This window comes from Blautia acetigignens (assembly GCF_025566865.1).
In the GTDB taxonomy this organism is placed as follows: Bacteria; Bacillota; Clostridia; order Lachnospirales; family Lachnospiraceae; genus Blautia_A; species Blautia_A acetigignens.
In genome coordinates, this window is the sequence record NZ_JAOQJM010000001.1 from 63269 (window position 1) to 120939 (window position 57671).

Genomic DNA, 57671 nt, shown 5'->3' on the forward strand with positions numbered 1-57671 from the left:
GCCTCCGCTTACGCCTCCATAATGATCGGAAGGATCATCGGGCTTCTCTTGGTGCGTTTCCATACATAATCGCTAAGTGCGTCCTTCACTGCTGCCTTGATCTTGCTCCAGTCTGTGATGCCTTTTTCCAGACAGCCGTCAAGAGCCTGCTCTACCACTTCTCTTGCGTGATCCATCAGGTCCTCAGACTCTCTTACATAGACAAAGCCTCGGGATACAATATCCGGTCCTGCCAGTACCACATTGCTGTGTCTCTCCAGAGTCATAACAACGATCATGATGCCGTCCTCTGCAAGATGCTGTCTGTCGCGAAGTACGATATTTCCTACGTCTCCAACGCCAAGACCGTCTACCAGGATGGCTCCTGTATGAACAGAACCTGTTACAGCAGCACTGTGCTCATCCATCTCCAGAACATTTCCGGATTTCAGGATGAAAATGTTGTCATTGGAATAGCCAAGCTCTTCTACTACATGCTTCTGTGCAGTCAGATGGCGGTATTCACCATGGACCGGGATGGCGTATTTCGGCTTCACAAGGGAATAGATCAGCTTGATTTCTTCCTGGCAGGCATGTCCGGATACGTGTGCATCCTGGAAAATAACCTTGGCCCCCTTCATGGAAAGCTCGTTGATTACCTTGGAAACAGCCTTCTCATTGCCTGGGATTGGATGAGAGCTGAAAATAATGGCATCATTTGGCTTGATGGTAATCTTCTTGTGGATGCTTGCTGCCATACGGGAAAGTGCTGCCATGGACTCACCCTGGCTTCCGGTTGTGATCAGTACCAGCTGGTCATCCGGGTAATTCTTCACCTGGTCGATCTCGATCAGGGTCTGATCCGGAATGCGAAGATATCCAAGCTCTGCCGCTGTGGTGATAACATTGACCATGCTGCGGCCTTCTACCGCTACCTTGCGGCCGAAGCGGTATGCTGTATTGATGATCTGCTGCACACGGTCTACATTGGACGCGAAGGTGGCAATGATAATACGTGCAGTCTTATATTCATTGAAAAGGTTGTCAAATACATGTCCTACTGTACGCTCAGACATGGTAAAGCCCGGACGCTCTGCATTGGTGGAATCACACATAACTGCAAGAACACCCTTGCGGCCGATCTCTGCAAAACGCTGCAGGTCAATGGCATCACCGAATACAGGTGTATAATCTACCTTGAAGTCTCCTGTATGCACCACAATTCCAACCGGGGAATAAATAGCCAGTGCAGATGCATCCTGGATACTGTGGTTGGTCTTAATAAACTCGATGGCAAAATCACCAAGGTTGATCACCTGACCGTGTTTGACCTCTTTTAATTTGGTGCTCTTGGTCAGATTGTGTTCTTTCAGCTTGTTGTTAATAAGAGCCAGGGTCAGCTTTGTGGAATAGATCGGCACATTCACTTCCTTCAGTACATAAGGAAGGGCTCCGATATGATCCTCATGGCCGTGGGTGATCACAAATCCTTTGACCTTGGAAATGTTCTCTTTCAAGTAGGTGACATCCGGAATGACAAGGTCGATTCCAAGCATGTCATCTTCCGGGAAGGAAAGTCCGCAGTCCACTACTACTATACTATCTTCATACTCGAAAGCTGTAATATTCATTCCAATCTGTTCCAGACCGCCAAGCGGAATAATCTTTAATTTGGAACCAATGTTGTTTCTGCGCGGTCTCTTTAAGGAAGGCTTCACCTGACTGCGAAGCTGAGGCTTGTAGCTTGTATTCTTAACAGGTCTCTCCTGACCTGTAAACTTCTGTCCGTCCTTTTTCGGCTGTGCCTTATATCTGTAATTTTTGTGTCTGAAATTCTGTTTTCTTGTACCGTTTGTGGCAGCCGGATTCTTTGACCCGCTGCTGTTCATTTCATTTTCCGTCTTCAATCAATCCATCCTCCATTTTTGCGCACTTTGCCCTCAAACCTCACGTACAAAAGCAAAGCGTCTTTATTTTGTTACGGCGTAAGGAGCATTCGTCCTGGCTGCATCATTCTCACATCTCAAGATCCACGTCATCCAGCATCTGTTCAAATACCTTGGAAATTGCCAGCAGTTCTTCATCGTCTTCCACCATCTCGTAGCTGGCTTCCTGGCTTCCTTCCTCGGAAACATCCTTCATAATGTAGGCATTTGCCTCATCGTCCTGTGAATCAGATACCAGCAGATAGGTGATTCCTGCAACTGTAGTCTGCTCTTCCACAAAAAATTCTATAATCCCGTCCTCGGATTCAAATTTAATTTTCTCCATTATTTTCTTCCTTACTCATCATATTACTTCTGTCCAGATATCCCTGTAAGATCAAAACCGCTGCCATCTGATCAAGATATTGCTTCCGATTCTCACGTCTGACGCCTGTCTCCATCAAAGTACGCTCCGCTTCTGCAGTTGTCAGCCGCTCATCCCACATCACAACAGGCAGGCCTGTTCTCTTCTCCAGCTTTTCTTTAAACTCAAGAGATTTCACAGCCCGCTCGCCTATGGTGTTATTCATATTCTTCGGATATCCAAGTACAATACGCTCAACCTGATATTCCGAAATCAGTTCTTCGATGCGTGCCAGAGTCTGGCGAAGCTTGTTCTCCTGCTTGCGCCAGACAGTTTCCACGCCCTGTGCGGTCAGTCCCAGAGGATCACTGACGGCAACGCCCACCGTCTTGGAACCGTAGTCTAATCCCATTAATCTCATAATCAGTATTCCCAGGATCTGTTCTTAATATACTCGGTCAGCAATTCCTCAACAAGTTCGTCACGCTCAACCTTCATGATCATGCTTCTGGCTCCCTTATGGCTGGTGATGTAAGTCGGGTCACCTGACATAATGTATCCTACGATCTGATTCACAGGATTATAGCCTTTTTCTTCCATTGCGTTATAAACCAGGTCCAGGATCTCTTTTACTTCCAGTTCCTGATCCGGTTTTGTTCTGAAATATTGTGTACTTCCCAGATTATTTTCTGCCATTTTTCTCACGTCCTTACGATTATTTCTTCTCTATTTTAATATAACTGCGGATAAATTACAATCCTATATTTTTGTTTCTCAAAAAACTGGTCTGGCCAAAGGTTACTGTTCACTCCGTGCCCAGTAACACGCTTCGCGATGCACAGAAATCATGCTTTGCATGATTTCGCGCCGCAATCCTCGGGTTTTCTGTGAACTTTGTTCACAAAAAACACCTCGCGGAATATTACCTATGAACAGTAACGGCCAAAGCGTCTGCAATTCACTTTATGCCCGGCGCCACGCGCCTCGATATACAGCAATCAATCATGTCAGTTTCCTTTTAGGTTTTATTCTGCATCTTCTCCCAAAAGGATATGCGGCTGTAAAAATCTCTCGACCTTTACTGTGAGGATATCATTTACCTGGTATTTCTCCTGCACAGGCACTGCAACCTTCACATACTCACGGGAATGTCCAAGGTAATAATCCGCCCCCTCGATCTCCACTTTTTCCTCAAGAAGCACTTCTGCTTTCTGTCCCAGAAGGGAGTTCTCATATTCTGTTGCCCGGATCTGGTGAAGCTCCAGCATTTTGTCACTTCGAACAGCCTTCACGGCTTCTGTGAGCTGACCGTCCATTACGGCTGCCTTGGTGCCGTGGCGGCGGGAATATTTGAAAATGTGAGTCTCATAAAAATGAATATCCTTCACGAAATCATAGGATGCATGGAAATCTTCCTCACTTTCCATGGGAAATCCTACGATCACATCTGTGGTCAGTGCCGGATTGCCGAAATATTTGCGGAGAAGCTCACATCTTTCCTTGTATTCTGCGCTTCTGTATCTGCGGTTCATCCTCTCCAGAGTTGCATCGCAGCCGCTCTGCAGGGAAAGGTGGAAATGAGGGCATACCTTAGGCATGGCTGCCAGCTCTTTTGCAAATTCCTCTGTGACGATTCCAGGTTCTAAGGAACCCAGGCGGATTCTTTTGATTCCTTCCACCTCATTTACTGCCTGGATCAGGGACAGCAGGGTTTCTTTTTTGTCCTCCGGGAAATCCACGCCGTAGGAGCTTAAGTGGATTCCGGTGAGAACCACTTCTTTATAGCCCGCTTCTGCAAGCTTGTGCACTTCCTTTAAGATATTCTCTTTTTCCCTGCTTCGCACACGGCCTCTGGCATAGGGAATGATGCAGTAGGTGCAGAACTGGTTGCAGCCGTCCTGAACCTTGATGTAGGCACGCACATGCTCTGCCGTGCGGCTGATCTCCAGTTCCTCGTATTCCCTGGTCTGGTTGATCTTGATAATATGAGACTGGCGCTGGTGTTCTTCCTCATATTCAGAAAGAACCTCCACAATGTTTTTTTTCTGGTTGTTTCCAAGCACCAGGTCTACCGCCTCATCCTTTTCCAGCTTGCCCTCATCGGTCTGCACGTAGCATCCGGTGGCTACCACTACGGCATCCGGGTTCATCTTCTTCGCTTTGTGGAGCATCTGGCGGGATTTACGGTCTGCAATATTGGTTACCGTACAGGTATTGATCACATAAACATCAGCACCTGGCTCAAAGGGAACGATCTCGTATCCCGCCTGTTCCAGAAGCTGCTGCATGGCCTCTACCTCATAAGCATTTACCTTGCATCCAAGATTGTGTAATGCAACCTTTTTTTTCATGCTTTCCTCCAAAATCTGTAAATCTTTTATACAATTTAACTAATTCTTATACCAAATTTTCTCTTTTTTCACCTTGACTTTTATTCTGCCTACAGGTAATATGAGTACTGTAAAGCAATACAACAACTATTCAAGGGAGGTTATATCACAATGAAAACAGCAAAAATCTCACTTAACTCTATTGATAAAGTGAAAGCATTTGTAAACGAGATCAGCAAATTCGACTGCGACTTCGACCTGGTATCCGGAAGATATGTGATCGACGCTAAGTCCATCATGGGCATCTTCAGCCTGGATTTATCCAAACCGATCGACCTCAACATTCATGCTGACGGAGCTGCTCTTGACAGCGTTATGGAAATCATCGACAAATATACAGTTGAATAATCCATGATTCAATTGTGGGAGGAACTGGCGACAGTTCCTCTTTTCTTTTATACAAAAGTATATATACCCATCTCTTTTACAAATTCCCCGGACGGCGAACCGCCCGGGGGATTTTTTATTTACTGAATCTCAAGCACTTCTGTTGTTCGCAGTGCCTCTTCCATCAGTTCGTCGATTTTTCCTGCAAGCTTCTCCTCAGATTTCTGTATCACCTTTAGGTTCGGTTTGGTAACCGGATGCTTGGCAACGAAGATGGTACAGCAATCCTCATAAGGAAGTACGGAAGTATCATAGGTTCCGATTTCCCAGGAACGCTCCACGATCTCCTGCTTGTCAAAGCCGATTACCGGACGGTATACCGGAAGGGTACAAACTTCATTGGTAGCCGCAAGGCTCTGTAAAGTCTGGCTTGCCACCTGTCCGATGCTCTCTCCTGTGATCAGTCCAAGGCAGTTGTCCTGCTTTGCAAAATGCTCTGCGATCCGCATCATGTAGCGGCGCATGATAATAGTAAGCTCATCATGGGGGCACTGATCGTAAATATAAAGCTGAATATCTGTAAAGTTGACTACATGAAGCTTGATGGGTCCGCTGTATTTGGCAACCAGCTTGGCCAGGTCCACAACTTTCTGTTTCGCGCGCTCGCTGGTGTACGGCGGAGCATGGAAATAAACAGCCTCAATCTTAACACCGCGCTTGGCGATCATGTAGCCGGCTACCGGGCTGTCAATTCCGCCGGAAAGAAGAAGCATAGCCTTTCCGTTGGTTCCAACCGGCATTCCCCCCGGTCCCTTAATGCTCTTTGAATATACATAGATTTTCTCACGGATTTCAACAGATACTGTCAGTTCCGGATCATGCACATCTACCTTTGCCTCCGGGAAAGCATTTAAGATGCTCTCACCGATCTTGGCGCTTACTTCCATGGAATTTACCGGATAGGACTTCTTGGCACGTCTTGTGTATACCTTGAAGGTTCCGCTGTAATCCGGATGTACGTTTTTCATGTATTCTACAACGTCTTCTCTCATCTTATCAAGACCCTGGTCCTCATAGATCACAACCGGGCAGATGTATACGATTCCGAAGACCGTCTTTAAGGCTGCCACAGCCTCGTCAAAATCATACTCTTCCGGGCAGAACACGTACACACGTCCCTGCTCCTTCACTACACGATAATCCCCTTCAATCTTGGAAAGGGCAATGTTCATCTGCTTTACAAGGGCATCTTCGAATAAGTATCTGTTCTTGCCCTTAATGGCTATTTCTGCGTATTTGATCAGAAATGCGTGAAATATCATTTCGTTTCCTCCTCTTAGTGTCTGGAATATCTTCTTAACATGGGAAGTACCTGTCCTAATACCTCCAGGCAGTAATCCACTTCCTCAAATGTATTTTCCTCTGAAAAACTAAAGCGCAGGGTGCTCTCCCTCTGGGCAGCTTCCATTCCCATAGCACTTAAGGTGCCGGCTGCCTTACGCTTATGGCTGGAGCAGGCGCTTCCTGCTGAAACATAAATGCCCCTGTCCTCCAATGTGTGAAGCAGAACCTCACTTCTTACGCCCATAAAGCTGGCGCTTAAGATCTGAGGTGCTCCTTCCCGAAGCTCCATGCCGTTGAGACGCACATCCGGAAGCTTCAAAAATCCCTCTGCAAGGTGCTCCTTCAGCTGGTACATATGCTTGATCTTTTCCTCAAAATCTGTGTATACCATCTTGGCAGCTACACCAAGGCCTGCAATTCCCGGCACATTGTCTGTACCGGAGCGCATTCCTGCCTGCTGTCCGCCTCCAAGGATCTGGGGTTGAACCCGCACCTTGTCATTGATGTACAAAAATCCAACGCCCTTTGGTCCGTGGATCTTATGGCTGCTTACGGAAAGCATATCGATTCCCAGCTTCTTCGGGTAGATCCGGTACTTGCCGAATGCCTGGATGGCATCTACATGGTAAAAAGCCTTCGGGCTTTTCTCATGAACAAGCCTGGCAATCTCTTCCACAGGCATCACAGCTCCCACCTCGTTGTTCACATACATGGTGGAAACCAAAATAGTGTCCTCGCGAAGTGCCTTCTCAAGAGCATCTAAGCGAACTACGCCTCTTTCATCTACCGGAACAATGGTCACCTCATAGCCCATCTGCTCCAGGCGCTCCACAGGCTGTCCTACAGCAGCATGCTCTACAGCGGTTGTGATAATGTGATTGCCCATTCTTTTGTTGGCTTCTGCTCCGCCAAATAGGGCCAGATTGTTAGACTCTGTTCCTCCGGAGGTAAAAATGATTTCTTTCTCATTGACCTTCAGAAGCCTGGCCAGTGTCTGTGCAGAATCGCGGACATATTTCTCCGCTTCCACGCCTTTCAAATGCATGGCAGAAGGATTGCCAAAATCCTCAGTCATGGTCTTCACTACAATGTCTGCCACTTCCTTATAACACCTTGTAGTGGCAGAGTTATCAAAATATGCTTCCATTTCTATTCGTCCTCTTTTTCCAGCGTAAACATCAGAATAGACAGCATGGTCATGCCTGCTGTCTCTGTGCGCAGGATTCTTTTTCCCAAAGTAACCGGCTTTGCGCCAGCTTCCATGGCAGCCTGAACTTCTTCCTCTTCAAAGCCGCCCTCCGGCCCGATGAAAATTCCCACAGACTGTCCCGGCTCTATAGCGGCCAGAATCTCTCTGGTTTCTTTCATGCCCTTGGCAAGCTCATAAGGGATCAGAAGCACATCCAGCTCTTTGGCAAAAGCGATGGCTTCCTTCCAGCTCATTGCCTTCTTCACTTCCGGGATCAGCATGCGCTTGGACTGCTTGGCTGCGCTTTCTGCGATCTGCTGCCATCTTGCAGTCTTTTTGGCTGCTTTCTTCTCATCCAACTTCACCACGCATCGCTTGGTTTCCACTGGAACCACGCTGTAGGCACCAAGCTCCACAGCCTTCTGAATGATCAGCTCCATTTTGTCCCCTTTGGGAAGTCCCTGGAACAGGTAAATACGGCTTGGAAGCTCATACTGGGGCTCCTGCGCATAAAGAATATGAAGGACTGCTCCCTCTTCCTCAAAGGCCTCTATGGTGCAGTGGTATTCCTTCTGGCCGCCATCGCTGATCCACACATCCTCACCAATACGCATGCGAAGCACATTTTTCATATGGTTCACATCCGGTCCTGTCAGGGTGATGCGGTGTTCTTCTTCCTGAACCTGATACGGTTCCACAAAAAAGCGCTGCATAATTATTCCTTTCTTGCAGTTACAGATACCCATTCGCCCTGATGTGTTACCTCAACCAGCTGAAGGCCTGCATCCTGAACTGCCTTTACCACTACCTCTTCCTTCACATCCAGGATTCCGGAGGTAATGTAGTATGCGCCCTTCTTCATCTGATTTACAATAACCGGGGTAAGCGGTACCAGTACATCAGCCAGAATGTTGGCTGTTACAATGTCATATTTCTCATAGCCTACGGTATCCTGAACTTCCTTATCATCAATAATGTTGCCGATGAGCATATCAAAGGTCTCGTCCTTGATTCCGTTGGCCGCTTTATTATCTGCTACTGCTGGGATTGCACATGGATCCAGGTCAGTTCCTACCACATGGGCTGCTCCAAGCTTCAGCGCTACGATTCCAAGAATACCGCTTCCGGTTCCTACATCCAGCATCTGGGTATCCTTTGTCACAAATTTCTTCAGCTGACGGATCACCAGCTGAGTGGTCTCATGCATTCCGGTTCCGAATGCAGTGCCTGGATCAATGTGAAGGATCATTTTGTCCTTGTCCTCTTCCTTCACTTCTTCCCAGGAGGGAACGATCAGGATATCGTCCACATAGAACTGATGGAAAAATTCCTTCCAGTTGTTGATCCAGTCCTTGTCCTCAGTCTGGGATTCGGTGATGGTGCCCTCGCCGATGTCCATGTATCCGCGCACTTCCTCCAGAACGCCGCGCACTCTTTCCAGAACAGGCTCCACCTCTGTATCCTCCTCCAGATAGAAATTCAGATAGGCAATTCCGTCATCTGCAGGATCTTCTGGCATAATATCCACAAACATCTGCTCCTTATCTGTCTCAGTAAGCGGCTGCTTGTCCTGAATCTCAACCCCCTCCACGCCTACGTCTGCAAGTGCGGAAATGATCACATCCTCCGCCTCTGTTTTGGTTTTAATCGTAAAGCGATTCCACTTCATATTCATTCTCCAATCTTGATTGTTTTTATAAATTTGGGGAAAGCAATCCCCGTCATAAAATCTGTCATTCTTTTTTCCGGTCAAATATCTTTACCACCCAGTTATGCCGCTGCCCTTTCTGGTAGAATCTCCAGAAAAACTCTACCAGCACCAGAGCCAGAACCGCATCCACAATATAATGCTGTTTCAGAACCTGTGTGGATATAATAACCAGAACCGCAAACACCATGGAAAATTTCTGATACCATTTTGGAATAGCCGAAGACCCTACCACACCTTTCCAGCACATCCAGCTTACATAGCAGTGAATAGACGGGAAAAGATTGGAAGGAGCACTTCCTCCATCCAGGGCATAGACCAGAAGAAGTACCTTCTGGGAGATGGTATCTCCTGCGATCTCCGGCCTGATGTTGGTGGTCGGTACCAGAATAAAAATCAGAAAACAAATCAGATGAATAGTCAGATCGGTTGCAACAAACCGGTAAAACATGTCCTTTCCCCGTCTTGCCGCCAGCATATAACCAGCAGCCCAGAACGGAAAAGCCAGAATATAAATCCACACAAAGCCAGGCAGTAAGGGAACTGCCCTGTCAAATGCCATTGTAAAATCATAATGATACCGACTGGCTGTAAGGGCGCTGCTTCCCCAGTAGATCAGGCAATTCACTGCCAGGATCGTAACAAGAGGAGGAATGGCCCACAGCGGCAAAAATCTGTTTAACACATCTTTTTTCTTTGTTTTCATGCAAAACTCCTTTCCGGATTCTTGCGTCTACTCTCTAATATACAATAAGTAACAAAAAAAGAAAAGAGGATATCTCCCCTTTTCTTTATTCTTTTATGGAAAAAGTCTGTTTTTTACTCTTCAAAGGTCTCTTTTAATTTGTCCATGAAGCTTTTTTTCTTTTTCTCGGACTTCTCGGAACCATCTGATGTGCCGCCTGCAGGACGGTTTCCGCATGCCTCATCAAATTTGCGAAGTGCTTCCTTGGCTTCCTCATTCAGATTGGTCGGTACCTGGACAACCAGTGTAACATAGTGGTCACCGCGGACATTCTTGTTGCGAAGAGACGGAACACCTTTGCCCTTCAGACGGATTCTGGTATCGGTCTGGGTTCCCGGCTTCACCTCATAGAGCATTTCACCGTCTACTGTGTTCAGCTTCACTTCACCGCCAAGTGCTGCCTGTGCATAAGTAATTGGTGCAGTAGAATAAATATTCATATCCTGTCTCTGGAAAATCGGATGGCGTCCTACATTTACTTCTACAAGAAGATCTCCTCTTGGGCCGCCGTTTGTTCCTGGCTCGCCTTTATCACGGATACGGATGCTCTGGCCATTGTCAATACCAGCCGGAATGGATACCTTGATCTTCTTGCGGTTGGAAATGTATCCGGTACCGCGGCAATCCGGACATTTGTCCTTGATGATCTTACCGGAACCATGACAGTCCGGGCACACCTGTACATTACGTACCATACCGAACATGGACTGCTGGGTATAGACGATCTGTCCCTCACCATTACATTTCGGACAGGTAACTGGTGAAGTACCAGCCTTGGCTCCAGTTCCATGACAGGTGGTACACTCATCCTTCAAAGTGATCTCAAGCTCTTTATCACATCCAAATACAGCGTCCTCAAAGGTGATGTTCACACGCGCACGCAGATTGGCACCTTTCATAGGGCCATTGTTGGCACGTCTGCGGCTTCCGCCGCCTCCGAACAAATCTCCGAAGATATCTCCGAAAATGTCACCCATATCAGAACCGGAGAAATCAAAGCCTCCGAAGCCTCCTGCTCCGCCACCGCCTCCGTTTTCAAAAGCAGCGTGGCCAAACTGGTCGTACTGTCTTCTCTTGTCCGGGTCACTTAAGATGCTGTAAGCCTCTGTTGCCTCTTTGAATTTTGCTTCAGCTTCCTTATCTCCCGGATTCACATCGGGATGATACTTCTTGGCAAGCTGACGATATGCTTTTTTTAAGGTAGCCTCATCAGCGTTTTTGTCAACGCCTAAGACTTCGTAGTAATCTCTTTTATCAGCCATGATTTCTTTCTTTTCCTAACGTCTTCATTTTGCTGTCACCAACGGGCGACATATCCTTTTAGTGTCTTCTACCGCCATTGCCCGGTCATGAAAACTCACGGCCGGGCTGCTGGTTCCTGTTCCAGAATTCCGGAACTTTACTTATGAAATTATTACTTATTAAACTTCTTTGTAGTCAGCGTCTACAACATCATCGCCGTAGCCTGCTTCATTTCCGCCCTGGGAAGCTCCGCCCATGTCCGGTCCGGCCTGACCAGCGCCGCCCTGTGGGTTCTGTGCCTCATACATCTTTGCGAAAAGCTTCTGAGCACTTTCCATCATCTTCTCCTGAGCTGCTTTGATCTCTGCAACCTGAGCATCGCCAAGATCTTCTGTATTTGTATATTTTGCAAGGATATCTTTTAATGCATTTAAGTCAGCCTCTACAGCAGCCTTATCATTTGCATCAAGCTTGTCGCCTGCTTCCTTCAGTGCATTCTCAACCTGGAATACCATGGAGTCTGCATTGTTCTTTGTATCAATCGCCTCTTTACGTTTCTTATCCTGAGCTTCGAACTCAGCAGCTTCCTTAACAGCCTTGTCGATTTCGGACTCGGACATGTTGGAACCAGCTGTGATTGTGATGTGCTGCTCTTTACCTGTTCCAAGATCCTTAGCAGATACATTTACAATACCGTTGGCATCGATATCAAATGTAACCTCGATCTGCGGAACACCACGACGTGCTGGCGGGATTCCATCCAGACGGAACTGTCCAAGGGACTTGTTGTCTTTCGCGAACTGACGCTCACCCTGTAATACGTTGATGTCTACAGCTGTCTGATTGTCTGCTGCTGTGGAGAAGATCTGGCTCTTCTTGGTCGGGATTGTTGTGTTTCTCTCGATCAGACGGGTTGCAATACCTCCCATTGTCTCAATAGACAGGGAAAGCGGAGTAACATCAAGAAGAAGGATGTCACCTGCACCAGCCTCACCGGAAAGCTTACCGCCCTGGATAGAAGCACCAAGTGCAACACACTCATCTGGGTTCAGGGCCTTGCTTGGCTCTTTGCCTGTCAGCTGTCTTACTTTGTCCTGTACAGCCGGGATACGTGTAGATCCGCCAACCAGAAGTACCTGGCCAAGATCTGCATTGGTAAGACCTGCATCAGAAAGTGCACGGCGTACCGGCTCTGCTGTCTTCTCAACAAGGTCATGTGTAAGTTCATCAAATTTTGCTCTTGTAAGGTTCATATCAAAGTGCTTCGGTCCCTCAGCTGTTGCTGTGATGAATGGCAGGTTGATATTGGTTGTTGTTGCGGAAGAAAGCTCTTTCTTTGCTTTCTCAGCAGCTTCTTTCAGTCTCTGAAGAGCCATCTTATCGTTGCTTAAGTCAACGCCCTCAGTTCTCTTGAACTCGGAAAGCATGTAGTCTGTGATTCTCTGATCGAAGTCATCACCACCAAGACGGTTGTTACCAGCTGTTGCAAGAACCTCGATAACGCCGTCACCGATCTCGATGATGGAAACATCGAATGTACCGCCGCCAAGGTCATAAACCATGATTTTCTGCTCTTTCTCATTGTCAAGACCATATGCAAGAGCTGCTGCTGTAGGCTCGTTGATGATACGCTTTACATCAAGACCTGCGATCTTACCAGCATCTTTGGTTGCCTGACGCTGAGCATCGTTGAAGTATGCAGGAACTGTGATAACTGCTTCTGTAACAGACTCTCCAAGATATCCTTCTGCATCTTTTTTCAGTTTCTGAAGGATCATAGCGGAAATTTCCTGTGGGGAATATTTCTTGTCATCGATTGTTACACGGTAATCTGTACCCATCTCTCTCTTGATGGAGGAGATTGTTTTCTCTGCGTTTGTTACTGCCTGACGTTTTGCAGGCTCACCTACCAGACGCTCACCTGTCTTTGTAAATGCTACAACTGACGGTGTTGTTCTGGATCCTTCTGTATTTGCGATAACGGTTGGCTGTCCACCTTCCATAACAGCTACACAGCTGTTTGTTGTACCTAAGTCAATACCAATGATTTTTCCCATGATAATTTTCCTCCTGTTTCAATCTATGTTCTGAAATTCGTGAATGTCTTAATGAAGTTCGATTCACTAAATTCGGTCTGCGCCTGCGGCTTGCCCTCATTAAGTGAGATCGAACGACCTCGCACTAAGTTTAGGCTTCGCATTCTGCTCGCCTTCACTAAGTTGCTTTCGGTCAGTTAGCAACCTTTACCATGCTGTGTCTTACAACGAAATCCTTGTAAGTGTATCCCTTCTGGAATTCCTCAACAACAATGTTCTCGCCTACGGATTCGTCTTCCACATGCATGACTGCGTTGTGCAGATTCGGATCAAAATCCTTGCCTACAGCTTCGATCGGCTTCACACCCATCTCATCGAAGGCTGTCATCATCTGCTTGTAGATCATCTTCATGCCTTCTGCAAATGGATCATCCTCCGGTGCCTGTGCAAGACCTCTCTCAAAGTTATCCACGATAGGAAGCATTTTCTCAACGATGTCCTTGGCACCGATGATGTACATGCTGGATTTCTCTTTCTCCGTTCTCTTACGGTAGTTATCGAATTCCGCCATGCTGCGCTTCAGTCTGTCTGTAAGATCCTCGATCTGCTGTTCAAATTTATCTTTCTCTTTTTTCTTCTTGCCGAAGAAAGAAGTTTTGGTCTTGGTTTCCGGTTCTTTCTGAGATTCTGCCTCTTCTGGCTGCTGTTCCGTCTCTTCCGGAGCAGCTGTATCATCAGAAGCTTCCTCTTCTGCTGCCTGGGCTGTATCTGCTGCCTCTTCTTCGCTTCCGTCAGTTACCGGAATGTCAACTGCTTCTTCCTGTACTTCGGCTTCTTTATTCATTTCTTCTGACACGCTTTCAACCGCCTTTCTAGGTTTTCTTATTTACCATTTCATCAAGCTGGACTTTTAATTTCTTCAGGCTGTCCACCACATTCTCATAATCCATTCGCTTGGGACCAATGATTCCAATGGTTCCCCGCATTCCATCTCCAAGCTCGTAGGTGGCTGTCACCACGCTGCAGTCCTTCATGGTCCGCACCGGAACTTCATCTCCGATGTATACCTGGACTCCTGTGTTCTCCGAATCTCCCATTTCCCCACGGACCATATCCGCAAGTTCCTGTTTGTCCTCGAAGGTGGAGATCAGCTCGCTGGCTTTGGATGTGTCTGCAAGCTCAGGATACTTGAATATGTTGGTTGCTCCTGACGTATATACTTTCATATCTTCCTCATCCACATGGATGGTAGCTGCAACTGCGTCCAGCACATCTGCAACCACACCGCTGTGGCTTCCAGCCTGTTCCTTCAGTCTGGCGATCATGCCAAGATTGATGTCCTGAATGGGAACACCGTTCAGGTTGGTGTTAAGAAGAAGATTCAGCTTCAGGATCGTCTGGTCATCCATCTCCTCTTCAATATCAATGATCTGGTTCCGGATGACGTTGCCTTCACATACAACTACGGCAATCAGCTGCCGCTCATTCACACGTGAAAGCTGTATGAACTTCAGGGTGCTTCCTCTGTACTGAGGAACAGCAACCATGGTCGCGTAATTGGTATTATTGGCAAGGACCTTGGCCACCTGCTTCAACACCTTATCCATCTTGTCTGATTTCTCAATCATCATATCACGGATCTCTGCGATCTCAGCTTCCTTCTCCCTGGTAAGCTCATCTACATAAAGGCGATAGCCTTTATCTGATGGAATTCTTCCGGCTGAGGTGTGGGGCTGTACAATGTAGCCCATATCCGTCAGGTCGGACATCTCATTTCGGATCGTAGCAGAGCTGACATTCAAATCCGGATACTTGGAAATGGTTCTGGAACCTACCGGCTCACCTGTTTCCATATAAGTCTTGATGATTGCTTTCAGTATTTTCCGTTTGCGCTCATCTAATACTTCATCCATGAAATATCTGCTCCTTTCTGAAAAGCGGACGGTCAAACCTGATTTCTATTCCCGTCTGGCTTCTTCGAATTCCTTTGTTAGCACTCATTATTTAGGAGTGCTAACATCTATGCTCTTAAGATACACCTCAACATTCTTTTTGTCAATATTTTTTACAAATTTTTTTCATCTTTTTTGATAGTTTTTACCTTAGAGTGTGTTTGAAAAAGGCTTTCTGCAAGATGTGCGTCACAATTTGTGGGAGATTTTGCCCGGATGAGGGCGTCGTAGCGGGCTACGACAACCGAATTCGGGTGAAATATACCGCAAAGTGGGGCGTGCAGATTGCAGGAATGATTTTTCAAACAGGCTCTAGAGCATGTAGATCACGAGAACACTTTTTTTGCACGCTCTGACAAACAGCAAAAAAGATGTCAGGGAAATACCTTCTGCCCCAAACCTGGGACAGGGATTTTTCTCTGACATCTCATTTGCTTTATTTGCTGTAGTTTTCCAGGTAATCCAGGATCGCCTCCGGCTCATCCAGAAATACCACCAGATCTAATATGGAAGAATCCATAAACTTCTCCCTGGCAGTATATTCCAGCAGTTCCTTCATCCTGTCATAATATCTGTCAATATTGTAGAGAACAATGGGCCTGTCGATCCGGTTCAGGCTTTTCAGGGTAAAGATCTCGAAAAATTCTTCATAAGTACCGATTCCTCCGGGCGCTACAATAGTGGCATCTGATTTTTCTTCCAGAAGCTGCTTGCGCTCCCGCATGGTCTCGGTAAAAATAAATTCCGTGCATTTCTCATACAGTACCCCTGGCTGGTCAAAAAAGCGGGGCGCAATTCCAAGTATGTATCCATTCTCTTCTGACACGCCTCTGGCTGCTGCTCCCATCATTCCGGTGGCTCCGCCGCCAAACACCAGTCCATGGCCCCGTTTTCCCATGGCTCTTCCAAGCTCCTGTGTTTTTTCATAATAAATGTCCTTCAGCTGGGCACTTGAGGCACCATATACGCAAATATTCACACTGTCATCCTCCCTTACTTTTTCCCTGCGGCATAACCGTCCACTTCTTTTACAGGTGGACGCTTTGCAATGCGCAAAACAGTTACTACAAAACTTACACGATTCACGCATCAATGTCAAGAAAACAGTTGTTTTTTCCTTCATGGTGCTGTCTTGCAGACATAATATCCTTTTAGATTCCCATTACCCCGCAGAATATCATATTCGCCACACCGCACAGGACCATTACAAGAATGGGGTTCATTTTAAATTTCCGAAGGAGCACCAGGGCTGCCCCGAAAAACACAACCATTCGGATGCAGACATTTTCCCGGACAAGGTCTATGGTTCCGCTGATAAAAAAGGCAGAAACCAGAATGGTCACTCCTGCCTTGGCGATCATTGCCACAACCGCCGGACGAAGGGATGCCAGTGTTCCCTGCAGGAGAGACATATTCCGGTATTTCGTGTAAATATATGCCAATAAAGTTACGATTATGCAGGAAGGCAAGATGCAGCCAAGGGTCGCCACAACCGCACCGCCCAGGCCTGCAATCTGGGTGCCTACAAAGGTGGCGGAATTCACTGCAATGGGACCCGGCGTCATTTCCGCAATGGTCACAAGATCGGTAAACGCTTCCATAGACAGCCATCCATGTAACGTTACCACCTGTTCCTGTATCAGCGGCATAGCCGCATAGCCTCCGCCGAAGCTTAAGGCGCCGATCTGAAGAAAGCTTAAAAACAGCTGAAGATAGATCATCGTTTTTTACCCTCCTTCAACAGTGTCCGCACAAATCCAAATGCAGCTACGCCCAAAATAATGAATATAATATTCACATTCAGAAAATAGCTGACGCAAAAGCTGGCGATCATGATCACAATGTTGATCCAGTCTTTTGATTTCACCACGTTTTTGCCCATGTCATATACCACGGAAATGATGACTGCGCCCACTCCGGCGGACATTCCCTTTAACAGCGCGGCAATATAATAATTGGAACGAAATGCATCATAAAATACAGAGATCAGGGACAGGATCACCATAGGCGGAATGATAGCCCCCAGCACGCACATCAGCATGCCGGGAATCCCTCCAAGCTTATATCCTACTACAATTGCCCCGTTGACTGCGATTGCTCCTGGAGAAGACTGGGCAATGGCCACCAGATCCAGCATTTCGTCCTCATCGATCCAGTGGTACTGATCCACAAATTTCTCCTTCAGGAGAGTTACGATCACGTAACCGCCGCCAAATGTAAAGGTGCTCAGGTACAGGGAAGCGAAAAACAGCTTCCGCAGCACATAGCCCTTATCTTTTTGTTTTTCATCCATTTCCAGTCTTCCTCCGTGACTTTATATTCACAGGTTAGCAGCATCCGCATCCGCCATGGCGGTGTCCGTATTCATCCATGCAGTCTTCCTCAGGATTTTTCATGCAAAGATGTACAGCTGATTTCTTAAAGGTCATAGGCAGTGCCAGAATGTTAGGATTCTCGCCTACAAATTTCTTCTTGGCATCTTCTAATGCTTCCTCGAAGGTCTCCCGGGTCTTCAGTCCCATTCCTCTTGCATAGCCCGGCTCCTGTGCACCAACCAGATAGATGGCGCTGGTGTTCATCTCCGCAATATGTCCGCAGGCCATCATGGAAAATCCGTGGAACGGATGGAAAGCATTGCAGAAACGGTATTTGCGGATGTACTCTTCGTTTGTTCCGAAATATTCACCATAACGGTTCATATCCGGCAGAATATTCATATGGTCATGCTGGAACATCTCATACTGCTCTCTTAAATACGGCCATAATTCATCGTGGAAATATCCGTTGCAGATGGAGGAACAGATGATGACGCAGTGGTCGCTCATAACTCTCTTAAAACGCAGAACCTGTGCGCTCAGCGCCTGCATCAGCATGATGGGGTTGGTTCCCATTCCATCACCATAGTGGAATTTCTGAGGCATTCCAAATACCAGAATATCATATTTTTTCTCAGCCCAGTGTACATAGGTACGCTTATCTGCAATCTTCCAGCTGATAGGCATCATCTCTTTGGCATAGCCGGAATAGATGGCGATCTGTCTGGAGCAGGTATCCAGAACTGCATCGCAGCAGAAGAACGGATGTCCCATTTTCTCTTCCATATGCATGCTGATCTCATTAAATTTATCGCGCATCAGGCTTCCGCCGTTAACCGGGGTAAAATCAGGTCTGTGCATAACAGACGGAACGTGGTGGCTTGCAATACATCTCCAGTTTGTAATTCCGGTTGCGCTGTGCTTGTAGCCGCCGGAATATCCGCCATACGGATTTCCCTGTACATGTCCGATCAGGATTGGCAGGTCGCATTCGTACACATATTTGTTCATGTATACCGGATCTCCCCTGTGGGTAGTTCCAAGGTACACCATATGTTCCTGATCCTCGCTGTCATGGCTGATGATCTGTCCGCTGTGCCAGAATTCGTCAAACAGCTCTTTTCCGAAAATAGCTTTTACATCGGACTCCTTGCTTCTTGGATGAAGACCGTTGGAAATAATGAACAGGATATCCTTTTTCTCCACGCCTGCTTTATAAAGCTCCTGCAGAATATATTTGATGCTCATCTTTCTGTGGCTGGTAGGCTGCTCGCCGCCTTTTACGCGGTCCGGCACGATAATGGTAACAGTAGTTCCCTTGTGCGCCAGTTCTGATAAGGTAGGCATTCCGATTGGATGTGCCAGGCTGTCAAGATAAGCCTCTTCCAGTTTATCCTCCGGGATATAATCCGGATCCGGCACAGTCTCACCTGGAATAAAAATATCCGTATTATCCGGAAGCTCTGCTGTCATGGTTCCCTGTCCATATTCAAAATCAATTTTCATATTCTTTTTCTCCAATCTGATTGTTCTGTGATTTTTATTCTCCAAGATATAACTGAATAATTTCCAGATATTCCTCCGGGTAGTAACCAATTTCGCCCTGGAAGCGTGTCAGTGCGATCAGCCCTCCGTCAATTTCTGGGATGGATGCCAGCATTGCCGCATTTGCCTGTTTCAGGCCGCCGCCATACACAATGTCCATGCCGCCAGTTTTTTCTTTTACAAAGCGGGCGATCTTGGTGATATATTCTTTGTCTGCTGGAGTTTTGCCTGGACCAATGGACCAGATTGGCTCATAAGCGATCACAACCCTGGAGGTATCCACATCCTTCAGACCGATTTCCAGCTGTTTTCCAAGAACTTCCTGCCAGTGATCCTGTTCCTCGCTTTTTTCACCAATACAGTATAACACACTTAAGCCTCTGTCAATAGCGCATTTTATTTCCTGGTTCAAAAGACGGTTTACCGCGTCCGTGTCGGTAACGCCGGCCTCTGCCAGGATTCCGCTTTTGTCATTTCGTTCTTCGCAGTGTCCGATAATGGTAGTCTCACAGCCAGCTGCTTTCATGGCAGCTGCAGGTCGGTTAGTGGTAAAGGCACCGAAATTGCCGCCAACAGCAGTATCCATGCGGTAAACACCCTGGCAGCCTACTTTTACCGGGCTTCCCGGGGTTTTTGCTTTTGCAGCTTCTAGAAGGTGGATCTCAGGAAAATACATTCCGAATTCAACCTTTGCAGGATCGTATTTCTTCAGCTCTTCCTGGGTATTTTTTACAATAAAGCTGCCCCATTCCTCCACTGGTGCGATCCGGTTTACGCCGCCAAGCTCCACTGGTACGTCAAATCTTTTTAAGTTCAGATATATATGCTTCATGGTTTTCGTTCCTTTCTGTCAGATTCCGGCTTTTTTGTAGCGTTCTGCCATTTCATCCAGAGTTGCAAGCTCTACCTTCGGAGCCTTTCCATAACTGCCGAATTTCACGATCAGGGTACCTACAACCTCTTTTACACCATCCTCGATACACTGGCAGATCCGTGCCACATCCTCATCTGGAACATTTCCATACATGACTGTGTCCATGATCGGGGTGATAAACACTCTCGGGTCAAAAGCTGATTTATTCTTTTCCAGAAGTTCATAAATGGCGCCTACAGATGCACTATTTCGAAGGGCTGCATCTCTTGCAAAAAGCTCCTTCATATTTCTGGTTACTGCCAGACGGATATCGGTATCTACATTGATCTTGTTGATTCCGCAGTGTCCTGCCTCAATCAGCTGGTTGGCATCGATTCCATATGCGTTGGTGATCTCGCCGCCAAGTGCATTGATCTCATCTACAATGTAGCGGGGAACTGTGGAGGAACCGTGGCTGACAAGATATCCTTCCATGCCCTCGTGGCGCATGCATTCTTTAATGGCAATTGCGATTTCCTTGCGGATCACTGCGTTTTTGCCTTTGTTTGCGCCGTGCATGGTTCCGTAGCTGATTGCCAGGGCATCTACTTTTGTTTTACGGAAAAATTCAATAGCGCTTAAAGGATTGGTGTAGGTGCTGTTGGCTGCAAATACGTGGTCTTCCACCCCTGCAAGCACGCCCAGCTCACCCTCTACGGTAACGCCGCGCTCATGGGCATATTTTACAACCTCTCTGGTCAGCTCCACATTCTCGTCAAAAGGAAGGGAACTTCCGTCGATCATAACACTGGTATAGCCGCCTTCAATTGCTGCAATACAGGAATCCATATTTCTTCCGTGATCCAAGTGAAGGGCAATGGGAATCCGGCTGTCTGTTCCGTATTTCTTTACTGCTGCCGCAATGTTCTTCGCTCCTGCTTTCTTATCCTCCAGGGTTGCATTGGCAAAATCTGTTCGGCCGCCCATAAATCCGTTTGCAAGATCTGCTCCCTGGAGAATTGCCGGGCTTCGGAACATTTCATGCACATTAATCACTGCTTTTGCCTGGCATACAGCATTTACATTAAATGCACCCTGTGCATAATCGTTTTTGTCTGCTGCATCCAGAATTGCTCTCATTGGTACTAACATTTTCATTTCCTCCACTTTTTAGTTAAAAGATATCATTCTGGGCAGATCACCTCCAAGAAGAGGCCTGCACCATTCCTTAAATGCTTCTGTCACTTGGTTTCCTTCCGGATTAATATAGGAATCCGGCATTTTGTGCTCATACATCATAACCCTTTCGATATCAGCCAGAAATGGCTTCATAATATAAGGCTCTGTGGAAACACGCTCAAATGCCACCATCTTTCCGGTTTCGCCTTCCATAACAGCCCTGCAGGCAATTTCTCCTGCCAGCTGTGCTTCCTTTAGGTCAACCGGGCTTTGCAGGCAGATAGAAGCTCTTCCAAGAAGTCCCGGTTTTTCCCCTCTTGCCTTGTAGCCAAGCTTTTCGATTACCAGATTGGCAAGATGGGCGCTTACATCTCCAAAATAAGTTGCTCTTCCAATCTGAAAGATGGGCTTTACAACAGGTTTGCCCTCTTTATCTTTCAGGCCTTCGCTTGCCACCACCACAATACCGCTTTTTTTCTTAAGAAGGGCTTTTACATCTTTCAGATATTTCTCCTCATCAAAAGGACGTTCCGGCAGGTAAATAAGATCCGGGCCTACACCGTCCTCATCTGCTGCCATTGCGGCTGCCGCTGTAATCCAGCCTGCGTTTCTTCCGGAAGCTTCTATTACCACTACATGAATGGGAAGTCCTTTTACATCCTGGCACACTTCCTTTACACTCTGGGCAAGATAACGGGCTGCACTTCCGTAGCCGGGACTGTGGTCCGTCACGGCAATGTCATTGTCCATGGTTTTGGGAATGCCCATTACCCCCACTTCGATTCCTTTTTCCAAGCAGGTTTTGTATAATTTTCCGCAGGTGTCCATGGTGCCGTTTCCACCGTTAAACAGAACATAGCGGATGTGATGTTTCTTTAAGATTTCTGCCATCTTCTCATATTCCGGCTTTTCCAATTGGTCTCTTGATGTGCCGATGGCACTTCCCGGAGTCTGTAAAAGAAGCTTCAGCTTCTCTTCTTCCACATTTGTAAGGTCGATCAGTTCTTCCCGAAGAAGTCCTCCGGTTCCGTTTCTGGCAGCATAAATATGCTGAAGCTGTGGATATTTCCTAGCTTCTGTCACAGCCCCGTACAGGGATCCGTTAATCACTGCCGTGGGACCGCCGCCGTGTACGATCAAAATATTTTCTTCCATAGCGTTCCTTCCATTTATATATTCGAATCCTCTGAGGTGACTTTTCTTCCGCCTACGAAGGTATCAAAAACTTCAAAATCCGGATCCAGCACCACAAGATCCGCGTCCATTCCATCTGCAATAAAGCCTTTATGGTCTGCAATTTTGATCAGGTTTGCCGGGTTTTCCGTAAGAAGGGGAAGGATTTCTTCCAGGCTCTTTCCTGTAAACTTCAGAAGATTCTTAAGGGCAACATTCTGGGTCAGGGTACTTCCTGCCCGGACGCCGTTTTCTGCCAGCTTGGCATCTCCGTCTTCCACTACCACATCATTGACCCCAAGCTTGTATTTTCCATCTGGAAGACCGGCTGCCATAATGGAATCCGTGATGGCAACCACACGGTCCAGACCCTTCACCTTCAAAAGAAGCCTTACAGTTCCCGGATGAAGATGTCTGCCGTCGCAGATTGCCTCGCAGTAAATATCCGACTCCAGCGCTGCTCCCATGATTGCAGGAAAATGCTGATGGAGAAGCTTCATGGCGTTAAAGGTGTGGGTACAGCTCTGCGCCCCCTTTCTTATGGCATCCCAGCTGGTTTCATAATCTGCGCCGGAATGGCCGATGGCTACTGTAATTCCAAGCTTTCGTATTTCCGGGATCATATCCGGAATTCCCTCTACCTCCGGGGAAACTGTAATGTAGCGGATCGCACCTTCTGCGCGCTGCTGATATTCCTTCAGAAGAGGAAGATTCGCCTTCTGCAGAAGATACTCCGGCATAGCGCCTTTATACTCGCTGGACAAAAACGGGCCTTCCAGATGGATGCCCAGAAGATTGGCTCCTTTTTGTTCCATTTGCTGGTGTTTTTTGAACTCATCAATACAGCGGCAGGTCTGTTCCTTTGTATCCGTAAGCACAGAGCACAGCCAGGAGGTGGTTCCATTTCCTGCTGCGAAACGGCAGATTTTCTCATAATCCTCTGCGGTTGCGGCATTGACGTCCACGCCAACTGCGCCGTGGGTATGTACATCAATAAAGCCTGGGACGATTTTTTTCCCGGCTGCATTGTAGATGTGCGCTCCTTCTTCCGGACGGGTATCTGGTGGAAGGACAAAAATACGTCCCTCTTCCAGCTTTAATGTTTTTTTCAGAAAGCGATGCTCCATATACACATCGCCGTTTACAAGGTACCAGGTCATATTTCGCCTCCACTCTTTCTTTGCTTTATTCCGGCAGATTTGCTACAAATTCTGTGAATTTCAGATTAATATCCGGGTGATCCTGAAGAAGGCTGACCGGAAAATGTGCTGTCTTTTCGCCGTATGCGGCATGTCTTACCACACTTCTGTGCCAGTCGCGGAAGCAGCCAAGACGGATTTTTCTTGCATGTGCGATCTCATAAATTCCAATTGTAATACAGTAATGAGGCATGTCATCCAGGGCACCGTTCAGATCTCCGATAGAATTGACAGCTCTTGTCTCCCTGGAAATCTCCAGTACTCTTGTGTGCTGTGCCAGAAATTCTTCCGGGCTCATGGTATCAGAAGCTTCATTAAAAGCTACATGTCCGTTGATTCCAATTCCGCCAAAGCAGATGTCTACACCGCCAAGCTGCTGGATCACATCCTCAATATGGCCTAAATTTTCCGGATCCGGGAAAACTCTCTGCTCCTCTGGCATCACCAGCTCCGGTTTGATCTTTGTATAAACAGTCCTGTCCATAAATCCGCGGAAGCTTAAAGGATGGTCCTTTGGAACCCACTTTTTGTCATCGGTAAGATACTCATCCATATTGATGAACCATACATCTTTCAGACTGATATTCTGCTCATTGACCATTTCTACAAAATAAGGATACTGGCCAACCGGGCCAACCGGGCAGATAAATACCGTTTTCTCTCCAAGAGCATTTTTCCGTTTGATTTCTTCCACCATTTCCTCTGCCATGGAGCGAAATACGGCAGGATTGTCTTCCATTACGATCAGCGGGATTTTGGGATTTTTCAGTAATTCTTCTTTGTTATAGTAATAATATTCGTGTCTCATAATTACCTCTTTCTTTTTCTGTGAGATATTGCCATTGAAAAAATGAAACCCTGCGGAACAAACTTTCGCAGTTCCACAGGGTTCATTCCTTCCTAAAATATTATTCAGCTAATGCTTCCTTCATTAAGTCAAACATTACATAGTTCTCAAGCGGAACCTCTTCCTCTACATCACCGCTGTCGATGAACATCTGCTGCTGTCTCTGATAGTAATCGGAAATTGTTCCATCTTCCAGACCAGTTCTAATATCGTCTGCGCTGAACCAGGTTGCGTCGTTTGTCTCAACCATGCATGCGTCTACATCTTTTGCACACTGTTTTGCGTAAAGACCAACTGCATATTCCCAGTTCTCAGGCTGTGATGAGAATTCCATAGCTTTGTAAAGAGCTCTGCTGAATCTTAACAGAATATCCTGGTTCTCTTCTGCATAGCTTGGCAGGCAGATCCAGCTGGAAAGGTTTACAGAGTTTGTTGCGAACTCTAATTCAACTGCATCTTCGTTGTTCTCAAGAATCTGGTTGCTGTATGGGTTCCATGCGAAGCATGCATCTACAGAACCGGATGCCATAGCTGCTACCATGTTGGTTGCATCCATTTCGTATGCGTCAATGTCATCAATTGTAAGGCCTGCTACTGCAAGAGCGCCGTTTAATGCGGTCTCAGAAGAAGAACCTGCTGTGTACGCTACTTTCTTGCCTTTTAAGTTTGCAAGATCATCTGTAGAAGTTACATCTGAGGAAGGAAGAACGATCACACGGTCTGTGCTGTGTACAGAGCTTGGTGCAAAGATCTCAGCCTGTCCCTTGATGCAAAGCTTATGAGCTCCATGTCCGATATAAGCAAGGTCAATGCTTCCGCCCTCCATTGCTGCGATCTCAGAAGGACCATCTGCAAACTCCCAGAGCTTGATCTCAATGCCTTCTTCTTCGAAGTATCCTTTGTCCATTCCTGTAAGAACAGACCACAGGGATGCGTAGTTCGGCATGTAAGCAACGTTCAGTTCCACTTTCTCCGGTGCAGCATCCTCTGCCTCTTCTGCAAATGCCGGTACAGCTGCCATAGATCCAGCCATAAGACCTGCCATAAGTAACGCTGCTGCTTTCTTAAAGAATCCTTTCATATAAAATATCCTCCTTTTTTATTTTCCTTTTTTTAATTTTCTTATTTACTTTCTTACCTCAAGGAACTCTTTGTAAACCTCGTTCCAGATTTCTGCTTTGAGTTCCAGGAATCTTGGATCGGATTTGGTTTCCTGTGTTCTCGGATAAGGAATGTCAATGTTCACGATCTTCTTGATTCGTCCCGGGCGGGCACTCATGATTACAACACGCTGTGCAAGAATGATTGCCTCGTCTACATCGTGTGTAATAAAGAAGCAGGTCTTCTTCTCCTGTTCCCAGGTATTCAGAAGCTCTGTCTGAAGCTGTACCCTGGTCTGTGCATCCAGTGCTCCAAACGGCTCATCCAGAAGAAGCACTTCCGGGTTGGCTGCATAAGCTCTTGCAATTGCCACACGCTGCTTCATACCTCCTGACAGCTCCTTTGGATAGGAATGCTCAAACCCTTCCAGGCCAACTGACTTGATGTATTTTCTTGCAATCTGCTCTGCCTGATCCTTGGGAACCTTTTTCATTTCCAGTCCGAACATAACATTTTTAATTACGGTTCTCCATGGGAAAAGTGCATACTGCTGAAATACAACTCCTCGTTCTACTCCGGTTCCCTCAATGGGTTTGCCGTCCAGGTATACGTTTCCGCTGGTAGGCTCTAAAAGTCCTGCGATAATATTCAGCATTGTGGACTTGCCGCAGCCGGACGGGCCGACTACGCAGATAAACTCATTTTCCGCAATGTCGAGATTAACGCCGTTTAATGCGATCATCTTGCCCTTGGAGGTATCGTACTCCTTATATACATTGTCAATTTTCAGCTTTACTGATTTATTGTCTCCTGCCATCTCGTTAACTTCCTCTCTATAATGTCAACAACCTTTACTAAAATAAGTCCAATGATACCAAGCAAGATGATGTACATCAGCATTGGTGCAGATTCAAAGGAATTGGAAAGAGAACGGATTCTCATTCCGATACCAGCCTGTGCTCCTGTAGACTCTGCTGCAAGCAAAGTAGTAAGGGCTGCTCCAAGTCCAAGTCTGACAGCGGTGATAATAAATGGAACAGTTGCCGGACAGATAATCTTGGTAAAAATCTGGAAATCGTTGGCTCCAAGCACTCTTGCAGCCTTGATCAGGGTTACGTCAATGTTTCGGATTCCCTGATAAATGGTAATACTCATAGTCATAAAGGTGCAGATCCAGATCAGGATGATTGCTGGCTTCTGTCCAACACCGAATGTAATGACCAGAAGCGGCGCATATGCCAGAGCCGGAATGTTACGGATAAAATTGATCCATGGCTCGATGATCTTCTGAACCGGTGTGTACCATGCCATCAGAAAAGCAACCGGAAGGGATGTGATAAAGCCAAGACCAAATCCTGCTCCCACGCATGACATACTGCTTGCAATATCCTTGAAGAACGCGCCTCTGTCGATCATGGTCTTCACGGAAGGAACTACCTTGTCCGCAAATGGAAAGCTTCGTCCGGTAGCCTTTCCAAGGGACAGCAGATACCATACAAGCATTGCAGCCAGAAACGAAATCAGCAGCCATACCTTATTGCTGATCACGGATTTCTTCTTTTTCATGTTCTCTAACCTCCATTTTCGTTCTTTGTTTTTTCAGTCTTTTTTCGTTCACATGTGTTAATTGCAATATATAAAAAATAGCATGTTTTGTCAAACTGGATTTTTCGTAATTTTTACGCAAACCCTTGATTTTCCTGTAGGCAAACGTTTGTGTAAATTTTATTTATTTTGTACAATCAAAATTGTTTATGCGTTATTTTTTTAACATTTATGTTTATTTTTCATTGGTTTTCCTGTTTTTCATTAAACATTTTGTACTTATTTTTTTAATTCTGCAGGAATTGCAAGGTGATTTTTTTATTTGTTTTATTTATAAATTTAATTCATTTGTGTACTTATCTCGTTTTGTGTTTTATATTTCGGTTTATTCTCCATTATTTTCTGTAAATTTATATTTAATTAGTTATATATGCTATATTCTGCATATCTATTTTAGTAGTTTTTTATATTTTCTTTTTCTTTTATTTTTTATATAATATAAATAATTAAACATTGTTATGATTCTTTGAGGAAGGATATTGAATTATGAGCACAATCACCTTATGTTATTCCCCGGACTGCGAAACCATCTCTTTTGCAGCTGCGGAGCTGGAGCGTTATTTAAAGGCAGTCAATTCTGCATTCGCCTTTTCCCATGCTTCGGAGAGTTCTGCTGCCAATGACTGCACCATCCATCTAAACACGGATCTGGATCCGGAGCTTTCATCCGGTCTGGATTCCAGAGCCGATGACCTGTTTTTGATTTCTCTTTCCAATGGAAAAGGAAGCATTCAGGGAAGCAATCCGCGAAGCGTGCTTCTTGGTATGTATGCATTTCTCCGCAGGCTTGGCTACCGTTTTCTTTTGCCGGATGAAACCGTTATGCCCCATCAGCTTTCCCTTGCAGACCTGACCTGTTCTTACTCACACAGAGCCTCCCTGCGCCACAGAGGCGTCTGCATTGAGGGGGCTGACTCTCTTGAAAATGTTCTGGATTTTATTGACTGGCTTCCCAAGCTTGGATTCAACAGCTTCTTTCTTCAATTTAAAGAGCCCTATATTTTTCTGGAAAGATGGTATCATCATACCCTGAATCCAACAAAGGATCCCATGGAACTCACGGAAGCATTCCTGCAGGACTGCTACAAAAAAATGCATGAAGCTATGAAAAAGCGTTCTCTTCTCCTCCACGCCGCCGGACATGGATGGACCTGCGAAGCCATCGGGCTGCCTTCTATAGGATGGGTGCCGGAAAAAGCAGAGCCTTCCCCTAAGGTTCAAAGGCTTCTTGCCATGGTCAATGGAAAAAGAGAATACATCGACCGTATTCCCATGAATACCAATCTATGCTACTCTGACCCGGAAGCCATCGACCGTTTCTGCAATACAGTGGTTGATTATGTAAAGGAGCACCCGGACACAGATTATCTGCACATCTGGCTGGCAGATGAATACAACCATATCTGCGAATGCGAAAGCTGCCGGAAAACCACTTTGTCGGATCAGTATGTACATCTTTTAAACTTGATTGACCAGCGCCTTACCCAAGAACATCTGGACTGCAAGCTTGTGTTCCTTCTTTATCAGGAGTTGCTGTATCCGCCTGTAAAGGAACGGTTCCAGAATCCGGACCGTTTTGTCCTCATGTTTGCTCCCATCAGCCGTACCTTCCGGGAATCCTATCCGGACAGGATCCAGGAGGTTCCCATTTCGGAATACAGGCGCAACCAGATGGTTCTTCCTGTCACCATTGAGGAAAACCTTACCTTTCTCGCAAAATGGCAGAAAATTTTTGACGGGAACAGCCTGGTTTACGACTACCCTCTTGGCCGTGCCCACTATGGGGATTTCGGCTATGTTTCCATCAGCAAAGTACTTGCAGGGGACATTCATCATGTAAAAAACCTCCATCTGGATGGCTATATCAGCTGCCAGGAGCTACGTGCATTCCTTCCAAACGGACTTCCCAATTATGTAATGGGATATCTGACCCTTGACACAGAAGAAAGCTTTGATTCCCTTATGGATGAATATTTCCAGGCAGCCTACGGTTCCATGGCTGATGAAGTCAAAGAATACCTAACCCGGATTTCCCAGCTGTCAGACTGCGATTACTTTAATCACATCGGTCCCAGAACCAATCCTGCTGCTGCCTGGAAATACCAGCAGCTTTCTGATTACGTGTCCGGCACAGCAGAAGACCTTTTAAATCGCGCCAAAGACAGCCATCAGATTTCGGACCGCTTCCAAAAGCTGCTGACTTTTCACAGGGAATATGTGCTTTTGCTTACAGATGCACTGGTTTCTCTGGCATCCGGTGACGCGGATGCAGCTGATGAGAAATTCAGCCTTTTTGCAGATTTTGTACGGAAAAAAGAAGATTTTATCCAGCCTTATCTGGACGTATACCGGATTCAGGAGGTTGCACACCGCTATACCGGATTTTCCCTGCCGGAAGAACGGACGTCCCAAAATTAAGACTGGCACTATCAAAAATTCAGAGGGAGAAAATTATGTATCAGACTTCCAATTCCAAGCTCACCAACCGAGAACGAATTCTTGCATGTATTTTCCGCAATCCTTCCATTTCCAGAACCGGAATTGCACAGCTTACAGGTATCACGCCTGCCACCGTCAGCCACACCATTTTCCAGCTTCAGCAGGAGCAGCTGGTTTTTGAAGCAGGACATGACCTGGAGGATTCCTCCTCTGCCGGACGAAAGCGTGTGTCTCTTGATATCCGTCCGGAATACGCAGCTGCCCTCGGACTGGAATTTACCAAAAAAACGCTGACTGCATGCGTTACAAATTTAAAGGGAAAGGTTCTCTACCAGTATCAGATTCCTTATTCTGAAAACTTAAGCCTTACCATCACGGAAACCATTATCCAGGTTCTTCAGATGGTTTTAAAGGACTGCGGCATTCCCCTTGATTCTTTTTGCGGAATCGGGATCGGGGTTCCCGGCCATGTAACCGAAAAGGGCACCTTTGTGATCAACAGCAGCAATATCTGGCAGACCTTTGATGCCAATAAGATCCGGGATGCCTTTTCCCTACCTGTTGTATTTGAAAACAATGTGCGCTGTATGGCCCTTGGACAGTACCTTTTCCACCCGGATTACACCCCGGAGAATTTTGCCTTTTTCCATGTGGGTGCGGGCATGTTTTGTGCCAATATTGTGGATGGCAGTCTTTTTACCGGACATACCTTTATCTCCGGGGAGATTGGACACATCATTGCCAACCCCAACGGACTGCGCTGTGAATGCGGCAAGCAGGGCTGCCTTCAGACTGTTGCCAGCGAGTCCTGGCTGATCAAAAACACCCGGCAGCTGTACCAGCTGGACAGCTTCGGGATTCTCCACAGACTGGTCTCCTCTCCGGAGGAAATTACCACAGAAACTATTGCTGCGGCTTACTCCCTTGGGGATGAAGCGGTGTGCACCATTGTTTCCAATGCGCTGAAGTATCTGGGAATCGCCATCTCCAACATTGCGATCCTGAATAATCCGGAAAAAATATACCTGCACGGACAGCTTTTTTCCCACCCGCTGGTTCATTCCGAACTCAGCAGCATTCTCACACAGCAACTTACCTTTGTGGAAAATGACTATGTAAAAAATTTCGAGATTTGCCCATTTGATACCCTGGACGGTGCTACAGGGGCCTGTGCCCTTGCCATCCAGAAGATCTTTTTGAAGAAAGGCCTGACAGAATAATATGACATTAAAAGATATCGCCAGGGAAGCGGGAGTTTCCATTTCCACAGTTTCCAGAATCATCAATGGCAACTCCACCAAAGCCGCAAGCAAGGAGCTGCAGGACAAAATATGGAAAATCGCACGGGCAGGCGGCTATGCGCCTAATACCTCTGCCCAGACCCTGAAGCAGAAAGTTCCTGTGAAGAAAACAACTTCTCCTTCTATTGCCTGTCTTTATGCCCGCAGCCAGGATGCACAGAATGATGCTTTTTTCTCGGCGCTGACTAGAAGCATTGAGCAGGAAGCCCGCAGGGAAGGCTATGTGGTGAAGTACTCTTTTTCTGCTCTGGATATCCACACTCCTTCTGTTTGCGAGCAGATTGAGAAAAATGAGGTGGACGGAGTTGCCATTCTGGGACGATGCGATGCGGCTACCATGAAATTTATGAAGGAACATTTCCGCAAGGTGATCTATACCGGTCTTAACCCTCTGGATGCAAGCTGGGATCAGGTGATCTGCGACGGCAATGCTATTGCCGCTGATGCTGTGCGCCATCTGATTTCCCTGGGACATGAAAAAATCGGCTATATTGGGGAGACCTGCAACGAGATCCGCTATCAGGCTTACTGCAATACCCTGGCGGATCATCACATTGCCTTTGACAAAAATGTGATTGCCAATGTGCCCGGTTCTTCTGAGGGCGGCTATCAGGGTGCTCGCCAGGTTCTGAAACGTTCTTCCAAGGTGACTGCTTTTTTCTGCATGAATGACATTACCGCCATCGGTGCCATCCGGGCTATCAAGGAATGCGGCTATCACATTCCAAATGATATCGCGGTGATCAGCATGGATGATATTGACATCGCACAGTATATTTCTCCCATGCTTACCACTATGCACATCCCCATCGAAGAAATGGGCCGCATGACCGCCAAGCTCCTCATCGACCGCATCAACAACGGCCACACCCTCCCCATGAAGCTGTCCCTGCCCTATTATCTTGCGAAGAGGGAAAGCTGTCCGTGAGGGGGATGAAAGTGCAACTGTCGAGTTATTCTCGGTAGTTCAAACTAAGGAACAATGTAACGTTAAAAAATGAATTTACTATAACGGTGAACAAAATTCGTCAAAGAAAGTAATAAAATTAATACATGGAAAATAGTGATTGAGAAACGAAGGTAAACTGGTTATAATAAAAAAAAGTACAGAACAAACATTCGGATTGTTCTGTACTTTTTTTATTGGGAATGATATAATGCAGACATAGTTATACTAAAGGAAATATACTGTTATTTTTTCAGGAAAAGATCAGGAGAAAACTATGGATCATTTTGAATTGCATTCGGAATACAAGCCAACTGGGGATCAGCCGCAGGCGATTGCGGAACTGGTGAAGGGATTTAAGGAGGGAAATCAGTTCGAGACTTTGCTGGGGGTGACGGGGTCTGGTAAGACGTTTACCATGGCGAATGTTATTGCGCAGCTGAATAAGCCTACTCTGATCCTGGCGCACAATAAGACGCTGGCGGCGCAGCTTTATGGGGAATTTAAGGAGTTTTTCCCGGAGAATGCGGTGGAGTATTTCGTCTCCTATTACGATTATTACCAGCCGGAAGCATATGTGCCATCCTCGGACACCTACATTGCCAAGGACTCTGCCATCAATGACGAGATCGACAAGCTCAGGCTCTCTGCCACTGCTGCCATGTCTGAGCGCAAGGACGTTATCATCATCTCCTCCGTATCCTGTATTTACGGACTGGGTTCTCCACAGGAATTTCAGGACATGATGATCTCGCTTCGTCCGGGCATGACCAAGGACAGGGATGAGGTCATCCGAGAACTGATCGACATTCAGTACACCCGCAATGAGATGGATTTTCACCGAAGCACCTTCCGTGTCCGCGGGGACACTCTGGAGATTTTTCCGGCCAACAGTTCTGATACGGCTGTGCGGGTGGAATTTTTCGGAGATGAGATCGACCGGATTTCGGAAATTGATGTGCTTACCGGGGAAATCAAGTGCCAGCTTGCACATATCGGTATTTTCCCGGCATCCCATTATGTTGTGCCTGCGGAGCAAATCCAGAAGGCGGCAATTGCCATTGAGGAAGAATTAAAGGAACGGGTAGATTATTTCAAAAGCGAGGACAAGCTGATAGAAGCCCAGCGAATTTCTGAGCGTACCAACTTTGATATTGAAATGATGAAGGAAACCGGATTCTGTTCCGGCATTGAGAACTATTCCCGTCATCTTTCCGGTCTGGAGCCGGGGCAGCCCCCTTACACTCTTCTGGACTATTTCGGGGATGATTTTCTCCTTATTATTGATGAGTCCCATAAGACCGTTCCACAGGTAGGCGCCATGTATGCAGGTGACCAGAACCGGAAGCAGACACTGGTAGATTACGGCTTTCGTCTTCCCTCTGCCAAGGACAACCGTCCTCTTAGCTTTGAGGAATTTGAAAATAAGCTGGACCAGGTTCTGTTTGTGTCTGCCACTCCCGGTGACTACGAATATGACCACGAGCTTCTCCGTGCAGAGCAGATCATCCGTCCTACCGGACTTTTGGATCCTAAGGTGGAGGTTCGCCCTGTAGAGGGTCAAATCGATGACCTGATTTCCGAAGTCAACAAAGAAACTGCTAAGAAAAACAAGGTGCTTATTACCACTCTTACCAAGAGAATGGCTGAAGATCTGACTCAGTATATGAAGGATGTAGGAATCCGTGTCCGCTATCTTCATTCGGATATTGATACTCTGGAACGTGCGGAAATTATCCGCGATATGCGTCTGGACGTATTTGACGTGCTGGTTGGAATCAACCTGCTGCGAGAGGGACTTGATATTCCGGAAATCACTTTAGTCGCTATTCTGGATGCGGACAAGGAAGGCTTTCTCCGTTCCGAAACTTCCCTGATCCAGACCATTGGACGTGCTGCCCGAAACAGTAATGGCCATGTTATTATGTACGCAGATGTGATGACGGACTCCATGCGAAACGCCATTGAAGAAACCAACCGCCGACGGGAAATCCAGGAAGCTTATAATGAGGAGCACGGTATCACACCTACTACCATCAAGAAAGCGGTCCGTGACCTGATTGCCGTTTCCAAGGCTGTTGCAGAAACAGAGGTGAAGCTGAAGAAGGATCCGGAATCCATGAGCAAAAAAGAGCTGAAGAATCTGATTTCCCAGCTGGAGAAGCAGATGCGCCAGGCTGCCGCAGACCTGAACTTCGAGCAGGCCGCCGAGCTGCGTGACAAGATGATTGAACTGAAGAAGAATCTGGCGGATGCCGAGAAATAACTTACATCCACCCAAAATTCCAGACGATGTCTGGAATTTTGTCATGGACGCATCATTGTGGACAAAATGTGGGTACGCCCATTATTTTCCCTTGCATTCCTCCCCCAAATATGCTATACTCATGCCCGTTGAAAAGCCCTCAAAACCAAGGTCTTATAGGCTTTTCCGCCGATTCCCGGCGTAGGCCATATACCTTCCGGTATATGCCTCCGCGGCATTCGTCAAATGTCCATGCAAGCATGGCCGCTTGACCAAAAGCCGCGCGAAAATGAATCGAGTGTTCGTGACCTTCCACTCGTAAAACAAAACTAAAGGAGACAAATGAATATGAAAAACAAAAGTACCCTGTTTCTGGTGCAGGCAGCGCTGATCGCGGCTGTCTATGTTGTACTGACACTGGTGTTCGCACCGTTTAGCTATGGAGAGATCCAGGTCCGAATTTCCGAAGCCCTGACCATTCTTCCATACTTCACACCAGCTGCCATCCCCGGTCTTTTTGTAGGCTGCATCCTTGCCAATCTGCTTGGCGGTGCCATTCCTCTGGATATTGCATTCGGAAGTATTGCCACCCTCATCGGAGCTGTATTTACCTACAAGCTTCGTAACAGCAGCAAATGGCTTGCCCCGGTTCCGCCGATTGTAGCAAACGCAGTTCTGGTACCATTCGTACTTCGCTACGGATATGGAACCAACCTTCCCATCCCGCTTATGATGCTTACAGTAGGCGCTGGTGAAGTGGTATCCTGCGGAATCTTTGGTATGGTGCTTCTCACTGCACTTTCCAAATACAAGAATACCTTATTTGGCAGACAGGCTTCTGTAAAATAAATTCATAACTGCAAATACCCGATGAAGAGCTTAGTTTATTAACCAATTCTCTCCATCGGGTATTTTTTCTATCATACAATCACACAATCTGCATCCGCAGACAATAGCCTAATCAAAACCATTCATCAGCTCTAAGCCCTTTCCCCGCAATCTCCTATTCAATCTGTGCCTGCTCTTTCAAAAATTCCAGAAACCTCTCTACGCCCCCGCCAAGCTGCACCACGCCTTCGGGACGTTTTCCCGGAACCTCAGACACATCAAAGAACTCTCCATCCGCCGTTTTCCCAGTCTTCATAAAGCTGTCGCTTCCGTAAATGCCTTCCTCAATTCCCACATACTCATCTCCCCAGAAGCTGCACTCCTGCGGGCTGATTCCCTCTTTCTCCTCCAGATACTCCAGAATCCGGTCCACATTATCGCTTTTGCTGGAAATTCCAACCTCCAGGTATTTGGCATCACAGGTAGGCTTCACAGTAATCCCATATCGCGCTCCTGCTGCCTCTGAAATATCCAGAAGCCCCTGCAGGCCGCCTTCTACCCCATGCTTTTTCAGGCAGTCCTTCAGCAGATCCAGCTCGTTCTCCTGCATAAACAGGTTATCCCCCCTCTGGTTCTCCACCATCAGGTCGATCTTACAGTAATTCGGTCTGGAAAATACAATGTCCGTGTTCATTCCGTATTTTTCCAGAAGCTCCATGTGAATGTCAAAACAGATCCTGTGAATATCACTGAGCAGTTTCCTGTCCGGAAGCATGTCTGAGAAAACAATCTCCTGTCCATTTTCATATCTGTAATTAAAAGCCCCTCTTCCAAGGCCAAGATACAGATGCTCCAGCTGCTCCTTTGTAAAATACGAATCAAGCTTTCCCCCTGCAATATTTTCCATGGTAGTTCCGCTTACGATCACCAGATTCACCTTCTGATCCAGAAGTGGTCCCATAGCCTTCACAATCTCCTCCACAGGAGCTTTTCGGCTGAGGACAGCAGTACCGTCCCAGTCAAAAAAGATTCCTTTATATTTCTTCTTCATAAACACTTCCCTCTCCTGGTTCCAGATGTATTTCCTTCTCGTTCAGCTTCAATGTGACAGCATCTCCTGCCGCCAGTTCCACCCTTGTCTTTTCATGGGTCAGCTGAATCTTCAGCTTTCTTCCACGGTACAGAAGGTGAAACTGCATACCATTCCACTTTTCCGGTACATACGGGTGCAGTTCCAGCCCGCCGCCGTTTACGCGCACGCCTGCAAATCCATTGATAATCGCCTGCCAGGTTCCCGCCATGTTGGCCGCATGGATACCGGCATAGAAATTATCATGATAGTCATCCAGATCCATTCTGGCAGACTGTGCAAAATATTCATAAGCCTCATCATAATATCCAATCTGGCACGCCAGCATTCCAAATACGCAGTTGGAAAGGGAAGAATGATGCAGGGTCACTTCCTGATAAAAATCATAGTTTCGCTTCAACTCTTCCTTACTGAAAAAGTTGCTGTGCAGATAAAGTCCAAAAATCGCGTCCGCCTGCTTGCACATTCTCTGTCTGTAGACAAACAACGGATGATAGTTCTCATACAGAAGATGTCTCTTCTCCAGCGGGATTCTGGAATCATCCCATGGGCGAAGCATCATAAAACGGTCATCCAGGGCATACACTTGACGGTTTTCATCATATGGAAAATACATGTTCTCCACAATTTTTTCCCAGTATGCAGTTTCCTCCTCTGTAATTCCCATTCTGGAAACAAATGCCTCATACACATCCGCTCCGGCTTCCTTTAGCATCTCCAGAGCCTTCAGTGCATAGCGGATATTTTCCCTTCCCATCAGGTTGGTATAGAAATTGTTGTCTGTAATGGCGTTGTACTCATCCGGTCCGGTCACTGCGCAGATGCAGTATTTTCCGCCCCTGCACTCTGCAAAATATCCCACATCCGCCCAGACTCTTGCGGTTTCCACAAGCACCTCAGCTGCCATGTCCTTGAAAAACTCCAGATCCCCGGTCACGCTTACATACAGCCAGAACGCATAGGCAATGTCCGCATTAATATGATACTGTGCCGTTCCAAGTGGGAAATAGGTGGAAGCTTCTTCTCCGTTAATGGTACGCCATGGATATAAGGCTCCCTTTGGATGTCCCAGAACCTTTGCACGGTCACGGGCCTGATCCAGAGTGCGGAAACGATATTCCAGAAGCTTCTTTGCCAGCTCCGGTGCCGTGTAAACAAATACCGGCAGCACATACATTTCCGTATCCCAGAAATAATGTCCCTCATAGCCTTCCCCGGAAAGTCCCTTTGCGCCCATTCCGGTGCGTCCGTCTCTTCCGGCGGACTGCATAATATGAAACAGGTTGAAGCGGATTCCCTGCTGAAGTGCCTCGTCATCATAGATCTGCACATCGGAAATCTCCCAGAACTCATGGATTTTCGCCTGCTGGGCCTCAAACTCTTTCTGCCATCCGCCCTCAACAGCTTCTTTCAGTTCCTTCTTTGCAAATCCTTCCAGCTTGCCAGCTTCCATATCCTGGCTGGAAGTATAAACCATAAATTTCTCGCAGGTAATGGTGGTATTTTCCGGAACCTCCATTCTGCTTTCACACACAGCATGCCGTTTCTCTTCGTCTGTGCCAAAAACAGTCACAATCTCCCCGGCTCCTGCTATTTTGTATTCACTTGCGCATGCCATTGTCATGCCGCTCTGCAGGGTCGTGCCCTCGTAATACAGCACCCCATCCTCAGCCTGAAGCTTGTCCATATGCAGTCTGCTTCCAAAAGGACCGTAACCGATCAGAGGATTGGTCTTTCTGGTATGATTCTCCACATCTCCATTCAGATGGGAACAAATGCGGAGCTCCCCAGAAAAATTCACAGGCGTAATCTGGATCTGCTGGTACATCCGGTTTTTGTGCACCAGGGAAACAAAGCGCTTCATCACAAGCTGCAGCTTTTTCCCCTTTGGTGAAGTCCAGGTCAGCTTTCTTTCCACATATCCGTCCTGCATATGAAGGACACGGCTGTAATCCTCCACCTTGCCGGTTCGCATGTCGAACAGCTCGCCGTCCCCATAAATTTCCGTTTTCTTCAAATCCGGCAGGTTCAGAAGGGACTGGCTTTTGGTTGGAAAACCGTAATTCCACTCTCCATAAGGAATATCCACACTCTCATAAAATCCGTTGATAAAGTTTCCTTCCAGACCTTCATCCACGGAAAAATCATATCCTTCCTCGAAGGTACCGCGGGTTCCAATGTATCCGTTGGAAAGTGCAAAGGTTGTCTCATTGCGGTAGTTGGTCTCCATGGAAAATTCTGTCTCTGTAATGTTCCACGGCTCTACCGGGTAAATTGGTTTCTTATTGATATCCATATTCTCATCCTTTCACAGCTCCTGCAGTCAGGCTCTCCATAACCTGTCTCTGCAGCAGAATAAACAAAATAATGGTAGGAAGTACCGTCATCACAACCGCCGCAAACAGCGCGGAATAGTTGTTTGCAAAGGTTCCCATATAATAGTTCAGCGCAATCGGCACAGTTCTGGCACGGTCGCCGCTTGTAAGCATCAATGCAAAGTAGAACTCATTCCAGATGTTGATAAACTGGATCATAGCAATGGTCACAAGTCCCGGCTTTGCCAGAGGCAGAATAATATGCAAAAAGGTCTGGATAAAAGTTGCCCCGTCAATATAAGCGGATTCTTCCAGTGCTGTAGAAATGGTTTTGTAATAGCTGACCATAACAAAGAAGGACATTGGAATTCCCATTGCAGAGTACACAATGATCAGGCCCAGCTTTGTATCAAAAATCCCAAGCTTCTGGAAAATGGCAAACAGCGGCTGGGAAATCGCCTGTGCCGGAAGCATTAAGGATGCGGAGATCAAAAGCACGATCAGGGTTTTCAGCTTAAACTGAAATCTGGAAATCACGTAGGCACACATGGCAACCAGTGCCACTGTCACCAGCACGCTGACGCCTACAATGATCACGCTGTTCATGAAATATTTCAGGATCGGCGCATACTGAAGAGCTGCCTTGTAGTTATCCAAACTGAATCTGGACGGCCAGGACAATGCGGAGGAGTTGATTTCCGCATAGGATTTAAAGGAACTGATAAACGCCCACACGATGGGTGCCAGGGAAATAAAGATCAGCAGGATCATAAAGAAATACTTGAAAAAGGACGCGATCCCGTTTTTCACTTTGCTTGTTTTTCTCATTATGCCGCCTCCTTTTTCTCACGGAACAGACCTTTGATCAGAATAACCAGGGTAATTCCGATGATGATCTGAACCACGCCCACTGCGTTTGCTTTTCCATAATTGTTTTCCAGGGTTGCTGCTTTATACAGGTAAATAGGCAGGTTCAGGGTAGACGTTCCCGGGCCGCCCTTTGTGGTCATGTAAATAATATCGAACTGGGAAACCATGGCAACACTGGCAAGGGTTACGCAGGTTCCGCATACATTTCTCATCAGGGGCAAGGTGATATAACGGTCTGCCTGCCAGGGCGTTGCGCCGTCAATGGCTGCTGCCTCATAAATTTCCTTGCTCACAGCCCCCATCTCTGCCAGGAAAATAATGGTGTTAAATCCAGAGTAGAAAATCCAGGTTGCGGTTACGGTCCAGAATGCATATCTGGAATTTCCGAACAGGTTTGGAACCATGGCATAGTTCACGCCAAAGAAATCCAGAACAGGCTTCACAATTCCAAACATAGGATTCAAGAGCAAGGTAAACATCACGCCGGTTGCCGCTGTAGGAATGATATTCGGGATCATGTAAGCAGTTCTTGCGATTTTCCAGCCCTTTGGCTTTCTTCGAAGAACAAGGGCCATGGCAAGACCTACGCCTACGTGAAGAGTAGACTGCAGCACTACCCACAGAAGGGTATTTCGGATGGAACAGATAAAATCACTGTCGCTAAAAATTGTAATGAAGTTTTTGATTCCCTGAAAGGCAGGTGCGCTAAATGCTGTATAATCACACAGAGAGGTGTAAAAAACCGTGATGATTGGAGCCGCATACACAAGCGCGAACAAAATCATGCAGGGAATGGTAAACAGGAAAATCCATATTTTTTTATTTTTCGTATTCATTTTTTCTCCCCATAAAAACAGCCTGTCACCAAAGCTGTATCAGGTGACAGGCCTTTTACATTATTCCAGATTCTTTGCTGCCGCTTCTGACAGTTTTGTGCAGAACTCTTCTGCTGTGATGTTTCCATATGCCAGTTCCGGAAGCTCTGTTGAGAATGTATCGATTGTGTTCTGATACCAGTATGCCTGATTCTGTCCGTAAGTCACGTCTGCTTTGCCCTGGATCTCAAGTGCCTGTGCCATCAGAGGATCACTTTCGGAAAGTGTATCCGGGATCTCAAGATTGTCAGATACAGGCTGTAATCCGGTCATTTCCAGAGCTTTGATCTGGTTTTCCGGTGTGGTTTCAAATTTCAGGAATGCAACTGCTGCCTCAATTTTTGCAGGATCGGTAGCGCCTACCATGTCGCCAGGTGTTGGAACCATTTCCATTCCGTTTCCAGGAAGAAGCATGATGCCGACTTTGTCATAGAAGCCTTCCGGTGCTTTCTCTGTTTCGGAGAAATCCGGGATCATCCATGGTCCATTCGGGAACATTGCAACTTCACCGTTGAAGAAGTGGGTTGCCATCGGATCGTATTTGCCGCCAACTGCATCCGGTGTTGTGTAGTTCTGGAACATTTTCTGGATGTTCTCAGCTGCTGCGATTACTTCCGGTGTATTGTAGTCTGTTGGATACATGGTGTTCATCCACTCATTTCCAGCCTCTCCGTTGGTTCCGATCAGGGCGCTCATCCAAAGGTTGGTCAGCCAGCCGGAGTCCGCACTGTCCATTCCGATCGGGGTGATTCCTGCTTCTTTTAACTTGTCGCATGCTTCGAAGAACTCATCCCAGGTTGCATAAGCAACTTCCGGTGCTTCGATTCCAGCCTGCTCAAACAGTTCTTTGTTGTAGTAGATATAGGAAACCTCTTTGGAAACCGGGATGCCGTAGATCTTGCCGTCTACAGTATTGAATTCCAGGGAAGTGTCATCAAACAGGGATTTCCACTCCGGATCTGCGTCCAGATAAGGAGTCAGGTCTGCTACCTTTCCGGATTTTGCAGCCAGCTCAATGATGTTGTTTCCGCCGTTGAAAACGATGTCCGGCAGATCTCCGCTGGAGATGAGAAGCTTGATTTTCTGGTTGAATGCATCTGTAGTAGGAATTTCCTCAAAGCTGAACTCGACATTCTTGCCTTCCTCTGTCTGCTGGAAAGCCTCGAACAGATAGGAATAATACTCAGCTGCGTAGTCAGTTCCTACGTGATAGTTGATAACGCTTAAGGTTACTTTTTCATCATCGGCAGCCATTACAGGTACAGCCATTCCTGCACACATAGTTCCGATCAGTGCTGCTGCCATAATTTTAGAAATCATTTTTCTTTTCATGATGTTCCTCCTTCGTTTCGGTTGATGACTGTATTATAGCCTGTAAAGACGCATTTTTTAATAAAAGACCTTGTGCTGTTCCTTGGAAATTCCTGCATATTTTTCACAAAATTTTCACATATCATGCCCATTCATTCTACTGTTTAAAAATTTTGTCCTCTTCTTTAAAATACATGACATTCCTGCAAATTTAATTGATGTACTTTTTTAAATGTGGGATAATAATATATTATGATCGAGAATTGCGGGAGCTGCTTTGCAGCGGAGTAATTCGTGGATATCAAGTTAGGGGCAAAAGACCTTTTGCCCCTAACATCATATTATATAAGGAGGTCTTCCAGTTTTGGCCAAGCGTGCTCCTAAGAAATATCCCTCTCTCAGATTTTTTATTACCGTCACCATCATGATCATTGTAGGGCTGGTTCTGGTATTGTCTGTGGGATTTTATTATATCAAAACATCTTCTATATTAAGAAAAACCTCCCGTGACTCCATTGTGCGGGAGCTAAACCAGGTCAATGATACCATACAGGATCAGGTGCAGACAATCGATTCCATCATCCCCCTTTTTATGTCCAATGAGGTGATTCAGAACGCGCTGGAAAATCCGGGAACCGGAATCAATTATCCTTTTTCCGTAGAGCGGCAGATGTCCTACATCTACAACAGCTCCGCCCTCTCCGAAAAGAACTTTACAGACTCCATCTATATTTACAACAGCCGTTCCACGGTCTACCACGCTTATACTTCCGGAATCCTGGAAAATGTGGACGACACCTCCGAGTTTCTGCAAAGCACTATTGATTCCGCCAACCCGCACCTGATGTGCTATACGTCACCGCTTCACGACCAGAATATGTATTTTGCCCGCAACCTGTACAGCAGCAATTCCGGGAACCGGATCGGCATGATCGTCATCAACATCAATGCACAGAAATGGATCGAATACTGCTCCAAAACCATTGATCCGTCCTGGTTTATTATGCTGTTTAACAAAGAATTTTCCCTTAGTTCGGACTCTGATTTTTCAAAGGATCAGCTTCTGGATCTCTATTCCAGTCTGACTGCACAGAAAAATTCCGTTTTGTTTAAGGAGCAAAGCTTTGGAGGCCGTGATTATTTCATGGCATCCCAGTCCCTGGAACGGCTTGGACTTACCTCTGCAGTGGCCGCCCCCAAGGACCTGCTTTTGGAAAACCTGAACAGCACCCTGAAGTCTTATCTTCTGGTGACTCTGGCTGTGGCACTTCTTTCCCTGATGGCAGCCTTTATTATTTCCCGGGCCGTCACCCGCCCCATTGACACCATGATCTTTCACATCAATGAGATTTCAAAGGGAAACCGAAGCGCTCTTCCACCGGAAGGCTTTTACCAGGAATTCCGTGTGTGGGCACAGTCCTTTAACCAGATGCTGCTTCAGCTTGACACCTATTACCAGGATATTTACCAACAAAAGCTGCTGATCAAGAACGCCGAGATTCGGGCACTGCAGTCCCAGATGGACCCCCATTTCCTTTTCAATGTGCTGAACACCATTGCCTGGAAGGCCCAGATGATCGACAATGAGGAAATTTACGAGATGGTGATTTCCCTGGGAAGCCTGCTGAAAATGAACACCCTTTCCCGGAACCACAATTTCACCAGCATTTCCAGAGAAATGGAATATGTACGGCTTTACGTGTATCTTCAGCAGATGCGCTTCGAGGACAAAATTTCCTGTGACATCCAGATTCCGGAACAGGTACTTTCCTGTGAAATTCCCTGCCTTTCCATCCAGCCCCTTGCGGAAAACGCCATTGTCCACGGCCTGGAGCCCAAGAAGGGAAAAGGCCATCTGATCATCCAGATCATAGAGGGAGACGACAACCAACTGGAAATCTGTATTATAGACGATGGAATCGGTTTTGAGGTGATCCCGGACATTCAGTCCATTGCCTCCTCCGAGAAGGACAGCCACACCCACATCGGCATGAAAAACCTGGACAAGCGGCTGAAACTGCTTTACGGACCGGATTCGGGCATCCGGATCACAAGCATTCCAAACAAATGCACCACCGTTTCCTTCCACATTCCAAGAAAGGAGTTTACCCATGATATTTAAGCTTCTTGTAGTTGACGATGAAGTCACTATGCGAAAAGGTATTTCCAATTACATGAACTGGGCGTCCATTGACTGTCAGGTTGTGGGAAGCGCTTCTGACGGCGTGGAAGCCATGGAATTTCTGAAAAGCCAGCCTGTGGACATTGTGATCACGGACATCAAAATGCCTGCAGCAGACGGCCTTGAGGTGGCGCGCTTTGTCCACGAAAACTATCCCCGGACAAAGGTGATCATCCTCACCGGCTATGCGGATTTTGAGTATGCCCAGACTGCCATTAAGTATCACGTAACCTCTTTCATCTTAAAGCCCACCAACAAAAAGGAACTGTTCGCCGCAGTGCAGGAAGCCCAGAAACAGCTGATCGTCTCCCAACAGCAGGAGAACATTGCAAAGGAAGGAGTCTTTTTCCTGAAGGATCAGCTGATGCAGGAGCTCACCGACCATCCCTGCACAGAGGAATTAAAGGAACAGCTTCTCTCCCTTGGGCTTCACATGGACTGCTATTATGTGGCAGCCTTCAAGCCATCCTCCGATGAGCCGGATCTGTCTGCCCTGAAAAAGATCGTCATCGAAGAGAAAAAGAACACCTACTGCTACCGCTACAATAACCTAATCCTTAACGTGTATTTCCAGAATCAGCCCTCTGCTTCTGTTCCGGAATATATTCTGGAAAACTGCCGGGAGATTTCCGGTATTGTAAAGGCTTTCAGCTCTTCTGAGATCCTTACGGGGATCAGCGCCCTTCATCAGTCTCCGGAGGCTTTCCAGACTGCTGTTTCCGAGGCGATCCAGGCTCTTACCCATAACTTTTACAGCGAACAGAATATTTCTGTTTTCCACACTGCTGGCCCGGAAGAGCCTGCAGAGCTTTCTGTGGAAAACTCCCTGGATCTGTACCAGATTGAAAGCAGCCTGAACAACTGGGATTTCCAGGAGGCCGCTTCTGTTTCCAGCCACATTTTTTCCAAGTTCAAAACCAGCTTTACCAATTCCCAGGATGCCAAGAACATCTGCTCCCAGATCTACTACATCTGCTGCCGTGTCATGGTAAAAAAGGAGCTGGATCCGGTGCCCATTTTGTATCTGGAAAAGCTTCTGGGATCCCGGGATATTTTTGCCCTGGAAAATACAGTGACGGAAATTATGGAATACACAAGAGAGAACAGCATGTCCGCCCACGCAGTTCCCAACTATATTATTGAAAACACCATCCGTTATATTTCCCAGAACCTGGCTGGAAATCTTTCCCTGGACGTTATTGCCCAGGAGCTGCACATTTCCCCTTCTCATTTGAGCCGTACCTTCAAGAAAGCCACCTCCGGTTCTCTTACTGAGTACATCAATAAGGAACGGATCAGCAAGGCAAAGGAGCTTCTCCAGAATACAAACCTGCTCACTTACGAGATTGCGGAGGCAGTAGGCTACAAAGACGCCACCTATTTTTCCTCTATCTTCCGCAAATATGAGGGAATCAGCCCTTCTGAATATAAAGCGAAGTTTTTTGTTGCACAATCTTCTCATATCCCTTATAATTAATTCATTAATCTTTTAACATATTAAAGAGGGAAAGTAGAGGAGAAACAAATGAAAAATCTATGGACAAAATGGACTGGGATTGCTCTTGTGAAGCGAATCCTGGTAGGTCTGATTCTGGGCGCCATCCTGGGAGTGGCAGCGCCTGGTGCCACCAGCATTGCCATTCTGGGCGATGTATTTGTAGGTGCCTTAAAGGCCATCGCACCCCTTCTGGTATTCTTCCTGGTTATCAGTTCACTGTGCAACGCAGGAAAATCCCACGGCGGCGTCATCAAAACAGTGGTTGCGCTTTATATGTTCAGTACTGTTCTGGCAGCTGTGATCGCTGTATTTGCCAGCATGATCTTCCCGGTACAGATGACGCTGACCAATGCGGCAGCTGATGCCACAGCGCCGCAGGGAATTGTGGAAGTTCTGAACAATCTTCTTCTGAACGTGGTTGCCAACCCCATCTCTTCTCTGGTAAACGCAAACTATGTAGGAATCCTTACCTGGGCTATTCTTCTTGGACTTGCCTTCCGCGGCGCTGGCGACACCACCAAGAAAGCACTTGCAGATATTGCAGACGGCACTTCCCTGGTAGTCAGCTGGATCATCAACCTGGCACCATTTGGAATCTTCGGCCTGGTATTTAACACCGTATCCACCAACGGACTGGATATTTTCACTACCTACGGAAAACTTCTTGCCCTTTTGGTTGGCTGCATGCTTTTCATTTACTTTGTAACCAATCCCATTCTGGTTTACTGGTGCATCCGTCAGAATCCTTATCCGCTGATCCTGCACTGCCTGAAGAAAAGTGCCATCACAGCCTTCTTCACCAGAAGCTCCGCAGCCAACATTCCGGTAAATATGAAAGCCTGCGAGGAAATGGGACTTGACCGTGATACCTACTCCGTAACCATTCCTCTTGGCGCTACCATCAATATGGACGGAGCTGCCATCACCATCACCGTTATGACAATGGCAACTGCTTTCACACTTGGAATCCATGTTGACATCCCAACTGCTATCATCCTCAGCCTTCTTGCAGCACTTTCTGCATGCGGTGCTTCTGGTGTGGCAGGCGGATCCCTTCTTCTGATTCCTATGGCCTGCTCCTTGTTTGGAATTTCAGATGATATCTCCATGCAGGTAGTTGCAGTTGGATTTATTATCGGAGTCATTCAGGATTCTGTGGAAACCGCACTGAACTCTTCTTCCGACCTGCTGCTTTCTGCTTCTGCAGAGTTCAGACAATGGAGACTGGAAGGGAAGAAAATTACATTCTAAGTAAAACAGTATCTGGCACATTTTTGAGGTCTGTATGGAAGTTCGCCAGCTTCCATGCAGCCTCTTTTTTGTTGATTTCTTTTACCAATACATTTCCCCAACACCCTCTGATTTATGAATGGCAGGCTTTCTCTCACAAATACTGCATCATATCTTTTCTTTCATTGAAATCCCCGCAGCTTCTTCAGAATCCGTTTCTCCATCCTTGACACCTGCACCTGGGACACTCCCATTTTCTTCGCCACATCCATCTGGGTCATATCCTGGAAATACCGAAGTCCGATCAGCTGGCGCTCCTCTGGCTCTAACTTTCTCAGCATTTCTTCCAGGAAAATCTTATCCAGAAGCTTCTGGTGGCTGTCCTCTTTCTCCGGAAGCCGGTCCACCAGCTGCAGGTCTGTGCCGTCCCCTTGGTACACCGTCTTATAAATGGAGTCCACCTCAGCCGCAGACTCCATGGTCATGGCAAGCTCCTCCACCGGCATGTCCATAGCTTTGGAAAGCTCCCCCATATCCGGCTCCCTTCCCAGCTTTTTCTCCATTTCCTCCCGCACTTTATAGATTTTATACTGGTTTTCCTTTATGGAACGGCTTACCTTCAGAATGCCGTCATCCCGAAGAAAACGCTTGATTTCCCCGACAATCATAGGTACTGCATAGGTAGAAAACTTCACATCAAATTCCGGATTGAACTTATCCACTGCCTTCAGAAGACCGATGCTTCCAATCTGAAACAGATCCTCCATTTCCACCCCTCTTCCAAGAAAACGCCGGGTTACACTGTATACCAGTCCCATGTTCTCTGCAAACAAGGTATCTCTTGCTTCTTTATCCCCCTGGTGAGCACGCCCGATGAGAGCAAGAGTATGGTCCATGTGCCCTCCTGATCATTTTCCTATTTTTTTGCTCATATGCACACAGGTTCCTTTCCCCACCTGGGAAGTCACCTTCACCTCGTCCATAAACGCCTCCATAAATGTAAATCCCATGCCGGACCGATCCTGGTCTGCCCGGGTGGTATACAAAGGCTCCATAGCTTTGGCAATATCCGGAATCCCCACGCCGTCATCCTCAATGTCCAGATAAATGGTGTTCTCCTTGCGCCTGCATTTCATCCGGATCTTATGTATCTCCCCTTTGTATCCGTGGATGATACAGTTGGTAACCGCTTCCGATACGGCAGTCTTTAAGTCCGCTACTTCCTCAAGAGTGGGATTCAGCTGGGTGCAGAAAGCCGCAGCCGTCACCCTTGCCAGCCCCTCATTCTCCGGCCTGCTGTCAAAAATAATGGTCGCCTCGTTTGAATTTTCCATTATACGCTCCTCCCTTCCATCTGTGTTTCCGGCTCTGTTTTTTCCACTTCCAGAAATCTGCTCACTCCTGACAGTCTCAAAAGCTTCTCAATATACCCGCTTACATGGCAGGCCTTCATGCACCCGGAGCGCATGCCAAGAGCCCGGTACCGGCCCATAATCAGCCCCACCCCGGAGCTGTCCATAAACTCGGTATCCCCAAAGTCAAAGCAGATGGTCCGGATGTAGATTTTTCCCATAATGCGGTCGGACTCTCTGCGAATCAGTTCCGATGCCGGATGATCCAGTTCCTGTGGCAGCTTAATATTCAGACAGGTTCCCGTGGTTTCAAAAACAGGTTTCATGCGTAAAAACCCCCTTATTTTATTCTTTCCATAAATTGATTTTTTATGCACACTCTAAGACGAAAAAAGGGATGTACAAAAACTGTACATCCCCAATCCAGAGGTTCCTCTTAACTGTATTTCCGATCAAGATATCCACGAATTGCTCCGCTGCAAAGCAGCTCCCGCAATTCTCATCATTCATAATAATGAAAATCGCCGTCCTCATCGTAATATCCGTCTTCTTCGCTGTAGTCGGAATTATCGTAACCGCTGTCACCGGACTCATCATAACCTGATTCATCCGTCTGATAATCCGTTCCGTCACTGCTTCCATCGCCGGAATCTGAACTATCCGTACTTCCGTCAGAAGTGCCGTCACTCTTGATTCCGGACACTCCGGTCTCCGAACAGATAGTATTATAAATTCCCTTTACATCATCACCGATCTGATCCTCATAGACCTTCTGGATCTCCAGCGCTGCTGCGTCATACTCATTCTGCTTGTAGGCCACATAGGCATTGAGAAGCGCCTGATAGCTGGTACTCTTCTTCTGCTCGCTGTCAAGCTGCAGGGTAACCTCCTCGGCTACATCCCCGGATTCCTTGGCCTGTCCCTGGACTCTGGTAAGCTCTGCTCCCTGGCTTGCCAGGGATTCGCTGTACTGCACGATCTGCTGGTTAGCCTCCCGGTAAATCCCCTGCTTGATGGCAGGCACTGCCAGAAGCCAGAACGCCGCTGCTCCCGCCGCAACACCTACCATCAGGGTCACAAACAGGGAAATCCTGGAATTCTCTTTATAGGCAGCAGACTGCACTGCCGCGTTTCTTGCCACCTCATCCCCATAGGATTCTTTGGCTTTCTTTCCAAACAAGCCCTTCTTCTGCTGATCCAGTCTGGTGGTTACCCCAGTGCGCTCATCCACTTCCCGCAAGAAGCGTAAGGTGGTGGTATTGGTCTTGTCAATGCGCGCCGCCTTTCTCAGGATCCTTCTTGCTTTGCCCCAGTCATGGTTCTTCATGTAAATAAGGGCCAGCAGATGATATCCCTTGATCAGCTTGGAATTCTGGGTAAGGATCTTCCGCAGCTGGATGGCTGCCATGTCCTCATGTCCGTCCCGGCAAAGAGCCAGGGCATTGTTGTATTTCCGAATGGTCTCGTTGATGGCGTCCAGCTTGTTGGAGTTCGCCTGAAGACGATTGATATATTCGTTTGCAATATTTCGGGTAGGCTGCAGATTCTTGCTGATCACCCACTCGCTAAGTGCCGCAACCACCTCTCCGGTTTCAAAATAAACAAGTCCCAGCAGATTTCTCGCCTGTATGTTCCGTTTGTTAAAGGTAAGGCTCTGCTTCAGACAGTTAACGGCTCCTGAAAGGTCACGGATACTGGCCTTCTCCAAGCCCTGATTGTAGTAAAGTTTGGAGAGATACTCCACCTTTTTCTGGATCAGGACGTTGCACCCGCAATGAGGACAGTAATCCAGGTCCTTATCTGCCAGGAACGCGCCGCAATTCATACAATTCATTCAGTATCTCCTGTTCTATTTCATCCTGCGTCCGCTCTTGGACTCCCTCAGCATCTCCTGAAGGATATCCAGAATATCGGTCAGTTCTCTGTCGTAAATAGCCTCTTCCGCGTCTGTCACATCCAGACATGGCTCAAATTTCTTCAGTTCCTCTTCGTAATCGATCATAAAATTCCTCCATAAACTCCCCGCATTTATTTCTGCAAAAGAGCCTTAATTTCTCCCACCAGGTAAAGAGAGCCTACACAGAACAGCATTCCGTCCTCTCCCTTCGCCTCACATGCCATATGAAAAGCCTCCGCAATATGATCAGAATTGCCCACTTCTTTACAGCCTTCCTTCCGGAAAATCTCTGCCAGATCAGCAGATGGCACCTCTCGGTATCCTCCTACCTCTGTGGTTACAACCTTCCGGAAACGGATTCTGCTGCAGATGGTATGGATCATGTCCTGATAATCCTTATCACTTACCGCGGAAAACAGAAGCGTCAGCGGATACTCCTCCTGAAAACGCTCCGCAGTTTCCACAAACCTGCGGACACCATCCTCATTGTGTGCGCCATCCACGATCACACCTGGCAAAATGGTCTCCATTCTGCCCTGCCATCTGGTGTTCCTGATTCCTGCCTGCAGCTGCTCCATGGTCACCGGAATCTCATCTTTCAGTACTTCCATGGCAGTCAGTGCCAGAGAAGCATTCATCACCTGATACCATGCAATAAACGGAATGTGGAAGCTGGCATTCCCATAATAACTGTCCTTCAGGGAAAAATCAATGCCGTCTTTGTTATTTCCAAGCACTTTCGCCCCGTCCTGAACCACTTTATATGCCGGACTTCCAAGTTTTTTCGCCTTGGCAGCGATCATCTCTGCGGCATCTGAATCATTTCCGTCATAAATTACCGGAACACCTGGAACAATAATTCCAGCCTTCTCTCCGGCAATCTCTCTTACCGTATTTCCCAAAAACTGCATGTGATCCAGACTGATGGAAGTGATCACGCAGGCTACCGGATTCTCCACTGCCGTAGTCGCATCCAGTCTTCCCCCAAGTCCTGTCTCCAAAGTCACATAATCCACACCCGCCTCAGCGAAGATCACCATTCCCATAAGGAACAGCATCTCAAAATAAGTAGGATGGTAGCTTCCCTCTGCCACCAGCTCATCTGCCAGCGCCTTCACTCTCTCAAAAGCCTTCAGAAATGTCTCATCCTCAATATTCACCTCATTGATCTGAAAACGTTCATTAATCTTCACCAGATGGGGAGAGGTAAACAATCCGCAGGAATACCCTGCCTCCCTGAGAATAGAAGTCAGGAACGCACAGGTGCTTCCCTTCCCATTGGTTCCCGCAACATGTATCACCTTAAATTTCTCCTGTGGATTCCCCAGTCTCCTCAGACATTCTCTGGTATGCTCCAGACTGTTCTTCGTCGTAAACTTCGGAGTCTCCTCAATATAAGCAACCGCTTCCTCGTAATTCATACTCTTCAACCACCATTTTTATCTATTGTATTTCTTTATGTAAAATCACTTCATCTGTGCACAATGCACATCCGTAATTACTCTACCATTATATAATAGTCACACCAGAAGTCCACCCCTAATCGTAACTTTTTATCCGACAAAACCCGCCGCACCAGATAGCGGATATTATACGTAAAAAAAGGAGAGGACACTGTCTGAGCTCCAACGGAGCGAGTTTGTCCTCTCCTTTCTTCGGTTTTAGCAAAATTCTGCCGTCTTAGATTTTTCGAGTTCTGCGCACCGCCCCCAGAGCAGGCACGATGGAACCGGGCACCTCCTACCGGGAAGCCACCTTCCACTGACTGTCATAAAGTGCATAAACCGCCCTGTCAAAGCTCTTGCTAAGAGCCTTCCTAGTCGAACTGTTGCTCCTCTGCACCACCGCCAGCCTGTCAAAATCCGACAGCTCTGTTCCCGAAATCACCAGCATCGTCGGACTCACATACGCCGTATCATACCACTCCCCATTCAGCTTCATCTGACTGGACGGCGTAAAATTCGTCCCCTGAATATAATAAGTCCAATCCGAATCCGACACAAGCCTGATCGAATCAAGGGTCACATCATAAAGCCCCATCTTCATCTTCGTCCGCGCAAACGGATTCTCTCCGCCATAAGCATATCTCTTGCCATAAAGCACATCATACTGCAACGTCTCCAGATCCACCTGATAATTCTTGGTATTCCTTCTCGCCTGATGATACTTCATAATGGTACCCTCATGAATTCCAACCCGATCCAGCACCTCCGCCGCGATCTGGTAAGAAGCCAGATTCTCATCCTTCTTGGTCAGTCCCATATTATCCCAGATCACATACTCCGTCTGGAACAGATACTTATTCTCAAGATCCTCAACCGTAAGTCCCATGGTCGGCAAATGATCCCCATACATTACCAGAATCACATCCTCCGGATAATCTGCCAGAGCATCTGTCAGCTCCTTTACAAACTGATCCATCTCATGAATCTGATTTACATAATACTCCCACTTGCAGTCCAGCTCTTCCGTAGGAGACCCGGACACGGTAATGGCAGGATTATCCAGAATCGGCTCACTGGGGTAATCTCCATGTCCCTGCACGGAGATTGTATATACATAATCCGGTTCTTCTGTGGAATCCAGACATTTCAAGATTTCATCTGTCAAAATGCTATCCTTTACCCAGCCAAGTGGATTCTGCAGATTTTCATTTTCCATGTACTCCTCCGAGGTAAAGGTATCAAACCCCAGATTCGGAAAAACAGATCGTCTGCCATAGAAATTTGCTTCATTGTTATGTACCGCATGAGTAGAATATCCAAGATTCTTCAAAACATAAGGAACGCTCTCACAGGTAGTCTCTTTTAGTATGCTCTTATAAGGATACTCACCGGGGCCAAAATAATGAAGACTCATTCCCGTAATTGTTTCAAATTCCGTATTTGCAGTACCGGCACCAACAGCCGGCACCTTATAGTATCCGGAAGAATACTCCTTCATCAGCTTCCTGAAATTGGGAATCGGATCCTCAGAAATATTCAGATAATTTACCAATGTAGGATCAAAGAAGGATTCCAGCTGAAGAAACAGAATATTCGGTCTTTTTCCATCTTCCTTGGTTTCCGGAAGATTGGACTCTGTCTTCTCAATTCGCTTAATTTCTTCCTCTGAGTAATCTCTTGGCTGACTGATACCCGTATTAAAAATAGTAGTTGCCAGACAATAAGGATATCCATAATCTTCATAAGCAAAGGCAATATTTCCAAAATAATTGGACAGTACTCTTTTTTCAAGAGCCAGCTGGGTTATGCCTCCAAAAGCCACCGCACCGACAACAATCATAGGAATCACATACCGATACTTAATCTTCTGCTGATACTTCGGTCCCTTTATAAAAAGAATCAGAAGCGCAAAAAGCACAAGCCCGATAATAATACATCCGATTACCACTCCGTAAAACGGAAGATACTTCTGCATGATCGCAATTCCATCTGTAAGCATATGCAGATCCGGACCCGTAAACGGAGTTACACGGTTTAACAGCAAAATACAGTTTACAATACCGAGAAACAACCAGAAAACAGAAACCACCACCCGCCAGAAAACACGCCTGTGAAACAGGTACACGATCAGCATGGTAGTAAAAATAAATGCCGTATTATAAGCAAACACCAACGGTTTTCCCGTCATATAATTCCAGGCATCTGCTATAGAATGGCGGCACAGTGCTTCTATGATAAAATAGAGCACTGCGCACCAGAGAGCCTGGAGAATCAGGGAAATCTTATTGCAAAATTTGCTCAGCTTCATCCAAATTCTCCTTTTTATCACTTCAGCTGCTCAAGCTGTGTGTTAACCTTATCCTTCATCTCTTTATACTTCGCAAGCTTCTCCTTCTCTGCATCAACCTTTGCAGCCGGAGCCTTATTTACAAAGTTCGGGTTATTCAGCATACCCTCGCAGCGGGCAATTTCCTTAGTCAGTCTTTCCTGCTCCTTGGTCAGTCTCTCGATTTCCTTTTCCTTATCAACAAGATCCTCAAGAGGCATATAAACAACTGCATTGGAAACAACAACGGAAACTGCGTCCTCACCGATGCCGGTCTTATCCTGCTGAACATGGATCTCTTTTGCAAAGGCAAGATTTACAAAGGATTTTTTGCTGTTCTCATACATCTGACAGATATCTGCGTCTTTTCCGACAATGATCAGATGTGTTTTTCTGTTCTGCGGTACATTCATGCTGGTTCTTGTATTACGGATACCCTTTACTACTTCCTGGAAGCTTCCGATTGCAAGCTCAGCCTCCGGAGAGTTCCACTCATCCTTGTAAACCGGCCATTCAGAAATCATAATAGACTCTTCCTCAGGAAGCAGTGTGCAGTAAATTTCCTCTGTAATAAACGGCATAAACGGATGAAGAAGCTTTAATCCCTGTGTCAGTGCAGTACGAAGTGTCCACAAAGCCTCGTTTGCTGCTTTTGGATCCTCATCCGCTTTCCACAGACGAACCTTGGCAATCTCAATATACCAGTCACAAAGCTCATCCCAAAGGAAGTCATATACCTTCTGAACTGCAATTCCCAGTTCATATTTATCCATATTTTCAGTTACTTCTTTAATAACATTGTTCAGTCTGGAAAGGATCCACTTATCCTCAGCGCAAAGAGAAGCGATTTCCGGTTCTGTAACAGTCTTTCCTTCCAGGTTCATAAGCACGAAGCGGGAAGCGTTCCAGATCTTATTTGCAAAGTTACGGCTGGACTCTACACGCTCCCAATAGAAACGCATATCATTTCCAGGTGCATTTCCTGTCATCAGTGTAAGACGAAGTGCATCTGCGCCGTATTTGTCAATTACTTCAAGCGGATCAATACCGTTTCCAAGAGATTTGCTCATTTTACGTCCCTGGGAATCTCTTACAAGACCGTGGATCAGTACATGATGGAACGGAGTCTTGCCGGTCTGCTCAAGGGCAGAGAATACCATACGGATAACCCAGAAGAAAATAATATCATATCCGGTTACCAGCACATCCGTAGGATAGAAATACTCAAGCTCCGGTGTTTTGTCCGGCCAGCCAAGCGTGGAGAATGGCCACAGTGCAGAGCTGAACCAGGTATCCAGGGTATCCTCATCCTGGTGAAGATGTGTGCATCCGCATTTCGGACATTTCTCCGGCATCTCTCTTGCAACAACAGTCTCGCCGCATTCATCACAGTAGTAAGCCGGGATTCTGTGTCCCCACCACAACTGACGGGAAATACACCAGTCACGGATGTTCTCCAGCCAGTGCAGGTAAGTCTTGTCAAAACGCTCCGGTACAAACTTCAGATTGCCGTCGTCAAGAGTCTTGATCGCAGCCTTTGCCATCTCGTCCATCTTTACAAACCACTGAGGTTTGATCATCGGCTCTACAGTTGCATGGCAGCGGTCATGTGTTCCAACGCTGTGATTGTGAGGAACCACCTTAACCAGAAGGCCAAGCTTGTCCAGATCCTCTACCATGGCTTTTCTTGCCTCGTAGCGGTCCATGCCTGCGTATTTTCCGCCAAGTTCATTGATGGTAGCATCATCGTTCATGATGTTGATTTCCGGAAGGTTGTGTCTCTTTCCAACCTCAAAGTCGTTAGGGTCGTGTGCCGGAGTGATCTTTACGCATCCGGTTCCGAATTCCTTGTCAACATACTCGTCTGCAATTACCGGGATCTCTCTGTCTGTGAGAGGAAGCTTCAGCATTTTGCCTACGATGTCTTTGTAGCGCTCATCATCCGGGTTTACTGCAACTGCAGTATCTCCAAGAAGTGTCTCTGGACGGGTAGTTGCGATCTCTACGAATTTGCCCTCTTCTCCAACAACCGGGTAATTGATGTGCCAGAAAAATCCGTCCTGATCCTCATGCTCAACCTCTGCATCGGAAATGGAGGTCTGGCATACCGGACACCAGTTGATAATACGAGAGCCCTTGTAGATGTAGCCTTTTTCATATAATTTAATAAAAACCTCCTGAACAGCCTTGGAGCAGCCCTCATCCATAGTAAAACGCTCTCTCTCCCAGTCTGCGGAAGCACCAAGCTTCTTCAGCTGGTTGATAATCTTTCCGCCATACTCTTCCTTCCACTCCCATGCATATTCCAGGAATTTCTCGCGGCCGATCTCAGCTTTGTCGATGCCTTCTTTTTTCAGCTTCTCGGTAACCTTAACCTCTGTAGCGATAGCTGCATGGTCGGTTCCCGGCTGCCACAGTGCTTCATAGCCCTGCATTCTCTTGAAACGAATCAGGATATCCTGCATGGTCTCATCCAGTGCATGTCCCATATGCAGCTGACCGGTTACATTTGGCGGCGGCATAACAATGGTAAATGGTTTCTTGTCAGGGTTTACTTTTGCATGAAAATATCCGTTGTCCATCCATTTCTGGTAAAGACGTTCCTCAATTCCTTTTGGATCATAGGTCTTTGCAAGTTCTTTGCTCATGATTTTCCTCCTAAAAAATAACGCCCTCCACACAAACTGTGTGAAGGGCGAAGTTAACGCGGTACCACCTTCATTATGTGCATCTGCCCGGCATGGCTCTTCTGAAAAAATATCCATCCCCGGTCTCTTTCACATATCTCTTTCCCATAACGCTGGAATTGCGTGAAAACCTACTGCAGTAAACCTCCGGTTCTATATCTGCACATGCTGTCCGGTCAATGCTTAGCTGCTCATTCAGTTTCCCGGCTCCAAAGCTACCTTCAGCGAATGCGAATCTCGAAATGTCTTCCACCACAGGCTTCCCCGGACATTTCTCTCTGGGAGGACATACGCTTACTCCTCTTCTTCAATGCCTTTAGCTGCGGCTGTCACACTTTCTGATGTATCATCTGAAAAAAGCCGCTCCTTTTATGGCTATAACTATAATTGTAATTTTTCCACTTGTCAAGCATATTTCCGAAACTTTACAATTACAAAATTTATACCAAAGCCTCATGGAAATATCAAAGAATGCCTTAGAGCATGTTTGAAAAAGGCTCAGGCTGCACTTTATTCCACACTCTTCAACGATTCTACCATATTAATGGTTTTCAGCTTAAAGTGCATAACTGCATTTACCACAGCTGAAAATACACTGGTCAGAATTCCGCCATATACAAAGCTCATTGGCTTTATATTTCTTCCGAACATAACAGCATCCACCTCCACGGTAGTAATCACATATCTGTGAAGCAGGATTCCAAATATGGATCCAAACACAATTCCAAGAGCTGTAAGGATCACATTTTCCCGTAACACATACTGCGAAACCTCGCCATCATAGAAGCCAAGGACCTTCAAGGTTGCAAGCTCTCTTTGCCGTTCTGTAATATTAATATTATTCAGATTGTACAACACTACAAAAGCAAGCATTCCGGCTGAAACGATCAATACCAGTATTACCACATCCAAAGTACTCAGCATGCGATCAACCTGCGCCGAAAGACTGCTTGTATAGCTAATGCTAAGAGCAGCCGGACAGGTAAGAATCTCTGTTCCCACTTTTTCCAGCGAATCCTTATCCTCTGCCTTCACAGTAAATACAATATTCTCATAATCCGTTTTTTCCTTAAAGGTCTGTTCATAAACAAGTGGGGTCATATAAAGATAATGGCTCATATAGTTTTCTGTAACTACTGCCACCTTTACTGTATATTTTTTCCCTGCCTTTTCCAATGTGATCGTATCTCCCACCTTCAGATTCAACAGGTTCGCTGTTTTCTCTGAAATGGCAGCCCCCTCATCTGTAAGCTCATACTTTTCTCCGGTAATACGATTCTGCAGGGTTACATCCTTTGCAAACTCGTCCAGACTTTCTGGCACAAACAGATAAATGCTGATATTGGAATTTCCCTTAGGCGCACTGATTTTTGTCATCTGTACCCGGTTGCAATGTGCAATCTCATTATTATTTTTTACAAAATCCAGAAGCTCCTCTTTTTCCTTTTCTGTGGAATCCTCATCCTCTATAATCATTCCTGTGTAGTGCTGGAGATCCCGGTACTGAATCGCAGCAATGTCACTGATAGAATCCTGAATTCCAAATCCCACCAGCATCAGCCCCATGCTTCCGGCAATTCCAAATACCGTCATAATCAGACGTTTCTTATAACGGAAAAGATTTCGAATAGTAGATTTCCAGGAAAAGCTTAGATGCTTCCATATAAATGTAATTCGCTCCAGAAGCACCCTTTTTCCTTCCTTTGGTGCAGGAGGACGCATTAGGGATGCGGGAGTTTCCTGAAGCTCCTTCCCGCAGGCAAAAAGGGTAGCCCCAACAGTACATACAATAGAAGCCCCGGAAGCAATCAACGCA

At 46.7% G+C, this 57671-nt stretch carries 52 protein-coding genes (1 of these 52 cut by a window edge); 10 read left to right on the plus strand and 42 right to left on the minus strand.

Going from position 1 to position 57671, the window contains the following annotated elements; all coding sequences use genetic code 11:
- Positions 1–8: 8 nt before the first annotated feature.
- The 5 genes from OCV70_RS00325 to mtaB all read right to left on the minus strand — a co-directional run bounded on the left by OCV70_RS00325 (position 9) and on the right by mtaB (position 4619).
- Positions 9–1868 carry a ribonuclease J gene (locus OCV70_RS00325; RefSeq protein ID WP_202031038.1) on the minus strand — a complete coding sequence of 620 codons (1860 nt, stop codon included), beginning with the start codon at positions 1866–1868 and terminating at the stop codon, positions 9–11.
- A gap of 127 nt (positions 1869–1995) precedes the next feature.
- Entirely contained in the window at positions 1996–2250 is a 255-nt protein-coding gene (locus OCV70_RS00330; RefSeq protein ID WP_021925015.1) for a DUF1292 domain-containing protein, read from the minus strand.
- Positions 2237–2689: a Holliday junction resolvase RuvX gene (ruvX, locus tag OCV70_RS00335; protein ID WP_021925016.1), complete on the minus strand. Its 453-nt coding sequence runs from the start codon at positions 2687–2689 to the stop codon at positions 2237–2239. The genes OCV70_RS00330 and ruvX overlap by 14 nt, the downstream gene beginning before the upstream one ends.
- A gap of 2 nt (positions 2690–2691) precedes the next feature.
- Positions 2692–2964 carry an IreB family regulatory phosphoprotein gene (locus tag OCV70_RS00340; RefSeq protein ID WP_021925017.1) on the minus strand — a complete coding sequence of 91 codons (273 nt, stop codon included), beginning with the start codon at positions 2962–2964 and terminating at the stop codon, positions 2692–2694.
- 329 nt (positions 2965–3293) lie between these two features.
- On the minus strand, positions 3294–4619 hold the full coding sequence (gene mtaB / locus OCV70_RS00345) for a tRNA (N(6)-L-threonylcarbamoyladenosine(37)-C(2))-methylthiotransferase MtaB (protein ID WP_117850494.1): 1326 nt from the start codon (positions 4617–4619) through the stop codon (positions 3294–3296).
- 150 nt (positions 4620–4769) lie between these two features.
- Here mtaB and OCV70_RS00350 point away from each other — a divergent pair, with 150 nt between their 5' ends.
- On the plus strand, positions 4770–5006 hold the full coding sequence (locus OCV70_RS00350) for an HPr family phosphocarrier protein (RefSeq protein ID WP_021925019.1): 237 nt from the start codon (positions 4770–4772) through the stop codon (positions 5004–5006).
- A 119-nt stretch (positions 5007–5125) separates the two neighbouring features.
- Here OCV70_RS00350 and thiI read toward each other — a convergent pair whose 3' ends face one another.
- The 10 genes from thiI to OCV70_RS19490 all read right to left on the minus strand — a co-directional run bounded on the left by thiI (position 5126) and on the right by OCV70_RS19490 (position 15464).
- Positions 5126–6307, minus strand: coding sequence for a tRNA uracil 4-sulfurtransferase ThiI (thiI, locus tag OCV70_RS00355; RefSeq protein WP_117850496.1), 1182 nt, complete (start codon positions 6305–6307; stop codon positions 5126–5128).
- Between the two features lie 14 nt (positions 6308–6321).
- Positions 6322–7476: a cysteine desulfurase family protein gene (locus OCV70_RS00360; protein WP_117850498.1), complete on the minus strand. Its 1155-nt coding sequence runs from the start codon at positions 7474–7476 to the stop codon at positions 6322–6324.
- 2 nt (positions 7477–7478) lie between these two features.
- Entirely contained in the window at positions 7479–8231 is a 753-nt protein-coding gene (locus tag OCV70_RS00365) for a 16S rRNA (uracil(1498)-N(3))-methyltransferase (RefSeq protein ID WP_021925022.1), read from the minus strand.
- A gap of 2 nt (positions 8232–8233) precedes the next feature.
- The gene (gene prmA / locus OCV70_RS00370; protein ID WP_117850501.1) at positions 8234–9187 is read right to left on the minus strand and encodes a 50S ribosomal protein L11 methyltransferase; all 954 of its coding nucleotides are present in this window, start codon (positions 9185–9187) and stop codon (positions 8234–8236) included.
- A 64-nt stretch (positions 9188–9251) separates the two neighbouring features.
- The gene (locus tag OCV70_RS00375) at positions 9252–9932 is read right to left on the minus strand and encodes a phosphatase PAP2 family protein (protein WP_262578967.1); all 681 of its coding nucleotides are present in this window, start codon (positions 9930–9932) and stop codon (positions 9252–9254) included.
- A gap of 113 nt (positions 9933–10045) precedes the next feature.
- Positions 10046–11233 (minus strand): molecular chaperone DnaJ, encoded by a 1188-nt coding sequence (dnaJ, locus tag OCV70_RS00380; protein WP_021925025.1) that lies wholly within the window; start codon positions 11231–11233, stop codon positions 10046–10048.
- Between the two features lie 159 nt (positions 11234–11392).
- On the minus strand, positions 11393–13270 hold the full coding sequence (gene dnaK / locus OCV70_RS00385) for a molecular chaperone DnaK (RefSeq protein ID WP_117850503.1): 1878 nt from the start codon (positions 13268–13270) through the stop codon (positions 11393–11395).
- Positions 13271–13442: 172 nt separating this feature from the next.
- The gene (gene grpE / locus OCV70_RS00390) at positions 13443–14093 is read right to left on the minus strand and encodes a nucleotide exchange factor GrpE (protein ID WP_117850894.1); all 651 of its coding nucleotides are present in this window, start codon (positions 14091–14093) and stop codon (positions 13443–13445) included.
- A gap of 28 nt (positions 14094–14121) precedes the next feature.
- Positions 14122–15162, minus strand: a complete 1041-nt coding sequence (gene hrcA / locus OCV70_RS00395) for a heat-inducible transcriptional repressor HrcA (RefSeq protein WP_117850506.1) — start codon at positions 15160–15162, stop codon at positions 14122–14124.
- A gap of 152 nt (positions 15163–15314) precedes the next feature.
- Positions 15315–15464 carry a DUF6783 domain-containing protein gene (locus OCV70_RS19490; RefSeq protein ID WP_317259440.1) on the minus strand — a complete coding sequence of 50 codons (150 nt, stop codon included), beginning with the start codon at positions 15462–15464 and terminating at the stop codon, positions 15315–15317.
- Here OCV70_RS19490 and OCV70_RS19495 point away from each other — a divergent pair.
- Positions 15396–15557, plus strand: a complete 162-nt coding sequence (locus OCV70_RS19495) for a DUF6783 domain-containing protein (protein ID WP_317259441.1) — start codon at positions 15396–15398, stop codon at positions 15555–15557. The two genes, OCV70_RS19490 and OCV70_RS19495, sit on opposite strands and share 69 nt — an antisense overlap.
- Before the next feature lie 80 nt (positions 15558–15637).
- On the opposite strand, the gene OCV70_RS00400 is transcribed toward OCV70_RS19495, so the two are convergent.
- The 12 genes from OCV70_RS00400 to OCV70_RS00455 form a co-directional block, all read right to left on the minus strand.
- Positions 15638–16180, minus strand: a complete 543-nt coding sequence (locus OCV70_RS00400; RefSeq protein ID WP_021925568.1) for an LOG family protein — start codon at positions 16178–16180, stop codon at positions 15638–15640.
- Positions 16181–16352: 172 nt separating this feature from the next.
- Entirely contained in the window at positions 16353–16922 is a 570-nt protein-coding gene (locus OCV70_RS00405) for a chromate transporter (protein WP_021925567.1), read from the minus strand.
- The gene (locus tag OCV70_RS00410) at positions 16919–17494 is read right to left on the minus strand and encodes a chromate transporter (RefSeq protein WP_021925566.1); all 576 of its coding nucleotides are present in this window, start codon (positions 17492–17494) and stop codon (positions 16919–16921) included. Before OCV70_RS00410 ends, OCV70_RS00405 begins: the two co-directional genes overlap by 4 nt.
- Positions 17495–17528: 34 nt before the next feature.
- Positions 17529–19022: a lactate racemase domain-containing protein gene (locus OCV70_RS00415; RefSeq protein ID WP_021925565.1), complete on the minus strand. Its 1494-nt coding sequence runs from the start codon at positions 19020–19022 to the stop codon at positions 17529–17531.
- Positions 19023–19056: 34 nt separating this feature from the next.
- On the minus strand, positions 19057–19893 hold the full coding sequence (locus OCV70_RS00420) for a triose-phosphate isomerase family protein (protein ID WP_117850512.1): 837 nt from the start codon (positions 19891–19893) through the stop codon (positions 19057–19059).
- 18 nt (positions 19894–19911) lie between these two features.
- Positions 19912–21066 carry a class II fructose-bisphosphate aldolase gene (locus OCV70_RS00425; RefSeq protein WP_021925563.1) on the minus strand — a complete coding sequence of 385 codons (1155 nt, stop codon included), beginning with the start codon at positions 21064–21066 and terminating at the stop codon, positions 19912–19914.
- A gap of 18 nt (positions 21067–21084) precedes the next feature.
- Positions 21085–22248 (minus strand): diphosphate--fructose-6-phosphate 1-phosphotransferase, encoded by a 1164-nt coding sequence (locus tag OCV70_RS00430; protein ID WP_173766020.1) that lies wholly within the window; start codon positions 22246–22248, stop codon positions 21085–21087.
- Between the two features lie 14 nt (positions 22249–22262).
- Positions 22263–23426, minus strand: a complete 1164-nt coding sequence (nagA, locus tag OCV70_RS00435; RefSeq protein ID WP_117850518.1) for an N-acetylglucosamine-6-phosphate deacetylase — start codon at positions 23424–23426, stop codon at positions 22263–22265.
- Positions 23427–23451: 25 nt separating this feature from the next.
- On the minus strand, positions 23452–24273 hold the full coding sequence (locus OCV70_RS00440) for a sugar phosphate isomerase family (protein ID WP_117850520.1): 822 nt from the start codon (positions 24271–24273) through the stop codon (positions 23452–23454).
- 100 nt (positions 24274–24373) lie between these two features.
- Positions 24374–25393, minus strand: coding sequence for an ABC transporter substrate-binding protein (locus tag OCV70_RS00445; RefSeq protein ID WP_021925559.1), 1020 nt, complete (start codon positions 25391–25393; stop codon positions 24374–24376).
- 45 nt (positions 25394–25438) lie between these two features.
- Positions 25439–26230: an ABC transporter ATP-binding protein gene (locus OCV70_RS00450; protein ID WP_117850523.1), complete on the minus strand. Its 792-nt coding sequence runs from the start codon at positions 26228–26230 to the stop codon at positions 25439–25441.
- A complete protein-coding gene (locus OCV70_RS00455) occupies positions 26206–26979 on the minus strand; it encodes an ABC transporter permease (RefSeq protein WP_021925557.1) in 774 nt (257 codons plus the stop codon). The genes OCV70_RS00450 and OCV70_RS00455 overlap by 25 nt, the downstream gene beginning before the upstream one ends.
- Positions 26980–27504: 525 nt before the next feature.
- On the opposite strand from OCV70_RS00455, the gene OCV70_RS00460 reads away from it, so the two are divergent.
- From OCV70_RS00460 to OCV70_RS00480, 5 genes are all read left to right on the plus strand, one after another.
- Positions 27505–29436, plus strand: coding sequence for a DUF4838 domain-containing protein (locus OCV70_RS00460; protein WP_173766022.1), 1932 nt, complete (start codon positions 27505–27507; stop codon positions 29434–29436).
- Between the two features lie 35 nt (positions 29437–29471).
- The gene (locus OCV70_RS00465; RefSeq protein WP_173766024.1) at positions 29472–30677 is read left to right on the plus strand and encodes an ROK family transcriptional regulator; all 1206 of its coding nucleotides are present in this window, start codon (positions 29472–29474) and stop codon (positions 30675–30677) included.
- A 1-nt stretch (position 30678) separates the two neighbouring features.
- Positions 30679–31686, plus strand: a complete 1008-nt coding sequence (locus OCV70_RS00470) for a LacI family DNA-binding transcriptional regulator (protein ID WP_021924487.1) — start codon at positions 30679–30681, stop codon at positions 31684–31686.
- Positions 31687–31981: 295 nt separating this feature from the next.
- On the plus strand, positions 31982–33970 hold the full coding sequence (gene uvrB, locus OCV70_RS00475) for an excinuclease ABC subunit UvrB (RefSeq protein WP_021924488.1): 1989 nt from the start codon (positions 31982–31984) through the stop codon (positions 33968–33970).
- Between the two features lie 327 nt (positions 33971–34297).
- On the plus strand, positions 34298–34798 hold the full coding sequence (locus OCV70_RS00480) for a QueT transporter family protein (protein ID WP_021924489.1): 501 nt from the start codon (positions 34298–34300) through the stop codon (positions 34796–34798).
- A 154-nt stretch (positions 34799–34952) separates the two neighbouring features.
- On the opposite strand, the gene OCV70_RS00485 is transcribed toward OCV70_RS00480, so the two are convergent.
- The 5 genes from OCV70_RS00485 to OCV70_RS00505 are packed head-to-tail and all read right to left on the minus strand — an operon-like array spanning position 34953 to position 41259.
- Entirely contained in the window at positions 34953–35828 is an 876-nt protein-coding gene (locus tag OCV70_RS00485; RefSeq protein WP_173766026.1) for a ubiquitin family protein, read from the minus strand.
- Positions 35812–38163, minus strand: a complete 2352-nt coding sequence (locus tag OCV70_RS00490; protein ID WP_173766028.1) for a glycoside hydrolase family 65 protein — start codon at positions 38161–38163, stop codon at positions 35812–35814. The genes OCV70_RS00485 and OCV70_RS00490 overlap by 17 nt, the downstream gene beginning before the upstream one ends.
- Positions 38164–38167: 4 nt before the next feature.
- Positions 38168–39010 carry a carbohydrate ABC transporter permease gene (locus OCV70_RS00495; RefSeq protein WP_021924492.1) on the minus strand — a complete coding sequence of 281 codons (843 nt, stop codon included), beginning with the start codon at positions 39008–39010 and terminating at the stop codon, positions 38168–38170.
- Positions 39010–39888: a carbohydrate ABC transporter permease gene (locus OCV70_RS00500; RefSeq protein ID WP_021924493.1), complete on the minus strand. Its 879-nt coding sequence runs from the start codon at positions 39886–39888 to the stop codon at positions 39010–39012. The genes OCV70_RS00495 and OCV70_RS00500 overlap by 1 nt, the downstream gene beginning before the upstream one ends.
- Positions 39889–39948: 60 nt before the next feature.
- On the minus strand, positions 39949–41259 hold the full coding sequence (locus OCV70_RS00505) for an ABC transporter substrate-binding protein (RefSeq protein WP_173766030.1): 1311 nt from the start codon (positions 41257–41259) through the stop codon (positions 39949–39951).
- Between the two features lie 343 nt (positions 41260–41602).
- Between OCV70_RS00505 and OCV70_RS00510 the strand changes: the two genes are divergently transcribed.
- Genes OCV70_RS00510 through sstT form a run of 3 tightly spaced genes read left to right on the plus strand, consistent with a single transcriptional unit; the run spans position 41603 to position 46169 of the window.
- Entirely contained in the window at positions 41603–43360 is a 1758-nt protein-coding gene (locus OCV70_RS00510; RefSeq protein WP_244096210.1) for a cache domain-containing sensor histidine kinase, read from the plus strand.
- Entirely contained in the window at positions 43350–44897 is a 1548-nt protein-coding gene (locus OCV70_RS00515; protein ID WP_173766032.1) for a response regulator transcription factor, read from the plus strand. The genes OCV70_RS00510 and OCV70_RS00515 overlap by 11 nt, the downstream gene beginning before the upstream one ends.
- A 48-nt stretch (positions 44898–44945) precedes the next feature.
- The gene (gene sstT, locus OCV70_RS00520) at positions 44946–46169 is read left to right on the plus strand and encodes a serine/threonine transporter SstT (protein WP_021924497.1); all 1224 of its coding nucleotides are present in this window, start codon (positions 44946–44948) and stop codon (positions 46167–46169) included.
- 161 nt (positions 46170–46330) lie between these two features.
- Here the strand turns inward: sstT and OCV70_RS00525 are convergent, their stop codons facing one another.
- The 10 genes from OCV70_RS00525 to OCV70_RS00570 form a co-directional block, all read right to left on the minus strand.
- Complete coding sequence (locus OCV70_RS00525) at positions 46331–47044, minus strand: SigF/SigG family RNA polymerase sporulation sigma factor (protein WP_021924498.1); 714 nt, start codon at positions 47042–47044, stop codon at positions 46331–46333.
- Between the two features lie 12 nt (positions 47045–47056).
- Entirely contained in the window at positions 47057–47482 is a 426-nt protein-coding gene (gene spoIIAB / locus OCV70_RS00530) for an anti-sigma F factor (protein WP_021924499.1), read from the minus strand.
- Positions 47482–47826, minus strand: coding sequence for an anti-sigma factor antagonist (locus OCV70_RS00535; protein ID WP_021924500.1), 345 nt, complete (start codon positions 47824–47826; stop codon positions 47482–47484). Before OCV70_RS00535 ends, spoIIAB begins: the two co-directional genes overlap by 1 nt.
- Before the next feature lie 176 nt (positions 47827–48002).
- On the minus strand, positions 48003–49334 hold the full coding sequence (locus tag OCV70_RS00540; protein ID WP_117850545.1) for a tetratricopeptide repeat protein: 1332 nt from the start codon (positions 49332–49334) through the stop codon (positions 48003–48005).
- A 15-nt stretch (positions 49335–49349) separates the two neighbouring features.
- Positions 49350–49502, minus strand: coding sequence for a hypothetical protein (locus OCV70_RS00545; protein ID WP_021925740.1), 153 nt, complete (start codon positions 49500–49502; stop codon positions 49350–49352).
- A gap of 26 nt (positions 49503–49528) precedes the next feature.
- Entirely contained in the window at positions 49529–50818 is a 1290-nt protein-coding gene (locus OCV70_RS00550; protein ID WP_173766034.1) for a bifunctional folylpolyglutamate synthase/dihydrofolate synthase, read from the minus strand.
- Positions 50819–51137: 319 nt separating this feature from the next.
- Positions 51138–53150: an LTA synthase family protein gene (locus OCV70_RS00555; RefSeq protein ID WP_021925734.1), complete on the minus strand. Its 2013-nt coding sequence runs from the start codon at positions 53148–53150 to the stop codon at positions 51138–51140.
- A gap of 17 nt (positions 53151–53167) precedes the next feature.
- A complete protein-coding gene (locus tag OCV70_RS00560; RefSeq protein ID WP_173766036.1) occupies positions 53168–55816 on the minus strand; it encodes a valine--tRNA ligase in 2649 nt (882 codons plus the stop codon).
- A gap of 73 nt (positions 55817–55889) precedes the next feature.
- Positions 55890–56108 (minus strand): hypothetical protein, encoded by a 219-nt coding sequence (locus tag OCV70_RS00565; RefSeq protein WP_173766038.1) that lies wholly within the window; start codon positions 56106–56108, stop codon positions 55890–55892.
- 257 nt (positions 56109–56365) lie between these two features.
- Positions 56366–57671 carry the 3' portion of an FtsX-like permease family protein gene (locus OCV70_RS00570; RefSeq protein ID WP_173766089.1) on the minus strand. The gene runs 2681 nt beyond the window's last position, so the window shows 1306 of its 3987 coding nt (coding positions 2682–3987); its start codon lies off the right edge, out of view — the gene reads right to left on this strand; its stop codon occupies positions 56366–56368.

What these genes read in the sequence shown, in the direction of transcription:
- OCV70_RS00485 (WP_173766026.1), bottom strand. Translation starts at nt 35,828, where the DNA reads ATGAAGAAGAAATATAAAGGAATCTTTTTTGACTGGGACGGTACTGCT.
- OCV70_RS00555 (WP_021925734.1), bottom strand. Translation starts at nt 53,150, where the DNA reads ATGAAGCTGAGCAAATTTTGCAATAAGATTTCCCTGATTCTCCAGGCT.
- OCV70_RS00490 (WP_173766028.1), bottom strand. Translation starts at nt 38,163, where the DNA reads ATGGATATCAATAAGAAACCAATTTACCCGGTAGAGCCGTGGAACATT.
- nagA (WP_117850518.1), bottom strand. Translation starts at nt 23,426, where the DNA reads ATGACCTGGTACCTTGTAAACGGCGATGTGTATATGGAGCATCGCTTT.
- spoIIAB (WP_021924499.1), bottom strand. Translation starts at nt 47,482, where the DNA reads ATGGAAAATTCAAACGAGGCGACCATTATTTTTGACAGCAGGCCGGAG.
- OCV70_RS00460 (WP_173766022.1), top strand. Translation starts at nt 27,505, where the DNA reads ATGAGCACAATCACCTTATGTTATTCCCCGGACTGCGAAACCATCTCT.
- OCV70_RS00515 (WP_173766032.1), top strand. Translation starts at nt 43,350, where the DNA reads ATGATATTTAAGCTTCTTGTAGTTGACGATGAAGTCACTATGCGAAAA.
- OCV70_RS00525 (WP_021924498.1), bottom strand. Translation starts at nt 47,044, where the DNA reads ATGGACCATACTCTTGCTCTCATCGGGCGTGCTCACCAGGGGGATAAA.
- OCV70_RS00445 (WP_021925559.1), bottom strand. Translation starts at nt 25,393, where the DNA reads ATGAAAGGATTCTTTAAGAAAGCAGCAGCGTTACTTATGGCAGGTCTT.
- OCV70_RS00535 (WP_021924500.1), bottom strand. Translation starts at nt 47,826, where the DNA reads ATGAAACCTGTTTTTGAAACCACGGGAACCTGTCTGAATATTAAGCTG.
- OCV70_RS00330 (WP_021925015.1), bottom strand. Translation starts at nt 2,250, where the DNA reads ATGGAGAAAATTAAATTTGAATCCGAGGACGGGATTATAGAATTTTTT.
- OCV70_RS00550 (WP_173766034.1), bottom strand. Translation starts at nt 50,818, where the DNA reads ATGAATTACGAGGAAGCGGTTGCTTATATTGAGGAGACTCCGAAGTTT.
- uvrB (WP_021924488.1), top strand. Translation starts at nt 31,982, where the DNA reads ATGGATCATTTTGAATTGCATTCGGAATACAAGCCAACTGGGGATCAG.
- OCV70_RS00440 (WP_117850520.1), bottom strand. Translation starts at nt 24,273, where the DNA reads ATGAGACACGAATATTATTACTATAACAAAGAAGAATTACTGAAAAAT.
- OCV70_RS00350 (WP_021925019.1), top strand. Translation starts at nt 4,770, where the DNA reads ATGAAAACAGCAAAAATCTCACTTAACTCTATTGATAAAGTGAAAGCA.
- OCV70_RS00405 (WP_021925567.1), bottom strand. Translation starts at nt 16,922, where the DNA reads ATGATCTATCTTCAGCTGTTTTTAAGCTTTCTTCAGATCGGCGCCTTA.
- OCV70_RS00480 (WP_021924489.1), top strand. Translation starts at nt 34,298, where the DNA reads ATGAAAAACAAAAGTACCCTGTTTCTGGTGCAGGCAGCGCTGATCGCG.
- OCV70_RS00455 (WP_021925557.1), bottom strand. Translation starts at nt 26,979, where the DNA reads ATGAAAAAGAAGAAATCCGTGATCAGCAATAAGGTATGGCTGCTGATT.
- OCV70_RS00560 (WP_173766036.1), bottom strand. Translation starts at nt 55,816, where the DNA reads ATGAGCAAAGAACTTGCAAAGACCTATGATCCAAAAGGAATTGAGGAA.
- grpE (WP_117850894.1), bottom strand. Translation starts at nt 14,093, where the DNA reads ATGAATAAAGAAGCCGAAGTACAGGAAGAAGCAGTTGACATTCCGGTA.
- ruvX (WP_021925016.1), bottom strand. Translation starts at nt 2,689, where the DNA reads ATGAGATTAATGGGATTAGACTACGGTTCCAAGACGGTGGGCGTTGCC.
- thiI (WP_117850496.1), bottom strand. Translation starts at nt 6,307, where the DNA reads ATGATATTTCACGCATTTCTGATCAAATACGCAGAAATAGCCATTAAG.
- OCV70_RS00465 (WP_173766024.1), top strand. Translation starts at nt 29,472, where the DNA reads ATGTATCAGACTTCCAATTCCAAGCTCACCAACCGAGAACGAATTCTT.
- mtaB (WP_117850494.1), bottom strand. Translation starts at nt 4,619, where the DNA reads ATGAAAAAAAAGGTTGCATTACACAATCTTGGATGCAAGGTAAATGCT.
- OCV70_RS00540 (WP_117850545.1), bottom strand. Translation starts at nt 49,334, where the DNA reads ATGAATTGTATGAATTGCGGCGCGTTCCTGGCAGATAAGGACCTGGAT.
- OCV70_RS00360 (WP_117850498.1), bottom strand. Translation starts at nt 7,476, where the DNA reads ATGGAAGCATATTTTGATAACTCTGCCACTACAAGGTGTTATAAGGAA.
- OCV70_RS00425 (WP_021925563.1), bottom strand. Translation starts at nt 21,066, where the DNA reads ATGTTAGTACCAATGAGAGCAATTCTGGATGCAGCAGACAAAAACGAT.
- OCV70_RS00420 (WP_117850512.1), bottom strand. Translation starts at nt 19,893, where the DNA reads ATGAAGCATATATATCTGAACTTAAAAAGATTTGACGTACCAGTGGAG.
- OCV70_RS00325 (WP_202031038.1), bottom strand. Translation starts at nt 1,868, where the DNA reads ATGAACAGCAGCGGGTCAAAGAATCCGGCTGCCACAAACGGTACAAGA.
- hrcA (WP_117850506.1), bottom strand. Translation starts at nt 15,162, where the DNA reads ATGGATGAAGTATTAGATGAGCGCAAACGGAAAATACTGAAAGCAATC.
- OCV70_RS00470 (WP_021924487.1), top strand. Translation starts at nt 30,679, where the DNA reads ATGACATTAAAAGATATCGCCAGGGAAGCGGGAGTTTCCATTTCCACA.
- OCV70_RS00340 (WP_021925017.1), bottom strand. Translation starts at nt 2,964, where the DNA reads ATGGCAGAAAATAATCTGGGAAGTACACAATATTTCAGAACAAAACCG.
- OCV70_RS00450 (WP_117850523.1), bottom strand. Translation starts at nt 26,230, where the DNA reads ATGGCAGGAGACAATAAATCAGTAAAGCTGAAAATTGACAATGTATAT.
- dnaK (WP_117850503.1), bottom strand. Translation starts at nt 13,270, where the DNA reads ATGGGAAAAATCATTGGTATTGACTTAGGTACAACAAACAGCTGTGTA.
- OCV70_RS00430 (WP_173766020.1), bottom strand. Translation starts at nt 22,248, where the DNA reads ATGGAAGAAAATATTTTGATCGTACACGGCGGCGGTCCCACGGCAGTG.
- dnaJ (WP_021925025.1), bottom strand. Translation starts at nt 11,233, where the DNA reads ATGGCTGATAAAAGAGATTACTACGAAGTCTTAGGCGTTGACAAAAAC.
- OCV70_RS00505 (WP_173766030.1), bottom strand. Translation starts at nt 41,259, where the DNA reads ATGAAAAGAAAAATGATTTCTAAAATTATGGCAGCAGCACTGATCGGA.
- OCV70_RS00545 (WP_021925740.1), bottom strand. Translation starts at nt 49,502, where the DNA reads ATGATCGATTACGAAGAGGAACTGAAGAAATTTGAGCCATGTCTGGAT.
- OCV70_RS00410 (WP_021925566.1), bottom strand. Translation starts at nt 17,494, where the DNA reads ATGGATGAAAAACAAAAAGATAAGGGCTATGTGCTGCGGAAGCTGTTT.
- OCV70_RS00500 (WP_021924493.1), bottom strand. Translation starts at nt 39,888, where the DNA reads ATGAATACGAAAAATAAAAAAATATGGATTTTCCTGTTTACCATTCCC.
- OCV70_RS00415 (WP_021925565.1), bottom strand. Translation starts at nt 19,022, where the DNA reads ATGAAAATTGATTTTGAATATGGACAGGGAACCATGACAGCAGAGCTT.
- sstT (WP_021924497.1), top strand. Translation starts at nt 44,946, where the DNA reads ATGAAAAATCTATGGACAAAATGGACTGGGATTGCTCTTGTGAAGCGA.
- OCV70_RS00495 (WP_021924492.1), bottom strand. Translation starts at nt 39,010, where the DNA reads ATGAGAAAAACAAGCAAAGTGAAAAACGGGATCGCGTCCTTTTTCAAG.
- prmA (WP_117850501.1), bottom strand. Translation starts at nt 9,187, where the DNA reads ATGAAGTGGAATCGCTTTACGATTAAAACCAAAACAGAGGCGGAGGAT.
- OCV70_RS00365 (WP_021925022.1), bottom strand. Translation starts at nt 8,231, where the DNA reads ATGCAGCGCTTTTTTGTGGAACCGTATCAGGTTCAGGAAGAAGAACAC.
- OCV70_RS00375 (WP_262578967.1), bottom strand. Translation starts at nt 9,932, where the DNA reads ATGAAAACAAAGAAAAAAGATGTGTTAAACAGATTTTTGCCGCTGTGG.